The organism is Janthinobacterium aquaticum (assembly GCF_009208565.1).
Taxonomy (GTDB): domain Bacteria; phylum Pseudomonadota; class Gammaproteobacteria; order Burkholderiales; family Burkholderiaceae_D; genus Janthinobacterium.
The window spans coordinates 114145-171236 of record NZ_WFLK01000007.1 but is presented as its reverse complement, the minus strand read 5'-3'; the positions used below and the strand labels follow the sequence as shown (position 1 = coordinate 171236).

Genomic DNA, 57092 nt, shown 5'->3' with positions numbered 1-57092 from the left:
GCGGCTTCAATATTTATTGAAATTCAAAGGGGAGGTTTTTCTTATGTCTGAAGCCGTAAAGGAAGTACCAAAAAAAGAACGGCCGCAATTCCGTAACATCCATGTTACGGAACTGTCGAACTACCGCATGGCCGTTGGCGCCATCGTCTCGATCTTGCATCGTATCAGCGGATGCATCATGTTCGTGCTGCTGCCATGCATGCTGTACATGCTCGAACTGAGCCTGCGCTCCGAAATGTCCTACGCTTACTTCCAGGGCATCGCCTCGCACTGGTTCGTCAAGCTGATCACGCTGGGCCTGGTCTGGGCGTTCCTGCACCACTTCTGCGCCGGCATCCGCCATCTGCTGATGGACGTGCACGTGGCCATTGAAAAGCAGCCAGCACGCAAGACGGCGTCGTCGGTGCTGATTATCAGCCTGGTTCTGACCGCCCTGGTCGGCTTGAAACTGTTTGGAGTATTTTAATGGCAGACAATAACATCGGACCGAAACGCCTCGTCGTCGGTGCTCACTACGGCCTGCGCGACTGGCTGGCACAGCGCGTGACCGCCATCGTGATGGTGGCCTATGTGGCCATCCTGCTGATCTCGTTCCTGACCGGCCAGAACTTCAGCTATGAAGGCTGGGCCGGCTTGTTCGCGCAGCAATGGTTTAAATTGTTCAGCCTGGTAACGTTCCTGGCATTGTTTTACCACGCCTGGGTTGGCATGCGCGATGTCTGGATGGACTACGTGAAAAGCACGGGTCTGCGTCTGACCCTGCAAATTGCCACCATGCTGTGGTTGATCGCTTGTGCCGGCTGGACGGTACAGATACTCTGGAGTGTGTAATCGTGGCAGCATATAATTCTGCAATTCCTACCCGCCGCTTTGATGCGGTGATCGTTGGCGCCGGCGGTTCCGGCATGCGCGCGTCGTTGCAACTGGCTGAAGCCGGTCTGAACGTCGCTGTTCTGTCCAAGGTTTTCCCGACCCGCTCGCACACTGTTGCGGCGCAGGGCGGTATTGGCGCCTCGCTCGGCAATATGGCCGAAGACAACTGGTTCTGGCATATGTTCGACACCGTCAAGGGTGGCGACTATCTGGGCGACCAGGACGCCATCGAATTCATGTGCCGTGAAGCACCGAAGGTCGTCTACGAGCTCGAACACTTCGGCATGCCGTTCGACCGCAATCCTGACGGCACCATCTATCAGCGTCCGTTCGGCGGCCATACCGCCCACTTCGGCGAAAAACCGGTGCAACGCGCTTGCGCCGCCGCCGACCGTACCGGTCACGCGCTGCTGCACACGCTGTACCAGCGCAATGTGCGCGCCCGTACCCATTTCTTCGTTGAGTGGATGGCGCTCGACCTGATCCGTGACGCCGACGGCGACGTCGTTGGCGTGGTGGCGCTGGAAATGGAAACCGGCGACTGCATGATCCTGGAAGCGAAAACCACGGTGCTGGCCACCGGCGGTGCCGGCCGTATCTTTGCTGCATCGACCAACGCCTTCATCAATACCGGCGACGGCATGGGCATGGCGGCACGCGCCGGCCTGCCGCTGCAGGACATGGAATTCTGGCAGTTCCACCCGACCGGCGTGGCCGGCGCGGGCGTCTTGATCACCGAAGGCGTGCGCGGCGAAGGCGGCATCCTGATCAACTCGGAAGGCGAGCGCTTCATGGAGCGCTATGCACCGACCCTGAAAGACCTGGCGCCGCGCGACTTCGTGTCGCGTTCGATGGACCAGGAAATCAAGGAAGGCCGCGGCTGCGGTCCGAACAAGGACCACGTGATGCTGGACCTGCGCCATATCGGCGCCGACACGATCGCCAAGCGCCTGCCATCGATCCTGGAAATCGGCCACAAGTTTGCCAACGTCGACGCCACCAAGGAACCGATCCCGGTCGTGCCGACGATTCACTATCAGATGGGCGGTATTCCAACCAATATCCACGGCCAGGTCGTTACCCCAACCGGCCCTGAAAAGTCGCCTGAAGTGGTCAAGGGTCTGTACGCGATCGGCGAATGCGCCTGTGTGTCGGTGCACGGCGCCAACCGCCTGGGCACCAACTCGCTGCTCGACCTGGTGGTGTTCGGCCGCGCAGCCGGCAACCATATCGTCGGTAGCGGCCTGAAAGCGAAAGAAAACAAGCCATTGCCAGCCAATGCAGCCGATTTCGCCATGGGCCGCCTGGCGCGCCTGGAAAACTCGACCGGTACTGAAACCGTGCAGGGCGTGGCCAACGACATTCGCGCCACCATGCAGAAATACTGTGGCGTGTTCCGTACCGACGCGATGCTCAACAAGGGCGTCGAAGAAATCCTCAAGCTCGACGAGCGCCGCAAGCACGTGTCGTTCAAGGACAAGTCCAAGGTCTTCAACACCGCCCGTGTCGAAGCGCTGGAACTGGACAACCTGATCGAAACGGCGAAAGCGACCATCATCTCGGCAGCAGCGCGCAAGGAATCGCGCGGCGCGCACGCCCAGGATGACTACCCGCACCGCGACGACGACAACTGGATGAAGCACACTTTGTGGTACTCGGCAGACAATCGTCTGGAATACAAGGCAGTCGTGACCAAGCCGCTGACGGTCGACACCTTCAAACCGAAACCACGTACATTCTAAGGCTACAAAATGGCACGCACTCTCAAACTGAAAATCTACCGCTACGATCCGGATCAGGATGCCAAGCCGTACATGCAGGACGTTACCGTCGAGCTGAAAGACACCGACAAGATGCTGCTCGACGCACTGCAGCGCATCAAGTCCGACGTCGATGACTCGCTGGCCCTGCGCCGCTCGTGCCGTGAAGGCGTCTGCGGTTCGGACGCCATGAACATCAACGGCAAGAACGGCCTGGCCTGCACCACCAACCTGAACGAATTGTCCGAGCCGATCGTGCTGCGTCCGCTGCCAGGCCTGCCGGTGATCCGCGACCTGATCGTCGACATGACGCAGTTCTTCAAGCAGTACGATTCGATCAAGCCGTTCCTGATCAACGAGTCGATTCCGCCTGAAAAAGAACGCCTGCAGTCGCCTGAACAGCGCGAAGAACTCGATGGCCTGTACGAATGCATCCTGTGCGCCTGCTGCTCGACGTCGTGCCCATCGTTCTGGTGGAATCCCGACAAGTTCGTCGGCCCGGCTGGCCTGCTGCAAGCCTACCGCTTTATCGCCGACTCGCGCGATGAAGCGACCGGCGCGCGCCTGGACAACCTGGAAGACCCGTACCGTCTGTTCCGCTGCCACTCGATCATGAACTGTGTCGACGTTTGCCCGAAAGGGTTGAACCCGAACAAGGCGATTGGCAAGATCAAGGAATTGATGGTTCGCCGCGCGATCTGATTTTCATCTGATCGCGTCCCGCCGGCGCGGCCGGCAGCAGGGGGAGTGGCCCTCGGCTGCCGGTCGCGCCGGCAAGCAGTACTGCGCCTGCAAGGGCGCAACCGAAAGCGTAGAACCAATGACAGAATCAATTTTGTCCACGCATCAGGCCGATCCGGCCAACCGCGCCCGCCTGCGCTGGCGCTCGCGCCGCGGCTTGCTGGAAAACGATATCATCCTGACTCGTTTTCTCGATGCGTATGAAACCGAATTGACCGACGAGGAAGTCGACGCGCTGACGCGTTTGCTCGATTTGTCGGACAATGCGTTAATGGATCTGGTACTGGCCCGTAAAGAGCCGGAAGGCGAAGTCGATCTGCCGCATGTGCGTGCACTGCTGCAACGACTGCGCATTGCCTAGACGCCTGGGCGATAGTTTGCAAACGGTGCGAGTGGCGCGCTGTAGCTCTGCCTGAGTGCGGAGCGAATTGCAGCCAGAATTTTTGTTTTTAATTTCGACTCACTCCCGAGAAGGAAGAGCCCATGAATACCTCAGACACAAAAGCTACCCTGTCGTTCTCCGATGGCAGCCCATCGCTGGAATTTCCAATCTACAAAGGCACGGTTGGCCCGGACGTCATCGACATCCGCAAACTGTACGCCGGTAGCGGCAAGTTCACCTACGACCCAGGCTTTATGTCGACCGCCTCGTGCAATTCGTCGATCACCTACATCGACGGCGACAAAGGCGAGCTGCAGTACCGCGGCTACCCGATCGAACAGCTGGCCGTCAACGCCGACTTCATGGAATCGTGCTACCTGCTGCTGAACGGCGAACTGCCGAACGCAGCGCAAAAGCAGCAATTCGTCGACACCGTGACCAAGCACACGATGGTGCACGAGCAGATGCAATTTTTCTTCCGCGGCTTCCGCCGTGATGCGCATCCGATGTCGGTACTGGTTGGTACCGTTGGCGCGCTGGCCTCGTTCTACCACGATTCGCTCGACATCAACGACGCCAAGCAGCGTGAGATCTCGGCCATTCGCCTGATCGCCAAGATGCCGACCCTGGTCGCCATGGCGTACAAATACTCGATGGGCCAGCCATTCATGTATCCGCGCAACGACCTGTCGTACAGCGCGAACTTCATGCACATGATGTTCGGTAACCCATGCGAAGAGTACAAGGTCAACGACGTGCTGGTGCGCGCGCTGGACCGTATCCTGATTTTGCACGCAGACCACGAGCAGAACGCTTCGACCTCGACCGTCCGCCTGGCCGGTTCGTCGGGCGCCAACCCGTTCGCCTGTATCGCTGCCGGTATCGCCTGTCTGTGGGGCCCGGCCCACGGCGGCGCCAACGAAGCGGCACTGACCATGCTGAAAGAAATCGGCAGCGTCGAGAACATCCCGGCCTTTATCGAACAGGTCAAGGACAAGAACTCGGGCGTCAAGCTGATGGGCTTTGGCCACCGCGTCTACAAGAACTTCGACCCACGCGCCAAGCTGATGCGTGAAACCTGCTACGAAGTGCTGGAAGAGCTGGGCCTGCAGGACGACCCGCTGTTCAAGCTGGCGATGGAACTGGAAAAGATTGCACTGAACGACGAATACTTCGTTTCGCGCAAACTGTACCCGAACGTCGACTTCTACTCGGGTATCGTGCAGTCGGCACTGGGCATCCCTGTGTCGCTGTTTACCGGTATCTTCGCGATGGCCCGCACCATCGGCTGGATCGCCCAGTGGAACGAAATGATTGCCGATCCAGAGCAAAAAATCGGCCGCCCACGCCAGCTGTTCGTCGGCGCAACCACCCGCGACGTGCTGCCGCTGGACAAGCGCGCGTAAGTAACGTGGTTGTCGGACGGTAACGTTGTTGTCGGATTACGCTACGCCTGCGCGGCCCGGCTAATATGACCTGCGGCTGATCCGACTTACACTGCGTGTTCAACGCTAACGTTGTTGTCGGATTACGCTACGCTAATCCGACCTACGGGTACGGCGCAATGCGTAAGAGTAGGTCGGATTAGCCGGAACGGCGTAATCCGACATCAACCGCAGCGTGATCCGGCAAACATCTATTCAAAAGCGAGCCCGCGTGCTCGCTTTTTTTTCAGCTTTCGGTGTCAGGAGCCGCTGATGGACCGTATCACCGCCGCGCGCGTCTTTGTCGCTATCGCCGATCGCGGCAGCATGGTCGCGGCCAGTGAGGCGCTGGGTATGTCGCGCACCATGGTGACACGCTATCTGGCTGAAATGGAGCAGTGGGCCGGGGCCCGCTTGCTGCATCGCACCACGCGTCGCCTGAGCCTGTCGGACGCGGGCGAGGCCACGCTGGCGCGCTGCCGCCAGATGTTGGAGGTGGCCGGCGCCATGCCGGTAGTGTCAAACGAGAGCGAGGACTCACCGCAAGGGCTGCTGCGCATCACCTGCTCGCAGTCGCTGGCGCAGGCCGCGCTGGCCGAGGCAGTAACCGCTTATCTGCAGCGCTACCCGCGCGCCGCCGTCGATCTGCAGATCGACAACCGCGCCGTCAACCTGGTCGAGCAGCGCATCGACCTGGCCATCCGCATTACCAATGCGCTTGAACCGAACCTGATCGCGCGCCAGCTGGGTAGTTGCGATTCGGTGGTGTGCGCTGCGCCGGCCTACCTGGCTGTGCACGGCACGCCGAAGCGGATCGAAGATCTCGCATTGCACCATTGCCTGACCTATACCTATTTCGGCAAGAGCCTGTGGCAGTTCACGCACAATGAGCAAGTACTGACTGTGCCGGTCAGCGGGCGATTGTCGGCCAACGAGTCGCTGGTGCTGCTGCAGGCCACGGTGGCCGGCGCCGGCATTTCCATGCAGCCGCGCTTTTCTGCCGCACCGTTCATTGCCAGCGGCCAGCTGGTGCCATTGCTGCCGGCCTGGCAGCCGCAGGCGCTGGGCATCCATGGCGTGTATGTCACGCGCCAGCATATGTCGCCGCTGCTGCGCACCATGCTCGACTTCCTGCGCGACTGGTTTGCCCGTGATCCCGGCTGGCTGGCCGCCGCCGGTACTATCGCGTAAGCGCAACACAAGCAGGCGGGCAGGGCGCGCCGCCTTACATTTGCTTGCCAAATAAAAGTCAGGAGTCGGTTGTTACGTTACAATACCGCGTGCTATTCTAAATGACGTATGCAGAAATGCTGGCGCAATAAAAGCCCTTCCCCCACAACTTGATGTGCAATCCGCTAACCGGTCAGGCCGTGTCGCGGAAGGTTAGACTAACCCGCTAATTCCTCGCGAAGCGCGAAGAAAGGTGAGCAATATATGCAACAAACTACGTCCAACTCCTACCTGTTTGGTGGGAATGCTCCGTACGTGGAAGACCTGTACGAAGCGTATCTCAACAACCCAGGTTCGGTGCCCGACAACTGGCGCTCGTACTTCGACGCCATGCAGCATGTGCCTGCAGTCGATGGCAGCAACAAGCCTGACGTGGCCCACGCCTCCGTCGTCGCCTCGTTTGCCGAGCGCGCCAAGGCCGGTCCGATCCGTACCGTTACCGCCTCGTTCGACGCTGAAATGGGCCGCAAGCGCGTTGCCGCGACCCAGTTGATCGCCGCTTACCGCTACCTCGGTTCGCACTGGGCCAACCTGGACCCGCTGCAACGCCAGGAACGTCCGATGATCCCGGAACTGGAGCCGAGCTTCTACGGTTTCAACGATGCCGACATGGACACCGTGTTCAACATCAGCAATACCTATTTTGGCCCCGAGACCGCCACCCTGCGCGATCTGCTGAACTATCTGCGCGACACCTACACGCGCTCGATCGGCGCCGAATTCATGTACATCTCCGACCCGGCTGAAAAGCGCTGGCTGCAGGAGAAACTCGAATCGATCCGCTCGACCCCGAATTTCACCCCAGAAAAGAAAATCCACATCCTTGACCGCCTGACCGCGGCTGAAGGCCTGGAACGCTATCTGCATACCCGTTACGTCGGCCAGAAGCGCTTCTCGCTCGAAGGCGGCGAAACGTTTATCGCCTCGATGGACGAAACCATCCAGCGCGCCGGCGAAAAAGGCGTGCAGGAAATCGTCATCGGCATGGCCCACCGCGGCCGCCTGAACGTGCTGGTCAACACCCTGGGCAAGGCGCCACAGGAACTGTTCGAAGAATTCGAAGGCAAGCATGGCGACGACCTGCCGGCCGGCGACGTGAAATACCATCAGGGCTTCTCGTCGGACATCTCCACCGCAGGCGGCCCGGTCCACCTGTCGCTGGCGTTCAACCCGTCGCACCTGGAAATCGTCAACCCGGTGGTTGAAGGTTCGGTCAAGGCCCGCATGGACCGCCGCGACGACGTGCACGGCGCGCAAGTGCTGCCGATCCTGGTGCACGGCGATGCTGCATTCGCCGGCCAGGGCGTGGTCATGGAAACGTTGAATCTGGCGCAAACGCGCGGCTACGGCACGGGCGGCACGGTGCATATCGTGATCAACAACCAGATCGGTTTCACCACCTCGGACCCGCGTGATGCGCGTTCGACCCTGTACTGCTCGGACGTCGTGAAAATGATCGAAGCGCCGGTACTGCACATCAATGCCGATGATCCTGAAGCCGTGGTGCTGGCGACGCAGATTGCGCTCGACTATCGCATGGAGTTCAAGAAGGACATCGTGCTCGACATCATCTGCTACCGCAAGCTGGGTCACAACGAGCAAGATACGCCGGCACTGACGCAGCCACTGATGTACAAGAAGATCGGCCAGCATCCAGGCACCCGCAAGATGTACGCGGACAAACTGGCAGCCCAGGGCGTGATTCCTGCCGATGGCGGCGACAAGATGGTCGCGGCCTTCCGCGACGCCATGGACGCCGGCAAGCACACGATCGACCCGGTCATCTCGAACTTCAAGAACAAGTACGCGGTCGACTGGCTGCCGTTCCTGAACAAGAAGTGGACTGACTCGGCTGATACCGCCGTGCCGATGACCGAACTCAAACGCCTGGCTGCGCGCATCACCACCGTGCCGGAACAGTTCAAAGTCCACTCGCTGGTTGAAAAAGTGCTGGGCGACCGCGCCACCATGGGCCGCGGCGAAATGAATCTGGACTGGGGCATGGGCGAACACTTGGCATACGCCTCGCTGGTATCGTCGGGCTACGCCATCCGCCTGACCGGCCAGGATGCAGGCCGCGGTACCTTCGTGCACCGCCACGCCGTGCTGCATGACCAGAACCGTGAGCGCTGGGATGCCGGCACCTACATTCCGCTGCAAAACGTGTCGGAAAACCAGGCACCGTTTACCGTGATCGACTCGGTGCTGTCGGAAGAAGCGGTACTGGCCTTTGAATACGGCTATTCGACCGCCGAGCCAAACACGCTGACCATCTGGGAAGCCCAGTTCGGCGACTTCGCCAACGGCGCGCAAGTGGTGATCGACCAGTTCATCAGCTCCGGCGAAGTGAAGTGGGGCCGCGCTTCGGGCCTGGTGATGATGCTGCCACACGGCTACGAAGGCCAGGGTCCTGAGCACTCGTCGGCCCGTCCTGAGCGTTTCCTGCAGCTGTGCGCTGACAACAACATGCAAGTGGTGCAGCCAACCACGGCTTCGCAGATTTTCCATCTGCTGCGCCGCCAGATGGTGCGCCAGTTCCGCAAGCCGCTGGTCATCATGACGCCGAAATCGTTGCTGCGTAACAAGGACGCCGGCTCGCCGCTGACCGAACTGGCCAAGGGCAGCTTCCAGACCGTGATCGGCGAAGTCGACGAGAAAATCGACGTCAAGAAAGTCAAACGCGTGATCGCCTGCTCGGGCAAGGTCTACTACGACCTGGTCAATGCACGCAAGACGCGCGGCCAGACCGACACCGCCATCGTGCGCCTGGAGCAGCTGTATCCGTTCCCGCACAAGTCGTTCGCTGCTGAACTGAAAAAGTTCCCGAACCTGGTCGAAGTGGTCTGGGCACAGGATGAGCCACAGAACCAGGGCGCCTGGTTCCAGATCCAGCACAGCATCTTTGAAGGCCTGGAATCGGGCCAGCGCCTGGCCTATGCCGGTCGTCCTGCTTCGGCGTCGCCAGCTGTCGGTTACTATGACAAGCACTACGCACAGCAAAAAGAGCTGCTGGAAACGGCGTTCTCCAAGCTCAAGGGCTTTATCCTGACCAAGTAAGCGGTCGACATCTCGTCACGGAGCGCCGCCACTGCTACGCAGCGGCGGCGCCGCAATAACAAAATAAACGGAGTTTCACATGGCACAAATCGAAGTTAAAGTTCCCCAGCTGTCGGAGTCGGTAGCAGAAGCAACCCTGTTGGCATGGCATAAAAAAGTCGGCGAGCCAGTCGCGCGCGACGAAAACATGATCGATATCGAAACCGACAAGGTCGTGCTGGAACTGCCGGCACCAGCTGCCGGTGTGATCGTGCAAATCATCAAGGACAACGGCGCCACCGTAGTGGCCGGCGAAGTGATCGCCATTATCGATACCGATGGCACCGCCAAAGTGAGCCCGCTGGAAGTGTCGGCCATTCCTGCACCAGCCCTGGCTGCTGCTGCACAAGACAGCGCTACCGCTTCGGCGCCAGCTGCTGCCACCAAGGGTGACGTGGCGATGCCTGCCGCTGCCAAGATACTGTCGGAAAAAGGCCTGGCTGCCGGCGACGTTGCCGGTTCGGGCAAAGACGGCCGCGTGACCAAGGGCGACGCCCTGGCCGCATCGGCAAAACCAGCCGCTGCTGCGCCTGCGCCAGCTGCTGCCAAGCCAGCACTGCAACAAGTTGCCACCCCGGTTGCCGCCAACCTGGGCGACCGTCCGGAAGAGCGCGTGCCGATGAGCCGCCTGCGCGCCCGTATCGCCGAGCGCCTGCTGCAATCGCAAGCGACCAACGCCATCCTGACCACGTTCAATGAAGTGAACATGGCGCCAGTGATGGAACTGCGCGCCAAGTACAAGGACAAGTTCGAGAAAGAGCACGGCGTCAAGCTGGGCTTCATGTCGTTCTTCGTCAAGGCTGCCGTTGCTGCCCTGAAAAAATACCCGATCATCAACGCCTCCGTTGACGGCAACGACATCGTCTACCACGGCTACTTCGACATCGGTATCGCTGTCGGTTCGCCACGTGGCCTGGTGGTGCCGATCATCCGTAACGCCGATCAGCTGTCGATCGCCGACATCGAGAAGAAAATCGTTGAATTCGGTAACAAAGCCAAGGAAGGCAAGCTGACCCTGGACGACCTGACCGGCGGCACGTTCTCGATCTCGAACGGCGGCACCTTCGGTTCGATGCTGTCGACCCCGATCATCAACCCGCCACAATCGGCCATCCTGGGCGTGCATGCGACCAAGGAACGCGCTGTAGTGGAAAACGGTCAGATCGTGATCCGTCCGATGAACTACCTGGCGATGTCGTACGACCACCGCATCATCGACGGCCGCGAAGCCGTACTGGGCCTGGTTGCCATGAAAGAAGCGCTGGAAGATCCAGCCCGTCTGCTGCTGGATCTGTAATACCGGCATGATGTCACCCCGGCCCTGGCCGGGGTCGTGTAAGCCGCACTGTCGTACCCCGTGCCAGAAGACGCAGCTGGCTGATCTCATCAATTAGAGGGTTCACATGAACATCTCTGAAGAAATCAAGCGTCTGCATGAGCTGCATCTGGCCGGTGCCCTGAGCGACACCGAATTTGCGCAGGCCAAGGCCAAGCTGTTGGCCGGCGTCAATCTCGACAAGCAAGGCCCGGCCCGCAGTACCGGCGATATCGGCGGCAGCGAGCTGGTGCAGGAGTTCAACCGCCTGCGCCGTTCGCGCCGCGATCGCTGGATCGGTGGTGTATGCGGTGGCCTGGCCCAGGCTTCCGGCATGGAGGCGTGGATCTGGCGCCTGGTATTCGTGCTGTTTACCACGACCTTCGGCTTCGGCGTGGTGATTTACCTTCTATTGTGGATTTTCGTCCCGGACGAAGAGATTGGAATAACAAAATATGAGCACTAAACAATTTGACGTTGTCGTCATCGGCGCCGGTCCTGGCGGCTATATCGCTGCCATTCGCGCAGCCCAACTCGGTTTCAACGTGGCCTGCGTCGACGAATGGTCGAACGCCAAGGGCGGCGCTGCACCTGGCGGCACCTGCACCAACGTCGGCTGCATTCCATCGAAAGCGCTGCTGCAGTCGTCGGAGCACTATGAGCACGCCGGCCACAGCTTTGCCGAGCACGGTATCGATGTATCGGGCCTGAAGCTGAACCTGGGCCAGATGCTCAAGCGCAAGGACACCGTCGTCAAACAAAACAACGACGGCATCCTGTACCTGTTCAAGAAAAACAAGATCGCTTTCTTCCACGGCCGTGCTGCCTTTGCGGGCGCCGCTGGCGAAGGCTACGAGATCACCGTGACCGGTGCTGCCAACGAAACCATTTCGGCCAAGCACGTGGTGATCGCCACCGGTTCGAATGCACGCGCGCTGCCTGGCGCACCGTTTGATGAAAAACTGATCCTGTCGAATACCGGCGCACTGGCCATCGACGACGTGCCAGCCAAGCTGGGCGTGATCGGCGCCGGCGTGATCGGCCTGGAAATGGGCAGCGTATGGCGCCGTCTGGGTGCTGACGTGACGGTACTCGAAGGCCTGCCGGTGTTCTTGGGCGCGGTCGACGAGCAGATCGCCAAGGAAGCGTCGAAACTGTTTATCAAGCAGGGCCTGAAAATCAATCTGGGTTGCCAGATCGGTACCATCACGCCAGGCAAGAAAGACGTGACGGTGGAATTCGTCGACGCCAAGGGCGAAGCGCAGAAAGCCGTGTTCGACAAGCTGATCATCTCGATCGGCCGTACGCCGAACACCAATGGCCTCGGTGCTGACAAGGTCGGCCTGCAACTCGACGAGCGCGGCTTTATCGCCGTCGACGGCGACTGCAAGACCAACCTGCCGAACGTATGGGCAGTGGGCGACGTGGTGCGCGGCCCGATGCTGGCGCATAAAGCGGAAGAAGAAGGCGTTGCCGTGGCCGAGCGCATCGCCGGCCAGCACGGTCACACCAACTTCAACACGATTCCTTGGGTGATCTACACCTCGCCGGAAATCGCGTGGGTCGGCAAGACCGAGCAAACCCTGAAGGCAGAAGGCATTGCCTACAAGGCCGGCTCGTTCCCGTTCATGGCCAACGGCCGTGCACGCGCACTGGGCGACACCTCGGGCATGGTGAAATTCCTGGCCGATGCCACCACCGATGAAATCCTCGGCGTGCATATCGTCGGCCCGATGGCTTCCGAACTGATTTCGGAAGCCGTGGTAGCGATGGAATTCAAGGCTTCGGCCGAAGACATCGCGCGCATCTGCCACGCTCACCCATCGCTGTCGGAAGCGACCAAGGAAGCGGCACTGGCCGTTGACAAGCGTACCTTGAACTTCTGATTTTTGTAGTTTTGCAGGGGCGCTGGCGGAAGTTTTTCCGTCAGCGCCCCTGTGCGTTAGAGCCTTAGCCCATGAATGTAGAAGAGTTTTACCAGAACGCGTTGCAGCAGCGCGATTTCAAGCCCGACGAGGCCCAGCGCCGCGCGGTGGACCGCCTGCAGCGGTGCTATGACGAATGGGTGACCTACAAGGGTCAGCGTTCAAGCACCTTCAAGCGCCTGATCAATCGTCCCAGCGTGCCCAAGGGCGTGTATATGTGGGGCGGAGTAGGGCGCGGCAAGTCGTTCCTGATGGACAGCTTCTATTCGGTGGTGCCGGTGGTGCGCAAGACGCGCCTGCATTTCCATGAATTCATGCGCGGCGTGCACCGCCAGCTCGATGAATTGAAGGGCGTAGCCGATCCGCTCGATGAAGTAGCCAAGCGCATCGCCAAGAAATACCGCCTGATCTGTTTTGACGAATTCCACGTCTCCGACATCGCTGATGCGATGATCCTGTACAACCTGTTGTCGGCGCTGTTCGACAACGGCGTGTCGTTCATCATGACTTCGAACTACGACCCCGACCTGCTGTATCCGGACGGGCTGCACCGCGACCGCATGCTGCCGACCATCGCGCTGCTCAAGGAAAAGCTCGACGTGATGAATGTCGACGCCGGCGTCGATTACCGCGGCCGTGCGCTGGAGCAGGTCGAGAGCTACTACACCCCGCTGGGCGCGGCCACCGACAAGGCGCTGCGCGACGCCTATGCGCGCATTGCCGAAACGGCCGACGAAGACGCGCGCATCCGTATCGAGAACCGCGAAATTCATTGCCTGCGCCGCGCCGGCGGCATTATCTGGTTCGACTTTGCCACCCTGTGCGGCGGCCCCCGTTCGCAGAACGATTACCTGGAAATCGCCAGCCGCTTTCATACCGTGATATTGTCGGGCATACCGGCGATGTCGGCCGCGCAGTCGTCCGAGGCGCGCCGCTTTACCTGGCTGATCGACGTGTTCTATGATCAGAAGGTCAAGCTGATCATGTCGGCCGAAGTCGAACCCGAAGAACTGTATACGACCGGCGTATTGTCGAACGAGTTTCACCGCACCGTCTCGCGCATCGTCGAGATGCAGTCGCGCGAATATATGGAAAAAGAACAGCGCGGCGCAGCCGACGCTCTGGCCTGAGGCAAACAACATGACACCAAGCGCAAAAACCATCGTTCAACTGGCGGCAGGCCCGGTACTGGCCTTGCTGCTGTCGGCCTGCGCCCATCAGGCGGTGCACCTCGATGAAGTGGGTGCGCCGCAAGTGCCCCTTACCACCTCGGTGGAAGAAGCCGACGCCAAGCTCAAGGTCGCTGCCAGCGAGCGCGAAGCTGCTGAAGCCACGTTTGCCGCGCGTGAGCAGGAATGCTACACACGGTTTTTCGTCAACAATTGCCTCGACAAGGCCAAGGAACAGCGCCGCGTGACGCTGGTGCGCCTGCGCGCGGTCGAAGCCGAAGCCAACCATTTCAAGCGGGCCGAATCGGTGCGCCTGCGCGACCTGGAGCTGGCGCGCACGCAGGAAGACGCGCGCGTGGACCTGGAACAGCGCACGGCCGCCACGCCGACGCCGCTCAAGGTGGTGACGCCGCCCTCGCAGCCGGCCGCGCCCGCTGGCAAAAGCCTGGCGCAGCGCCAGGCCGAACATGATGCCAAACTGAAAAAAGAAGCCGCGCAGGAAGCGGCCGACGCGCCGCGTCGCACCGCAAGTGAAGCGGACTTTGCGCGCAAGCAAGCCGAGGCGGCCAAGCGCCAGGCGCGCGTGGCCCAGCGCCTGGCCGAGCGCCAGGCCGACGCCGCCGCCAAGGCTGCCAAGGCTGCTGCAGCTGCCAGTGCGCCGCCACCGCCAATGCCAGAGAATTGATGCGGGACAGGCCGGCGTCGTTTGCCGCCGGCTTGTCCCCGAAATGACGTGCCCCAAAGTCGCGCGGCAGGTTAAACTACGGTCTTTGCAGGCCATCTGCGGAACGACATTTTGGAATTTGAACATGAGTGATGCACAGCAATCGCAACATATTGAGCGGCGCCTGGTCGAACTTGACGTTGAACATCGCGATCTCGATGCCGTCATTGAACTGCTGGTACTCGATGGCCACCATGATGAACTGCAGCTGCGCCGCTTGAAAAAGCGCAAGCTGCAACTGAAAGACCATATCACCTTGCTCAAGATGCAACTGGTGCCCGATGTACCGGCCTGAGCATGCCTGCCCAGTCCCGCTTTTACCGTTAAGTATATTTTGACCGATTCCCAATTAGTGCCAGCCGAGGCTGAAGTACAGGCCGAGCCCGGCAAGCACGACGCCGATATCGAGCGCCTGTTCGGCGCCGGCGGTCCGCTCGGGCCTGCCGTAGGCAGTTTCAAGCCGCGCCGTTCGCAAACCGACATGGCCAAGGCGATCGCGCAGGCGATCGACAAACAGACCACCTTGATGGCCGAGGCCGGCACTGGCACCGGCAAGACCTTTGCCTACCTGGTTCCCGCGCTGATGTGGGGCGGCAAGACGATTGTTTCCACTGGTACCAAGAACTTGCAGGATCAATTGTTCCTGCGCGATATTCCGACCGTGCGCGCAGCCTTGCAGGCGCCGGTGTCGGTGGCGCTGCTCAAGGGCCGCTCGAACTATGTCTGCCACTATCATCTCGAGCGCACGCTGCAGAACGGGCGCATGACCTCGCGCGACGATGTGGGCCACTTGCGTGAAATTTCCCGTTTCCTGAAAATGACCAGTTCCGGCGACAAGGCCGAACTGACCAAAGTGCCGGAAAACGCCTCGGTATGGAATCTGGTCACCTCGACGCGCGACACCTGCATGGGCGCCGAGTGCCAGTATTATCAGGACTGCTTCGTGATGAAGGCGCGCAAGGAAGCCCAGCAGGCTGACGTGGTGGTGGTCAACCATCATCTGTTCTTTGCCGATGTGGCGCTGAAAGACACCGGCGTGGCCGAGCTGCTGCCGTCGGCCAATACCGTCATTTTCGACGAGGCGCACCAGCTGCCCGATACCGCGACGCTGTTTTTTGGCAATACCGTGTCGACCTCGCAGATACTTGAACTGTGCCGCGATGTGCTGGCCGAAGGGCTAGCGCATGCGCGTGGCATCGACTGGGCCAAGACCGTGACGGTGGTGGAAAAAGCCGCGCGCGACCTGCGCCTGACGTTCCCGCAGGATATCGTGCGCCTGTCGCTGCCGCAGATTGCGCCATCGAGCGACTTTTTCCCGGCGCTCGATACCCTCAAGGACGAGCTCGATGGCATGGTGGCGGTGCTGGAAACCCAGGCCGAACGCGCTGAAACGCTGGAGCAGTGCCGCGTGCGCGGCGTCGAGTTGGCGCAGCAACTCTCCAGCTGGAAGTTCGACCCGAAAGCCAAAGTGGCGACCGGCGAAGAGGCCGTGCTGTGGGTCGAGGCGTTTTCCAGTTCCTTGCAGCTGCACAAGACACCGTTGTCGATTGCGCCGATTTTCAACAACCAGCGCGAAGGCGCGCCGCGCAGCTGGATTTTTACTTCCGCTACCTTGGCGGTCAAAAACGACTTCAAGCATTTTTCCGAGCAGATGGGGCTGACGGGCGAACCGTCGCATACCTGGCCGAGTCCGTTTGATTACGCCCAGCAGGGCCTGCTGTTCGTGCCGCAGAATCTGCCGCAGCCCAATTCGCTCGGCTATACCGACGCCGTGATCGATTGCGCGCTGCCGATTATCGAAGCGGCTGGCGGCCGTACTTTTTTCCTGTGCACCACGCTGCGCGCCGTCAAGCGGGCGGCCGAACGCCTGGCCGAAGAGTTCAAGGCGCGCGGCCTGAACTTCCCGCTGTTCGTGCAGGGCGAGCGCGGCCGCACCGAATTGCTCGACCAGTTCCGTGCCGCCGGCAATGGCGTGCTGATCGGCAGCCAGAGCTTCTGGGAGGGCGTCGACGTGCGCGGCGATGCACTGTCGCTGGTGATTATCGACAAGCTGCCGTTTGCGCCGCCCGACGATCCGGTGCTGGCAGCCCGTATCGAGGTGATGGAAAAGCAGGGCAAGAACGGCTTCATGCACCATTCGCTGCCCGAGGCAATCATCAACCTCAAGCAGGGCGCCGGGCGCCTGATTCGCGATGAGGGCGACCGTGGCGTGCTGATGATCTGCGATCCGCGCCTGATCTCCAAGCCGTATGGCCGACGCATCTGGCAAAGCCTGCCGCCGTTCAAGCGCACGCGCGAGGCGGCCGAAGTGGTCGAATTCTTCCGTAACCTGCCGCCGCGCAGCGCCTGACCTTGTTTTGCCGGGCCTTGGCTCGGCCTGCACGCGTACCAGCCATGCCAGATTCTGGCGAGTTCAGGCCAGTTTTTGTCATGAAAAATGCGCGAGAACAGGCACAGGCTTTGCGCCAGCGCAAAGTGGTGCGACCTGAGCCGTCTAGATTGAAGTCATGTCCTGCCTCTATGCGTGCCAGGTCTGGCTTGCAAGCAGACGCGACATTCAAGAATCGGGAAGGAGCATGCCATGCAAATCCGCTACGGCTGTTTCTTGAGTTATGCGCACGGCCAGTACGCATATATGAACAAATTCAAGAATGACTTGATCGAGGCACTGGCCTGCTATCTGGAGCCCCACCTGGACTGCGAAGACGCGCTGTTTATCGACAGCGAACAGTTGGGTGGCGGCGACGATCTTGACCGGCGCGTGGCGCGCGCCATGTGCGAAAGCGTCACCATGATCGTGCTTTACACGCCAAAGTACGAAGCGCACGGTTATACGCGGCGCGAGTTTGCCGGCATGCAGCTGATCGAACGCGAGCGCAGCAGTTGGTACGAATTGCCCAGCCACCTGATCATTCCCATTATCATGACACCGCACCCGGACGGCTTGCCGTTGCCGATTACCGGTCCCGGCTTTTATCTCGATTTTTCCGGTTACACGCTGGCCAGTGGCGACCTGAAGTCCAATCCGCGTTATCTGCCCGATATACAAAAAATCGTGCAGCGCATCGCCACCCATTATCATCTGCTCAAGCATGCTATGCCGGTCGGCCACGACTGCAGCCGCTTCGTGCTGCCGGCGATGGCACCGGCATGGCGCAATGAGGCCTCTTTGTCGGCGTTGCGGTGATTTTCGCTTCCTTGAGCTTCATCACATAGGAGCGACGGCGTTGCTTCGGGTAAAATCCCGGCATGAGAATCCTTATTAGCAACGACGATGGCTACCTGGCGCCAGGCCTGGCGGCGCTGGCCGATGCGCTGGCCAGTATTGCCGAGATCGTGGTGGTGGCGCCCGACAGCAACCGCTCCGGCGCGTCCAATTCGCTGTCGCTGGACCGTCCGCTGTCGGTGGGGAAGGCTGGCAATGGTTTTTACTACGTGAACGGCACGCCCACCGACTGCGTGCACGTGGCGCTGACCGGCATGCTGATGGAACGGCCCGACCTGGTCGTGTCGGGCATCAACAATGGCCCCAACATGGGCGACGACACGCTGTACTCGGGTACGGTGGCAGCCGCCACCGAAGGCTATCTGTTCGGCATCCCGGCCATTGCCTTTTCGCAGTCCGAGTTTGGCTGGCCCAACCTCGATGCGGCCGCGCGCATGGCCAGGGACATCGTCGAGCGCCATTTCGACGCCTTGCCGGCACCCTACCTGCTGAACGTGAATATTCCGGCCATCCCCTATGAGCAGATGCAGGGCGTGGCCGCCACGCGCCTGGGCAAGCGCCATGCGGCCGAGCCGGTGATCCGCGCACTCGATCCGCGCGGCCGTGAAATTTTCTGGATCGGTCCGGTCGGCGCCACCAAGGACGCCGGTCCCGGCACCGACTTCCATGCGGTTGCGCAAGGCCAGGTGTCGGTGACGCCGCTGCAGATCGATCTGACGCATGTGACGGCGCTCGATGCGCTCTCCAGCAGCCTGGCCAGGGGGGGGCAGCATGAGTGACAAGCCGCGCACCTTTCCGCTGACGCTCGACTCGCTGGCCGGCAAACCGTCGCGCCAGGGCGCAGCGCCTGCCAAGGCCTGGGTGGCCACGCCGCAGACGGCGACCCAGAATGCGGCGCAAAGCGCAGCGCGCAATCTGCGTGCGCCGTATGGCGCCGCGCCGGTGGCGGCGCCGCAACGGCAAAATCCGCTGGTGTCGGACGCCGTGCGGCGCGCCATGGTGGCGCGGGTGGCCAAACAGGGCGTGCGCGACCAGGTGGTGCTCGATGCGCTGCAGGCCGTGCCGCGCCATCTGTTCATGGATGAAGCGCTGGCCTCGCAGGCGTATATCGACGCCTCCTTGCCGATCGGCCACCAGCAAACGATTTCGCAGCCGTATATCGTCGGGCGCATGATTGAAGTGATGCGCAATGGCGGCAGCTTGAACAAGGTGCTCGAGATCGGCACCGGCTGCGGCTATCAGGCCAGGGTGCTGTCGCTGGTAGCGAAGGAAGTCTATTCGATCGAGCGCATCAAGCCGCTCCATGAGCTGGCCAAGTCCAACCTGCGCGCCTTGCGCGTGTCGAACCTGCGCTTGCAGTACGGAGATGGTATGCTAGGTCTGCCGCAGGCGGCCCCGTTCGACGGGATCATCCTGGCCGCAGCCGGACTGGAAGTGCCACAGGCGCTGCTCGATCAACTGACCATCGGCGGACGCCTGGTAGCGCCAGTGGGCGCCACGTTGCAGCGATTACAACTGATTACCCGGGTTGGGAAAATGGAATGGACCAGTGAAACGCTGGAAGATTGCCATTTCGTGCCCTTGCGCCCGGGCGTCATCTGATCCCCGGATCAACCAGCAAGCAGGACAGATAACACATGCAAATGATTAATAATACAAAGCGACTTCTTGGCACTCTCGGCCTTGCGGCCATCTTGAGCGGCTGCGGCACCACCGGCGTGCAGGCGCCCGTGGTGGAACGCCAGCCTGTTACCGGCAGCGCAGCCGCACCTGATGCGCGCGACCGCGATCCGGCCTTCTATACCGTGCGCCGTGGCGACACGCTGCTGCGCATTGCGCTCGAGCACGGCCAGAACTACCGCGACCTGGTGGTGTGGAACGAGCTGACCAATCCGAACGACATCAAGGTCGACCAGGTGCTGCGCGTGCTGCCACCCACTGGCGAGAGCGGTAGCAGCGGCGGCGCGCAAACGTCGGCCATTGCCGCACCGGTGATTACCGAGGTGCGTCCGAGCGCGCCGGTGGTGCCGAAGAAAAGCGGTCCGCGCGGCGAGAAAAAGCCGTATTCCGACGCCACCCTGGCCGAACTGCGCAGCGACGCCGGCGTGACCGAGACCAAACCTGCCCCGGCACCGGCGCCTGCCGCCGTGCCGGCCGCACCGCTGGCGGTCACGCCGGTGCCACCGGCAACTGCCGCCGGCGAGGAAAAGCTGGTGTGGATCTGGCCCACCGAAGGCAAGGTGATCGCGACGTTTGACGAAGGCAAGAACAAGGGCGTCGATATCGCCGGCAAGGCTGGCCAGCAGGTGGTGGCGGCTGGCAGCGGAAAAGTCATGTACGCTGGCAGCGGCATCCGTGGTTATGGTAATCTTGTTATCGTGAAGCATAGTAATAGTTTGTTGTCGGCGTATGCGCATAACCGCAGCATCCTGGTCAAGGAAGGCCAGAATGTGAACCGCGGCCAGGCCATCGCTGAAATGGGTGATTCCGATGCCGACCGGGTCAAGCTGCACTTTGAAATCCGCCAGCAGGGCAAACCTGTGGATCCGTCGAAATTTCTGCCTAACCGTTAGTTCAATCAGGTAAAGCAATGACCAACGCGCCGCACGACCAGAAGGATGATGAATTCGATCCGCAGGACGAGGCGGCCGATGACGTGATGGCGGACGAACCTGGCGAAGCGGATGGCGAGGACGGCGCCAGTGATCCGGCTGTTGCGGCCAGCGTGGCCGTCGACAGCGTCGATGAACTGAAAAAAGTGCTGGCGGCCGAGCTGTCGACCGATACTACCCAGCACTATCTGAATCAGATCGGCACGCGCCCGCTGCTGACGGCGCCGCAGGAAGTCCATTACGCCACGCTGGCCAAGCAGGGCAATTTCGAAGCGCGCCAGACCATGATCGAGCACAACCTGCGGCTGGTGGTGTCGATTGCCAAGCATTACATCAACCGCGGCGTGGTCTTGCTCGACATGATCGAGGAGGGCAATATCGGCCTGATGCGCGCCATCGACAAGTTCGAGCCCGAGCGCGGTTTCCGCTTTTCCACTTACGCCACCTGGTGGATACGCCAGAGCATCGAGCGCGCCATCATGAACCAGGCGCGCACGGTGCGCCTGCCGGTACACATGGTGCGCGAACTGAACCAGGTATTGCGCGGCAAATATCACCTGGAAGCGCAGCAGCACGACGGCAAGGACGCCTCGGTTGAAGACATCGCCCACCTGGTGGGGCGGCCAGTGGAGGAGGTGCAGGATATGCTGGCGCTGTCCGAACACGCCACCTCGCTCGACGCGCCGCTCGACAACGATCCGCAATCGTCGCTGATGGACATGCTGCCTGGCGCGGCCGAAGACAGTCCCGACGCGCGCGCCGAGCACCACGAAATGACGTTGCTGGTGCGCGACTGGCTGGGCAAGCTGCCCGACAAGCAGCGCGTGGTGATCATGCGCCGTTTTGGCCTCGACAACGACGATCCGGCTACGCTGGAAACGCTGGCCGAAGAAATGGGCGTCACGCGCGAGCGCGTGCGCCAGATCCAGCAGGAAGCGCTGATCAAGCTCAAGCGCGCCATGGCGGCGCGCGGCGTGGTCAGGGATTCGCTGCTTTAAGGCGCCTCGCCGCGGCTGCACCGCCTTGGCATCTGCTATCATACGGCCCGTTCGGCGCCGTTCGACCCTGCTCGCGGCGCCCGGCCCACTCCCTTCCAGACAGCAGTTCCAGCGCGGCCCTGCATTTTGGCCCGTTTTTACCTATTGATTGCTATGCAAGATAATATTCTCGAAATCAAATCGCTCGACATGGACGCGCGCGGCGTCGGCCATATCGACAATGAAGACGGCACGCCGGGCAAGGTGGTGTTTGTCGAAGGCGCCTTGCCGGGCGAACGCGTCAGCTTTGTCACCTTCAAGAAGAAGAAAAACTGGGAAGCGGCGCGCATGACCGCGCTGCACCGCGAATCGTCGATGCGCGTGACGCCCAAATGCAAGCATTTCGATAACTGCGGCGGCTGCTCGATGCAGCATCTGGAGCCGTCGGCGCAGGTCGCGATCAAGCAGCGCGTGCTGGAAGATAACCTGTGGCATATCGGCAAGGTGCGCGCCGAGAGCATCATGCGCCCGATGTACGGCCCGACCTGGGGCTACCGCTACCGCGCGCGCCTGTCGGTGCGCCATGTCAAGAAAAAGGACGCGGTACTGGTTGGCTTTCATGAAAAGAAATCGGCGTTCGTGGCCGATATGGATAGCTGCGAGATCCTGCCGCCGCACATTTCTGACATGCTGCTGCCGCTGCGCGCACTGGTCGCTTCGCTGTCGATCTTCGACCAGATGCCGCAGATCGAGCTGGCGGTGGGCGAAAACGTCACCGCCATGGTGCTGCGCATTATGGCGCCGTTGAGCGCCGACGATGAGCTCAAGCTGAAAGCCTTTGCCGACCAGTACGGCGTGCAATGGTGGCTGCAGGTCAAGGGTCCGGAGACGGCCGTGCCGTTCTATCCGCTCGACCAGCAACTGCACTACCTGCTGCCCGAGTTTGGCGTGAAGATGCCGTTCAAGCCGGTCGACTTTACCCAGGTCAATCACCATATCAACCGCGTGCTGGTGGCCAAGGCGCTGCGCCTGCTGGAAGTGCAGCCTGAAGACCGCGTGGCCGACCTGTTCTGTGGCCTCGGCAACTTTACCCTGCCGCTGGCCACCCAGGGCAGCGAAGTGGTTGGCATCGAAGGCAGCACCACGCTGACCGAACGCGCACTGGAAAACGCCAAGGCCAACGGTTTGTCGGCCAAGACCTCGTTCTTTACCCGTAACCTGTTTGAAGTCACCACCGAAGACCTGATCGCGCTGGGCAAGTTTGACCGCATCCTGGTCGACCCGCCGCGCGACGGCGCCATGGCCCTGTGCCAGGCGCTGGCCGGCTTGTCGCAAGTGCGCCCGGATTTGCTGCCCAAGCGTATTGTCTATGTTTCCTGCAGTCCATCAACGCTGGCGCGCGACGCTGGTATTTTGATGCTGGAAGCCGGCTACAAACTGTCCAAGGCAGGCGTGGTCAATATGTTTCCGCACACCTCGCATGTCGAATCGATGGCGGTGTTTGACCTCGTTTGAGGGGCGTTGGTGGTGATGTCGGGTTACGCCCTGGGGGCTAACCCGACCTACGGCCTGTGCAACATGTGTACGTCGGATTGTCACGTAGGTCGGATTAGCCGCGCAGCGGCGTAATCCGACAACACCGCAGTCACATTACAGGCGTAAAAAAACCGGCCGAAGCCGGTTTTTTTGTTGCTGCATCAATCTTAGTCGCGGCTACCGCCAGCCAGGCCCAGCAAGGACAGCAGGCTGGTAAAGATGTTGTACACATCGAGGTAGATGCGCAGAGTGGCCGAGATGTAGTTGGTCTCGCCGCCGTTGATGATCTGCTGCACGTCATACAGGATGTAGGCCGAGAAGATTGCAATGGCCACCATCGAGATGACGATCGACAATGCCGACAGGCCCAGGAAGATGTTGGCCACTGAAGCCAGGATCAGCACGATCACGCCGGCAAACAGCCATTTGCCCATCGCCGAAAAATCGCGTTTCGACACGGTGGCAATGGTGGCCATCACAGCCAGGATGGTGGCGGTGCCGCCGAAGGCGGTCATGATCAGCATGCCGCCGTTCGAGTAGCCCAGGGTGCGGGTCAGGATCGGCGTGAGCATCAGGCCCATGAAGAACGTAAAGCCCAGCAGTACGGCTACGCCCAGACCCGAATTCTTGGTTTTTTCAATCGCGTACATAAAGCCGAACGCCACCACCATAAAGATGATGAAGCCCATGCCGCCGGTCAGCATCGGCAGGTGCATCTGCACGCCGATAAACGCACCCAGCACGGTCGGTATCATGGACAGTGCCAGCAGCCAGTAAGTATTGCGCAAGACCTGGTGGCGTACTTGCTGCATGCCCCCCGACAGGTCAAACGTGCGTTGCATGTTCTGATTCATAATGCCTCCGTGATGTCAAATCAAGTAATTGCTTTCTGCAAGGATAGCATGACCCCCGTTTTTTACAAAAAAACCAGCTTAAGATTGCATTAAACGCAGCATGGTTGCAAAGAAGGGGACTGCTTGTCTGGGGATATGGGGTGGAGTATGGTAAAATCGAAGGTTGATTGAACTATCAATTATTGTTTTAAACCTTTCTTTTTATTGGAGTTTTCACAAATGGCAATCGAACGCACCCTGTCGATCATCAAACCAGATGCAGTTGCAAAAAACGTCATCGGCCAAATCTACACCCGTTTTGAAAACGCTGGCCTGAAAATCGTTGCTGCCCGCATGACCCAACTGTCGCGCGAACAAGCTGAAGGCTTCTACGCTGCGCACAAAGAGCGCGGCTTCTTCAACGACCTGGTGACCTTCATGGTTTCCGGTCCAGTCATGATCCAGGCTCTGGAAGGCGAAAACGCCGTTCTGGCTCACCGTGACCTGATGGGCGCAACCGATCCGAAGAAAGCAGAAAAAGGCACGATCCGCGCCGATTTCGCCGATTCGATCGACGCCAACGCCGTACACGGTTCGGACGCCGTTGAAGCAGCTAAAGTGGAAATCGCTTACTTCTTCCCGGAACTGGCCTAATCGCCCAGGATAACGTTATTTCATGGCGTTATCCATGAAATGACTTTATCACCCCCTGTTCCCGCGGCGCCGCCCATTGGGCCTGGCGCGCGGGGACGGATTTTTGGAATTGACGACATGACCACGACAACACTCACCAACTTGCTGGACCTCGATCCCGCGCAGCTCATCGCCTATTGCGCCGAGTTGGGAGAGAAACCGTTCCGTGCAAAACAATTACAGCGCTGGATACACCAGTTCGGTGCGTCGGACTTCGATGCCATGACCGACCTGGCCAAGTCCCTGCGCGACAAACTCAGGACGCGCGCCGAAGTACGCGCGCCGGCCATTATCAGCGACCATACCTCAACCGATGGGACGCGTAAGTGGCTGGTCGACGTCGGCAATGGCAATGCGGTCGAGACCGTATTCATTCCGGAAGAAAATCGCGGCACGCTGTGCATTTCGACCCAGGCTGGCTGCGCCGTCAACTGCCGTTTCTGCTCGACCGGCAAGCAGGGCTTCAACCGCAACCTGACGGTGGGCGAGATCATCGGTCAGCTGTGGATGGCCGAATTCGAACTGCGCCGCACCAAGGGTATCGAGCCGGGCCCGAAAGGCGAGCGCCAGATCACCAACGTGGTGATGATGGGCATGGGCGAGCCGCTGCTGAACTTCGAGCCGACCGTCACCGCCCTTAAATTGATGCTCGACGATAACGCCTACGGTCTGTCGCGCCGCCGCGTGACGCTGTCGACTTCGGGCGTGGTGCCGATGATGGACAAGCTGTCGCAGGAAGTGCCGGTGGCGCTGGCCGTGTCGCTGCATGCGTCGAATGATTCGCTGCGCGATGGTCTGATTCCACTGAACAAGAAATACCCATTGAAGGAACTGATGGCCGCCTGCAAGCGCTACCTGGAATTTGCGCCGCGCGACTTCATCACCTTTGAATACTGCATGTTGGACGGCGTCAACGACAGCGACGAGCACGCGCGCGAACTGTTGGCGCTGGTGCAGGACCGCGAATTTGGCGTGAACTGCAAGTTCAACCTGATTCCGTTCAATCCCTTCCCCGAGTCGGGCCTGTTCCGCTCGAAAAATCCGCGCATCAAGGCGTTTGCCCAGGTGCTGATGGACGGCGGCATCGTCACCACCGTGCGCAAGACGCGCGGCGACGATATCGATGCCGCCTGCGGCCAGCTGGCCGGCGAAGTCAAGGACCGCACGCGGGTGCAGGAACGGATGGAAAAGATGTCCGAATACCAGCAGAAGTTTGGCGCCAATTTCGGCAAGATCGTGGAAATTCGCACCTGATGCAGGAAGGCATGGCGATCCATTGCTCACGCGCTGTGGCTGCCTTCAGCCTGGCTGGGGCGCTGGTCGGCTGTGCTGTTGCGCCAGACCATGCCAGCGAAGGCGCCAGCAGCGCCCAGCGTGCGCAATTGCGTTTGCAACTGGCCAGTGCCTATTATGAGCAGGGCCAGCTCGAAGTCGCTTTGCAGGAAGCCAATCAGGCGATCACGCTGGCGCCGACCTTGCCACAGGCACATGGCATGCGCGCGCTGGTCTATGCTGCATTGCGAAAACCTTTGCTGGCAGAGCAAGATTTTCTTTACGCCTTGCGCCTTGCGCCTCACAATCCGGAGTTGAGCAATAATTACGGCCAGTTTTTATGCCGGAGCGGGCGTGCTGCCCAGGCGCTCGGCTATTTTGAGGCAGCGTTGCAGGATGCGTCGTATGACACGCCTGAGAAGGCGCTGCTCAATGCCGGACAGTGCAGCTTGAACCTCGGTGATGATCGCCGCGCCGGCGCGTATTTCACGCGCGCCCTGGCACTGGCGCCCGACGAGGCTGTGGCGCATGCCGGCCTGGTGCGTGTGTATTACAAGCAGCAAGATTACCGGCAAGCCGCCCTGCATCTGGGACGGCTTGCAGCAGCAGGGACTATGGAGAGCCAGCCGGCCGATGTGCTGTGGCTCGGGATCAAGGTGCAGCATAAGCTCGGAAATACAGAAGCGGAAGCTGGCCTGGCGGCGCTGCTGCGTCGTCACCATTTCGCTTCGTCCGAATATGCTGCTTATCAAAGTGGGGCGTTTGATGAGTGAGACAGGGGTACCAATGAATTCAGAGCGGGCAGAAACGCCTCGGGCAGAAGCACCTCAGCAGCCGCAGGGCAACCTTGCGCTGGCGGGCGCACAACTGAAGGCGCAGCGTGAGACGCTGGGCTGGCAGGTGGGGCAGGTGGCTGAACAGCTCAAGCTGGCGCCGCGCCAGGTGGTGGCGCTGGAAGAGGGCGACGTGGCGGCCTTGCCGAATCTGGCCGTGGTGCGTGGTTTCGTGCGCGCCTACGCCAAGGTGCTGCGGCTGGACGCAGCGCCGCTGGTGGCGATGATCGAAGTGCCGCAGGCGCCGACGCAGGAGGCAGTAACGCCGGTGCGCCGTGAAATGTCCGGCACCACGTTTTCGGAGTCGAAATTTCCATCGATGACGCAGCGCTCAAGCAATCCGGCCGTGTGGATTGCCGGCGCGGTGGTGGTCGTGGCCGTGGCGGCCTTTGGCGCCTACAAGCTTGGCTATGTACCCGAGAACCTGCTGGCGCATGCCGACAAGCCGGCCGAACACACCGGCGTCACGGCGCCGGTCGAAACCACGCTGGTCAAGCCGGGCGAACTGGCACCGGTGCAAACGCCGTCGGTGCCGTTAATTTCGGTGCCGCCGCCAGCCGGCAGCGACAGCGCCGCGCAGACGGCAGCTTCGGTAGTGACACCAGCAGCGCCGCCGGCAACACCGCCAGCAGCGGCTGCTACCACGCCGGCACCGGTGACAGCGACAGCCGCTGCCGCGCCAGCTGCGGTTGCAGCTGAAGCGCCGGCCGCAGTCCCGGCAGCAGCAGGTGCAAACGCACTGGTGCTGAAAGTGGAACAGGATTCGTGGGTTGAAATTCGCCGTCCAAACGCCTCGCCGCTCATTTCGCGCCTGGTCAAGGCCGGCAGCACCGAGACATTCGACATTACCGGTCCGGCCACGCTGGTGGTCGGCAAGCCCGGTGTGGTGCAAGCCACCCTGCGCGGCGCAAAGCTCGACCTGCCGACGGTGGCCGGTGGCACGATTGCCCGCGTCAGCATCAAATAACACGGTTTGACTATTTTCTTACAGACGACAACGAACATGGCTTCCTCGAATACAGCAATTGCCTCCGGCCCCTCGGATCGGCGCGACAGCCGCAAGGTGCTGGTGCAGTACGGCCAGCGCCAGATATGGGTTGGCGGCAACGCCCCGGTGGTGGTGCAGTCGATGACCAATACCGATACGGCCGACGCGATTGCCACTGCGATCCAGATCAAGGAACTGGCGCGCGCCGGCTCCGAAATGGTGCGCCTGACGGTCGACCGGCCCGAAAGCGCTGCGGCCGTGCCGTATATCCGCGAACAGCTCGACAAGATGGATATCGATGTGCCGCTGGTGGGCGACTTCCATTACAACGGCCATACGCTGCTTAACGATTACCCTGATTGCGCGCGTGCGCTGTCGAAATACCGCATCAATCCGGGCAATGTGGGCAAGGGTGCCAAGCGTGACACGCAGTTTGCCCAGATGATCGAGGCGGCCTGCCGCTACGACAAGCCGGTGCGCATCGGCGTGAACTGGGGTAGCCTGGACCAGGCGCTGCTGGCGCGCATCATGGATGAAAACGCGGGCCGCGCCGAACCGTGGACGGCGCAGGCGGTGATGTACGAAGCGCTGGTCACGTCGGCCATTGAAAACGCCGTGCGTGCCGAAGAGCTGGGCCTGGCGCGCGACAAGATCATCCTGTCGTGCAAAGTCTCCGGCGTGCAGGATCTGATCGCCGTGTACCGCGAACTGGGCAAGCGCTGTGACTATCCGCTGCACCTGGGCCTGACCGAAGCGGGCATGGGCAGCAAGGGCATCGTTGCCTCGACGGCGGCGCTGTCGGTACTGCTGCAGGAAGGCATCGGCGACACCATCCGCATTTCGCTGACGCCCGAGCCGGGCGGCGACCGTACGCGCGAAGTGATCGTCGGCCAGGAAATTCTGCAGACCATGGGCCTGCGCAAGTTTGCGCCGATGGTGATTGCCTGCCCGGGATGCGGCCGCACCACCTCGACCACGTTCCAGGAACTGGCCGACAATATCCAGACCTATCTGCGCGAGCAGATGCCGGAATGGAAAAAATCGTATCCCGGCGTCGAAGCGATGAACGTGGCCGTGATGGGCTGCATCGTCAACGGTCCCGGCGAATCGAAGCACGCCAATATCGGCATCAGCCTGCCCGGCACCGGCGAATCGCCAGCCGCACCGGTATTTGTCGATGGCGAAAAAGTCGTCACCCTGCGCGGCGAGCGCATCGTCGAGGAATTCCAGGACATCGTCCTGAACTATGTTAAAACCCATTACGGCACCGCAGCGTTGGCTGGAGCGGTCGGGGTGGTCGGGTAGGTCGGATTAGCGCTCCGCGCGTAATCCGACACCACAGTTAAAGAAAAGAAAAACATTATGTCCGAAAATAAAAAAGCAGAAAAAATCACCGGCGTCAAAGGCATGAACGATGTGCTGCCCGCCGACGCGCCGCTGTGGGAATTGTTTGAAAACACCGCCCAGTCGGTGCTGCAGAGCTATGGCTTCCAGCAGATCCGCACCCCGATCGTGGAAGAAACCAAGCTGTTTGCACGCGCCATCGGCGCCGTGACCGACATCGTGGAAAAGGAAATGTATTCGTTTACCGACTCGATGAACGGCGACAACCTGACGCTGCGCCCTGAAGGCACGGCCGGCGTGGTGCGCGCCGTGGTCGAGCACAATCTGGTGTACGAAGGCCCGAAACGCCTGTGGTACAAGGGCCAGATGTTCCGCCACGAGCGCCCGCAAAAAGGCCGCTATCGCCAGTTCCACCAGTTCGGCGTGGAAGCGATCGGCTTTACCGGACCCGATATCGATGCCGAGCTGATCATGCTGTGCCGCCGCCTGTGGGACGATCTGGGCCTGGAAGACATCCGCCTGGAACTCAATTCGATCGGCGACGCCGGCGAGCGCCTGCGCCACCGCGCCGACCTGATCGCTTACCTGGAAAGCCACAGCGAGCTGCTTGACGAAGAAGCCAAGCGCCGCCTGCACAGCAATCCGCTGCGCATTTTAGATACCAAGAATCCGGCCATGCAGGAACTGGTGAACAATGCGCCGAAGCTGCTGGAATACCTGGGCGAAGAATCGCTGGCGCATTTCCATGGCCTGCAGAAGATCTTGAATCACAACAATATTCCATTTACCATCAACCCGCGCCTGGTGCGCGGCCTCGACTATTACAATCGCACCGTGTTCGAGTGGGTCAGCGACAAGCTGGGCGCGCAAGGCACGGTCTGCGCCGGCGGCCGTTATGACGGCATGGTGGAAATGTTTGGCGGCAAGTCGACCCCGGCGGTTGGCTTTGGCATGGGCATCGAACGCCTGGTGCTGCTGATGAAGGAAGCGGGCGAGCCGGTGGCGCCAGCCCAGTGCGACGTCTACCTGGTGCATCAGGGCGAGCAGGCCGGCCTGCAGGCTTTCGTGCTGGCCGAGCGCATCCGTGACGCCGGCCTGGACGTGGTCTTGCATTGCGCGGCCAGCAATGGCGGCGGCGCCTTCAAGGCGCAGATGAAAAAGGCTGATGCCAGCGGCGCTTCGTTTGCCGTGATCCTCGGCGACGACGAAGTGGCCAATCATGTCGCCAACGTCAAGGCGCTGCGCGATGCCGAAGGCGGCGCGCAGCAAAATACGGTGCCGTTCGACGAGGTGGTCGATTACCTGGTCGACCAGATTATCGGCGCCCACGATTGCGGTCACGACCACGGCGCCGACGGCCACGTGCACCACCATCATTGATATTGATGGCAGCAGCAGGCATTTTCGATCAACACCTTTCAAACTGAACTCTCATGGCATACGATCACGAAGAACAAGAACAACTGGCAACCCTCAAGGCCTGGTGGCAACGTCACGGCAATCTGACCTCCTGGGTCCTGATCGTGGCGCTGGCAGGCTACAGCGGCTGGGCCGGCTGGCAGTACTACCAGCGCAACCAGGCTGCGCAGGCAGGCCAGCTGTATGAGGAGCTGCAAGGCGCGATTGCCGCCAAGGATGCGGCCAAGATCCAGCGCGCTGCCGGCGACATGCAGTCGCGCTTTGGCGGCACCGCCTACGCGCAGATGAGCGGCCTGGCTGCCGCCAAGGCGGCGTTCGACGCCAAGGACCTGAAAACGGCCAAGGCCCAGCTGCAATGGGTGGCGGAACATGGCAGCGAAGAATACAAGGCGATTGCCAAGCTGCGCCTGGCTGGCGTGCTGCTCGATGAAAAAGCCTACGATGAAGCGCTGAAAGTATTGTCCGGCGACACCGTGGCGCAGTTTGCCGGCGCCGTGGCCGACCGCAAGGGCGATGTGCTGGTCGCGCAAAACAAGCTGGCCGATGCACGCACTGCGTACCTGGCGGCATGGAATGCCACCTCGAAAGACAATCCGGGCCGCCAGCTGATCCAGGTCAAGCTCGAAGCAATCGGTGGCAGCGTGCCCGAAGAGAAAAAGGCTGAAGCGGCCGCTGCCTGAGCGGCAGGCTAGTTCTGCTGCGCGGCACCGGCTGCCGCCTGCCTTACACTGACAAGTACAACAAAGGTTGGATAACACATATGCGCATCACTGAAAAACTGCTTGCTGCAAGCCTGCTGGCCCTGATGGCCGGTTGCTCGTCCTGGAATCCGTTTGCCTCGAAAGATCCGAAAACCGAGCCGGCCAAGCTGGTCGAGTTAAAATCGAGCATGGCAGTGCGCGATGCATGGAAGTATTCGATTGGCAAAGGCGGCGTGTATGCGTTTTCGCCGGCGCTGTCGGGCACCAGCCTGTACGTGGTCAATGCCGACGGTGCGCTGGCGCGCATCGATGCGGCCACGGGCCGGGAAACCTGGCGTATCAAGGCTGGCGCCGACATTACGTCGAGCCCGGGCACGGATGGCAATGTGGTGGCAGTCGGCGCCATAAAGGGCCAGATCCTGGCGTTTGATGCTGACGGCAAGTCGCTGTGGAAGGCCCAGGCGTCCAGCGAGGTGCTGAGCGCGCCGGTGGTGGCTGACGGCATCGTTGCCGTACGCAGCATCGACAACCGTATCGTCGGCTACGACGCAAAAACGGGCGAGCGCAAATGGACGGTGCAGCGCGCCACGCCGGCTTTGACCTTGCGCAATGCGCCGGGCATGGTCGCTGGCGGCGCCAATATCTATGTGGCCCAGCCAGGCGGCAAATTGCTGGCGCTGACAGCGGCCACCGGTGTGGTACGCTGGGAAGTAGTGGTCAGCGAGCCGCGCGGCGCAACCGAACTGGAGCGCGTCTCCGATATCGCCGGCACGCCGGTGGTGTTTGAGAGCGAAGTGTGCGCCGCAACGTACCAGGGCAAGGCCGGCTGCTTCGACGCCGCCACCGGCGTGCCGCGCTGGACCAAGCCGATCTCGACGGACGTGGGCGTGGCAGTTGACCAGCGTTTCGTGTTTGCCGCCGACGACCAGGGTTCCGTGCTGGCGTTTGCCCGCGACGGCGGCCAGGGCGCGTGGAAGAATGACACGCTGGCGCGTCGTCGCCTGTCCACGCCGGCCTCGTATGGTCGCAGCGTGGCGGTCGGCGACTATCAAGGTTATATCCACTTCCTGTCGCGGGAAGATGGCGCATTATTAGGTCGGGTCAGCACCGACGGCAGCCCGATTGTGTCGGTGCCGGTGGTGGCAGGTTCGAATTTGATTTTTCAAACCCAATCAGGGACAGTGACTGCCTTGGCAGTCGAGTAATACAATGAAGCCGGTAATAGCACTAGTAGGTCGACCCAATGTTGGGAAATCGACTTTATTCAATCGTCTGACCCGCTCGCGCGATGCGCTGGTGGCCGATTTGCCTGGGTTGACGCGCGATCGTCACTATGGCGAAGGTCGTGTCGGCGAACGTCCCTTCCTGGTCATCGATACGGGTGGTTTCGAACCCGTGGCCAAGGAAGGCATCATGCACCAGATGGCACTGCAGACCAAGCAGGCCGTGGCCGAGGCCGATGTGGTGGTGTTCATCGTCGACGGCCGCCAGGGCCTGACGCCGCATGACAAGACCATCACCGACTTCCTGCGCAAGAGCGGCCGTCCGGTCATGCTGGTGGTCAACAAGAGCGAAGGCATGCGCTACACGGCCGTGGTGTCGGACTTCTACGAGCTGGGCATGGGCGATCCGTACGCGATCTCGTCGGCGCATGGCGACGGCGTGGCCGACCTGGTCGAAGTGATGCTCGATACCGCGTTTGCCCAGCGTCCGGAAGAGCCGGAAGAGCTGGAAAAAACCGATCGCGGCATCCGCATCGCGCTGGTCGGCCGCCCCAACGTGGGCAAGTCGACGCTGGTCAATACCCTGCTGGGCGAAGAGCGCGTGATCGCCTTCGACATGCCGGGCACCACGCGCGACTCGATCGAGATTCCGTTCGAGCGCGACGGCCAGCAATATACGCTGATCGACACGGCCGGTATCCGCCGCCGCGGCAAGGTGTTTGAAGCGATCGAGAAATTCTCGGTGGTCAAGACGCTGCAGTCGATTTCCGAAGCCAATGTGGTGATTTTGCTGCTCGACGCGCAGCAGGATATTTCCGAGCAGGATGCGCATATTGCCGGCTTTATTCTCGAATCGGGCCGCGCGCTGGTGGTCGCCGTCAATAAATGGGACGGCCTGCAATCGCATGAACGCGATGAAATCAAGATCGATCTCGACCGCAAGCTCGATTTCCTCTCGTTTGCCAACATGCACTTTATTTCGGCTTTGAAAGGCACCGGCATCGGTCCCTTGATGAAGTCGCTTAATGCGGCCTATGCGGCCGCCATGTGCGACCTGTCCACGCCAAAACTGACGCGTGCATTGATCGAAGCGGTGGAAAAGCAGGAGCCGCGCCGCAAGGGTTCGATCCGTCCGAAGCTGCGCTATGCGCATCAGGGCGGCATGAATCCGCCGGTGATCGTTATTCACGGCAATGCACTTGACGCCGTGGGTGAGCCCTACAAGCGTTATCTTGAAAAGCATTTCCGCGATACCTTCTCGCTGGTCGGCACGCCATTGCGCATTGAACTGCGCACCGGTAAAAATCCATTTGCCAGAACGCCGAGCAAGTAAATCACATTGTTATATTAAGCTGCAATTAAGGCGCCGCCATCATAATGCGGCGCCGGTAGCCATGTAATATGGGATAGCGCACAGTTATAATAAATCGTTAATGCGCGTTGCGCGACAGCGAGCGCGAAAACAGGTTACAGTAGCTATAACAACATTCTGTCTTGAGAAGAATGTTGCATGGGCACTTGAAATCAAGCGCGTCGCCTCCAATTCTTACACAACAACATCAACAAACGGAGCTGTTATGAGCAACAAAGGGCAACTGTTACAAGACCCATTCCTCAATGCATTACGCAAAGAGCATGTTCCTGTCTCGATCTATCTGGTCAACGGCATCAAACTGCAAGGCCATATCGAATCGTTCGATCAATACGTCGTATTGCTGCGCAATACGGTCACGCAGATGGTGTACAAGCACGCCATCTCGACAGTGGTGCCGGCCCGTGCCGTCAATCTCAATATTGAATCCGAAGCGGAGTAAAGCGTTGAGCTTGACGGCCCTGCGCCTTGCACCCTTCTTCGCTTTCGCCCGCGCCAGCAGCGCTGATGCCCCGGCATCGGCGCGCGCCTCAACACGTTTGCCTTCATCATGCGCGCGGCACTAGTCGGCGTTGACTTCGGTCACAGCGATTTTGCCGCCAGCATGGAGGAGCTGATGCTGTTGTCGCGCTCTGCTGGCGCGGACCCGATTTCCACCATCACGGCCAAGCGTTCGAGTCCCGACTCGGCCTATTTCGTCGGCAGCGGCAAGGCTGACGAAATTGGCGACGCGGTCGTCAACGATGGCCTGGAAATTGTCATCTTCAATCATGCCCTTTCGCCTGCCCAGCAGCGCAATCTGGAAAAGCGCCTCAATGTGCGCGTGCTTGACCGTACCAGCCTGATTCTCGATATCTTTGCGCAGCGCGCCAAGAGCCACGAGGGCAAGCTGCAGGTTGAGCTGGCCCAGCTGCAGCATCTGGCCACGCGCCTGATTCGCGGCTGGACTCACCTTGAGCGGCAAAAAGGCGGTATCGGCTTGCGCGGTCCCGGCGAGACGCAGCTTGAAACGGACCGCCGGCTGATCGGCGAACGCGTCAAGGCGCTGCGCGCACGGCTGGAAAAGCTGCACAAGCAGCGCGAAACCCAGCGCCGCGCACGTGGGCGCAATCACACGTTCTCGGTCTCGCTGGTCGGCTATACCAATGCTGGCAAGTCGACCCTGTTCAATGCCGTGACCAAGGCCGGCGTGTATGTCGCCGACCAGCTGTTCGCCACGCTTGATACCACCTCGCGCCGGGTCTACCTGGGCCAGGAAGTGGGCAACGTGGTGATCTCGGACACGGTTGGTTTCGTGCGCGAATTGCCGCATCAACTGGTGGCGGCGTTTCGCGCCACGCTCGAAGAAACCATCCATGCCGACCTGCTGCTGCATGTGGTCGACGCCGCCTCGCCGGTGCGCATGGAGCAGATCGAGCAGGTCAACCTGGTCCTGAAAGAGATCGGCGCCGATCATATTCCGCAAATTCTCGTGTGGAACAAGATCGACGCCGCTGGCCTGGAACCGGTGGTCGAGCGTGACGAAGAAGGCGTGATCAATCGCGTGTTTGTCAGTGCACGCACCGGCAGCGGCCTCGATCTGCTGCGCGAGTCCATCGTCGAGATGGCAAAAAATGCACCGCGCTCGGCGCACCTGTACCAGGGTGGCGGCGACACGCAGCAAGACGATGGGCTGGCCGATGATGAGCCAGCCGATCAGCAGGACCAGAAGGACCAGCACGATGGCGCCGCCCCCGACCAGGCCACAGAGCCCGGCGCGGACGACCGGTTTTCCACCCACTCCAAAGTCGGAATACGATAGTTATGCTTGTCTCCCTACTCAAGAAAACAGGCTTGAAGTTGTCCCTGAACGACCCCCGCTGGGGCAATCGCAAGGATGACGGCCAGAAAGCCCAAGAAGGCAAAAAGCCGGGCGAAGGTCCTCCCGACCTCGATCAGATCTGGCGCGATTTCAATCAGCGCCTGAATGCCTTTTTCGGCCAGAAAAACCGTCCCGACAACGGCGGCAATAACAACAATGGTGGCGGCAATGGCGGCGGCCAGCGTCCCGACATGAAGGGCGCCGGCATTACCGCTGGTGTAGTGGGCGGTATTGCCGTGCTGATCTGGCTGGCCAGCGGCGCCTTTATCGTGCAGGAGGGCCAGAACGGCGTGGTGCTGACGTTCGGCAAATACAGCCATACCACGCCAGCCGGTTTCAACTGGCGCTGGCCGTATCCGTTCCAGACTGACGAAACGGTCAATGTGTCGCAGGTGCGTACGGTGGAAGTCGGTTACCGCGATTCGCTGCGCAACAAGCAGACTGGTGAATCGCTGATGCTGACCGACGATGAAAACATTATCGACATTCAGTTTGCGGTGCAGTACACCTTGAAGAGCCCGGTTGACTGGCTGTTCCAGAACCGCGACCAGGAAGACACCTTGCGCCAGGTGGCCGAAACGGCGATCCGCGAAGTGGTCGGCCGCAGCAAGATGGACTTCGTGCTGTACGAAGGCCGTGAAAAAGTCGCGTATGAAACGCAGCAGCTGATGCAGCAGATCCTCGATCGCTACAAGGTCGGCGCCGTCATTACCAACGTGACGATGCAGGCGGTGCAGCCGCCGGAACAGGTGCAGGCCGCGTTTGACGATGCCGTGAAAGCCGGCCAGGACCGCGAGCGCCAGAAAAATGAAGGTCAGGCCTATGCCAACGACGTGATTCCGAAAGCGCGCGGCGCCGCCTTCCGTTTGCTGGAAGAAGCCGAAGCGTACAAGGCGATGGTGACCGAGAACGCCGAAGGTAATGCGTCGCGCTTCAAGCAGGTGCTGGTCGAGTACCAGAAGGCGCCAGGCGTGACGCGTGACCGCATGTATCTGGACACTATGCAGCAGGTATTTACCAGTGCCAGCAAGGTGATGGTTGACGCCAAGACGGGCAGCAATCTGCTGTATCTGCCGCTCGACAAGCTGATCGCCCAGACTGCCGCTACCGACGCTGCTGCCCGCACATCGGCCGCACCGGCAGCCAACACCGTTTTGCCACAGGATGCCATGCCTACAGTTGAAGTCAATACGCGCCGCGAACGCAGTGTTTCGCGTGAACGGGAGAGCCGCTAATGAACCGCATCGTTGCCGCCCTGATCGCGGGCTTTATCGCGCTCATGCTGCTGTCTTCGACCGTGTTCGTGGTCGACCAGCGTAAATATGCCGTGGTGTTTGCGCTCGGTGAAGTCAAGGAAGTCATCAGCTCGCCGGGCCTGTACTTCAAGCTGCCGCCGCCGTTCCAGAATGTGCTGTACCTGGACAAGCGCATCCTGACACTCGACACGCCGGAGCCGGAACGCTTCATTACGGCCGAGAAGAAAAACATCCTGGTCGACGCCTACGTGAAATGGCGCATTGCCGATCCGCGCCTGTATTTCCGCAGCTTCGGCGGCGATGAAAAGCCGGCCCGCAACCGCATGTCGCAGATCGTCAAGGCAGCGCTGAACGATGAAATCACCAAGCGCACCGTGCGCGAAGTGATCTCGGGCCAGCGCGGCAAGGTGATGGAAGCGATCCTGGCCAAGGTCTCGGCCGAAGCGAAAGCGATCGGCGTGGAAATCGTCGATGTACGCCTGAAGCGCGTCGACTATGTCGACCAGATCAACAACTCGGTGTACGAACGCATGAAGTCCGAACGCGTACGCGTGGCCAACGAGCTGCGTTCGACCGGTTCGGCTGAATCGGAGAAGATCCGCGCCGACGCCGACAAGCAGCGCACCGTGATCCTGGCTGAAGCCTACCGCGACGCTGAAAAGCTGCGCGGTGAAGGCGACGCGCAGGCATCGCAGGTGTATGCCGAAGCGTTTGGCAAGAATCCCGAGTTCTACAAGTTCTACCGTAGCCTCGAAGCCTACCGTGCCAGCTTCAAGGACAAGGGCGACGTGATGGTGGTCGATCCGAGTTCGGAATTCTTCAAGTACTTCAAGAGCACCGGCGGCGCCAGCGCCGCACCGAAGAAGTAAGCGCTGTCATACCTGATGGTCAGGGCAGGGCCGGCAGCGATGCCGGCCCTGTTTTTTTGTGTGCCAGCCTGTGGCGTGCCGGCAAAAAGTGCTGATTTTTTACCACTGGCAAAGGTTCGCGGCCAGAAGTTATCCCAAAAGTCACACGTTTTCGCGTAAAATGCCAGGTTCGGCCTCTTGCCTGGCACGCCCGCCGCTGCCTCGCCTGAAGCATTTTTCAACTTTCTTCCGTATCACGCTCCCTCATGCCGAATTGGCTTTTGCCTGAAAATATTGCCGATGTATTGCCGTCGGAAGCGCGCAAGATCGAAGAGCTGCGCCGCCTGATGCTCGACAATTTCCGTCTGTACGGATACGAACTGGTGATGCCGCCGATGCTCGAGTACCTCGAGTCGCTGATGACCGGCGCCGGCAAGGACACCGACCTGCGCACCTTCAAGCTGGTCGACCAGCTGTCGGGCCGCATGCTGGGCCTGCGCGCCGACATGACCACGCAAGTGGCGCGCATCGACGCCCATCTGCTCAACCGCGCGACCGTCACCCGCCTGTGCTATGCCGGCAGCGTGCTGCATACCCGTCCGTCGGGCTTGCACGCAACGCGCGAGCCGCTGCAGATCGGCGCTGAAATCTACGGCCACGCTGGCCTGGAAGCCGATGCCGAAATCCAGGAACTGGCGCTCGCATCACTGGCGCTGGCCGGTTTCGACGCCGTGCGCCTCGATTTGTCGCATGTTGGCCTGCTGCGCGCTATCATTGCGCCTGATGCACAGGCCGTGCGCGACGAGTCGGCCCTGTATGGCCTGCTGCGCGCCAAGGATGTGCCGGGTCTGCGCGCCCTGACTGCCTCGTATGACGCCGTGACGCGCGACGCGCTGCTGGCGCTGCCGAACCTGTATGGCGATATCGATGTACTGGCGCGCGCGCGCGAAGTGCTGCCGGCGCTGCCGGGCGTGCAGAAGGCGCTGGCCGAACTGGCCGCACTGGCTGGTTCTGCGATTGGGCGCGCCGAAGTGGCGATCGACCTGGCCGACCTGCGCGGCTACCAATATGAAAGCGGTGCGATGTTTGCGCTGTATGTACCAGGCTTGCCGAACGCAGTAGCGCGCGGCGGCCGTTATGACCACGTCGGCGAAGCGTTCGGCCGGGCTCGTCCCGCGACCGGCTTCTCGCTCGATTTGCGCGAACTGGCGCGCCTGTTGCCTACCGCGGAGCGCAAGCATTCGATCCGTGCACCATGGGGCAGCGCGCCGGAATTGAAGGAAAAAATCGCCGAGTTGCGCAAGGCGGGCGAGGTCGTGATCCAGAGTCTGCCGGGTCACAGTAATGAACAAGACGAGTTCGAGTGCGATCGCGCGCTGGTACTTGCCGATAATGGTAGTAGCTGGATTCTTAAAAACTTAGGTTAAGTATGTCAAAGAAAATTATGGCAAAGAACGTCGTTGTCATCGGCACCCAATGGGGCGATGAAGGTAAAGGCAAGATCGTCGATTGGCTGACCGATCACGCCCAGGGTGTGGTGCGCTTCCAGGGCGGCCACAATGCTGGCCACACGCTGGTCATCGGCGGCGTCAAAACCGCGCTGCAGCTGATCCCGTCGGGCATTATGCGCCCGGGCGTGGCCTGCTACATCGGTAACGGTGTGGTGGTGTCGGTGCCGGACGTGCTGCGCGAAATCGACAAGCTTGAAGCTGTCGGCGTGGAAGTGGCGTCGCGCCTGAAAGTGTCGGACGCCGCACCCGTGATCCTGCCTTACCACACTGCCATCGACCTGGCTCGTGAAGCGGCCCGTGGCGCAAACAAGATCGGTACCACCGGCAAGGGCATCGGCCCGGCCTACGAAGACAAGGTGGCGCGTCGCGCCATTCGCGTGGCCGACCTGCTTAACGAACAGCGCTTTGCCGAAAAACTCGGTGAAAACCTGGACTACCATAACTTCGTGCTCGAGCACTATCTGAAGGCACCGCGCATCGACTACCAGAAGACCCTCGACGACGCGCTGGCCTATGTGCCACGCCTGCGTCCGATGGTCACCGACGTATCGAGCGCACTGTACGCCGCCCATAAAGCCGGCGCCAACCTGCTGTTCGAAGGCGCGCAAGGCTCGCTGCTCGACGTCGACCACGGCACCTATCCGTTCGTCACTTCGTCGAACTGCGTGGCCGGCAATGCCGCCGCCGGTTCGGGCGTCGGTCCTGGCATGCTGCACTACATCATGGGCATCACCAAGGCCTACACCACCCGCGTCGGTTCCGGCCCGTTCCCTTCGGAACTGCCAACCGATGCTGGCGTCGGCCACCATCTGGCGCAAGTGGGCCACGAATTTGGCACCGTGACGGGCCGCGCCCGCCGCTGCGGCTGGTTCGACGCTGCCCTGCTGCGTCGTTCGGTACAGATCAACGGCGTATCGGGCATGTGCCTGACCAAGCTGGACGTACTGGACGGTATCCAGACGCTGAAACTGTGCACCGGCTACACCATCGATGGCGTGGCCGTCGATATCTTCCCGTCGGGCGCCGAAGAAGCAGCGCGCTGCATCCCGGTCTACGAAGAAATGCCAGGCTGGACCGAAAGCACGGTCGGCAAGAAATCGCTGGCCGAACTGCCAGCGACGGCGCGCGCTTATATCAAGCGCATCGAAGAGCTGGTCGGCGTGCCGGTCGACATGGTTTCGACCGGTCCGGACCGCGAAGAGACGATCGTCCTGCGCCATCCGTTCGAATAAACCTGCTGGACACAATCCGCCGCAAGGCGGATTTTTTCAATCAAGCTATCAGTATCACTTTCAAGAACAAGACTATGACTACGCCACAATCGAACGACCAGCACCTGTGGGTGAACTGGGAAGAATACCACCGCCTGATCGAGCGCCTGGCGCTCAAAGTCCATGAGTCGGGCTGGAAATTTGACCAGGTGCTGTGCCTGGCGCGCGGCGGCGTGCGCCCGGGCGACGTGTTCTCGCGCATTTTTGACCTGCCACTGGCGATCCTGTCGACCAGCTCGTACCGCGAAGACAAGGGCACCACCCAGGGCGACCTCGATATCGCCAAATACATGACCATGACCAAGGGCCCGCTGGCCGGCCGCATCCTGCTGGTCGACGACCTGGCCGATTCGGGCGTCACGCTCGACAAGGTCACGCGTCACCTGAAGGACAACTTCCCTGGCGTGACCGAAGTCAAATCGGCCGTGATCTGGCTCAAGGGCTGCTCGGTGGTGCGTCCTGACTATTACATCGAAGAGCTGCCACACAACCCGTGGATCCACCAGCCGTTCGAAGAATACGACGGCCTGCGCCCGCACCAGCTGGCCGCCTGGATCAAGAAAGGCGAAGCCGGCAAGTAATTTGCCCTTTCGTGCACCTTCGTGCAGCAGAAAAAAAGACGATCCTGTATCGTCTTTTTTTTTCGCCCAAGCGCACCGCGCAGTAGCGGCCGCTTCGCAACGATTGTCGCCTAGTCCAGGTTTGCCAGGTAGCGCAGTCCGGTGATGCTGGGGAAGAAGCAATACACGCCGCCACGCGTGATGACGCTGCGCGAGAAATGCTGCAGCTTCTTGTTGCCGCTGCCTTTGGGGCCCGTGCCGGGCAAGGTAAAGGAACTGGTGGCCGGGTCGTTGACTCCCAGGAAGATGTCCTGGCCGCTGATATTGAGCGTGGCATTGCCCGCCGAGGGGCCTGCCGGGCCGACCGCCGATTTGACGAAAGTATCGTCATCGTTCCATTGCTGCATCAGAAATTCGAATTGATTGCGCAGGTTGGCATTGATGAAATAGCCGACCAGGCCGCGTTGCTCCGCAATGGGTTGGTTTGCATCATATTCGCTGCCATAGGGCATGGCGCGCCGCACGATGCGATGGTGGCGCGCCGAGGTGCCCACCACTGCCTCGTCGCGCGGATTGTTGCGCCGGATATGCGAGCCGATCGGACATTTCAGGCCCAGCGTGTCGTCCAGTTCCGGCTGTGCGTCGACATAGTGAAAGTGGTTCAGGCTGGCGTCCGGCAGTACCGGGCCGGCTTCGTCAGGCCGCAGTACCAGCGGATTGCCATTGCGCCAGCGCCCGCACATCTTGGCGGCCACCATTTCGGTGCTGAGCCCGGAGCTGGCCGCAGCCTCGCTCAGAATGGTGTCGAACAGGGCGACGTCCTGCTCCAGGATGCGGAAGGCGGCATAGCTGCCATTGGTGGACAGCTGTGCCGGCTGTACCTGGTAAGTGCCGCCGTTTTCATTCGGATAGCCGAGCAGGAATTCGCCCGTCTTGACGCTGTTGAGCGGGTCGGGTTCGGCCAGCGGTTCGTGCTTGCGTGGTGGAGCGCCTTCGACGTCGGGCTGGGCGATGTTGTCGCGGTAGCCGAAGTGCACGCGGTTGCCCGGCAGGGCCACGCTGTCGTGTGCATACAGTTCATGCCAGCCATCGGCGAAGGCGCGCCGCAGCGTGACCGAAGTCGACTCCAGCACCTCGCTCGATTCGCTGACCCACAGGCTCAGCAGTGCGTGCACCTGGCCAGCTTCGGTGGCCGCTCCCAGGTTGCCCAGCCAGTGCTCGGGGGCGCTGGTGCCGATGTCGCCCACCGCCGCAACGCTGGCCGGATCGGCCGCGCCACGCTGGAACGCCTGGTCAAAGGTGGCCAGGTCGGCCGCCGCCACGCCCAGCGCAGACAGGCCGGGTGCAGTAAAACTGAGGTTCAGGAAGCAGGGCGGCTTCGGATAGATATGGCGCGCGGTGGTAATGGGCGGCAGTGCGCCGCTGCCGTCAAGCAGGGCCGTGATGGTAAGCCGGGCCTGCGCGGCGTCGGTAATGCTGAAGATGAAATGGCGCGCCAGGTTGACGCGGTAGCCGCGCAGGATCGTGCCTTGCACGTCGTCGTAATCGATGGTGACATCTGCCATGCTGTCTCTCCGGGGGACTGGGGCAAGGTAGCGGGGCCGCTTGCGCTGCCCCGGCGTGGCAATCGGTTCAGCTCAAGGCGAGGATTTGCTGGACTGTCTGCGTATAGGCGCTGTAGAGGCCGGTATTGGGCAAGTGCTGCGCGGCGTCGTTGGCGGTAATGAAGGCTTCAAACGCACTGACATGGTCGGCAACGGGAATCACTGCCTTGCCGCCGACGACAAACTGTAGCAGCGCGTCAAACACCACGCCCAGTCGCGCCACGAAATCTTCGATATAGCTGTTGAAGTCACCGTCATATTCAGTGATCACGCCGATAATCAAGGTGTCGGAGGGGCCAGTGGCGCCGGCCTTGGGCAGCAGATTGGGCTGGGCACGGTCGAGCAGCGTAAAGCGGGCAAAGTGCACGGTACCGATACCGGTCAGTGCCTCACTGATTTTCGGTTGATACTCCTGCAGCGTCGCAGCAATGTTCATCGGATCGGTGCCAGGGAGTACCGGCATCATTAAGCACAGCGGATTGGCCATGAATGGCTCCTCATACGTGGTAGTCGGGAAGACCGACACTACGCGGTGCCACCAGCGGCGTCAAAAGCTATATTTTTGCACTTATTGCCAAGTTAATACAATTGTCGGATGATAATTGATATGAAATATGATTTCATATCGATAGTTACTTATACTGGCCGCCACGGCCCTGCGCTGTGGCGCGTGGCGGCTGCAGGATGTTTTCAAAAATACAAGTGACGGGCTGCGCCGCGACCTTTGTCCAAACCAGATTGCCCTTTTTTACCTGGCTGAATTGACCATGACCATACTGACTACACAGCGGCTGCGGCTGGAGCCGATTACCGAAGCGCACTACGAGCGCATGCGTGAGCTCAATACCGATCCGGAAGTAATGACCTATCTGAACGGTGGCCAGCCAGAGACCGAGGATGTTACGCGCGCCGCCCTGAAACGCATTACTACGCGCTGGGCCGAGTGGGGTTATTCGTGGTGGATACTGCTGGACCGCCACGACGGCCGGATGATCGGCATGGCCTGCCTGCAGCATCTCGATGGCGACCGCAGCAAACCCCATGAAATCGGCTGGCGCCTGGCGCGCGCCGGCTGGGGCCAGGGCTATGCCAGCGAAGCGGCGCAGGCGATTGTCGCGCATGCGTTCGGCGTGGTCGGCGCCCCCGAGGTCATTGCCGTGGCCGACCCGGCCAATGCCGCCTCGATCAAGGTCATGACGCGCCTGGGCATGCAGTATGCAGGCCAGGAGCGGCACTACGATATGGACTGCGTGGTGTACCGGCTGGCACGGCCATGAGTACGCCTGCCAAGCCGCTCAATCTGGGCTGTGCCTACGGCGTGGCGTTTTCAGCCAATGGCGCCACCTTGCTGGTGCTGGGCCGCGATCTGGTGGCGTGGGACGTCGCCACGCGCCAGAAGCGCTGGCGCGGCAAGTTCATTGCCCACTGCTCGAACATGGCCTTGTCGCCCGATGGCAGCCGCGTCGCCATCAAGAGCACCACCGGACAGATGGCGGTGGTGGACGTGACCAGCGGCGAGCTGCTCGTCAACTTCCAGAATAAAAAAGACGGTGAAGGCTGCGCCCCGGCCTGGTCACCGTGCGGTCAGTATCTGGCCGATGGCGGCTGGAATGGCCGCCTGCAGGTGCGCGAGGCTGCCACCGGCAAGGTGGTATTCATGCACGAGCATGCAGGCGAGATGCTGCGCGGCTTGCAGACGCTGGGCGCAGGCCAGCTGCTGCTGCAGCATGGCGTGAAGACGGTCGAAGAAGGGCAGGCGCAGCCGCCTGACTACTGCACGCTATGGCAATGGCCTTTGCAGGCCGGTGGCGCACGGCGCGTACTGGAACTGCCGAAGTTGAATTCGTTGATGGCGACACCCGACGGCACGCTGCTGGCCACCTTGCACTACGGGGATGGCGCCCAGCGTTTGTCGATATATTCAGTTGCCGACGGCCTGCTGTTGGACACTCGCGTGGTGCCGCCGGGCGGTGGCACCGGCAATACGCTACGCTGGCTACCGGACGCCAGCGCGGTGGTGCGTATCGGCAAGGGACAGCTGGAATGCTATGGCTGGCCAGGCCTGGAAGAGCGCGGCGCGCTGCCGTTTGTCTACCCGTGCGCGCTCGATTTTTTGCCTGGCAGCGATCTGGCCGCAATCGGATCGTGGGAGAAGGGCAGTTTGCAGGCGCTGCGTTTTAGGACGGGCAAGAGCGCGTAGGTCGGATTAGCCGCGTAGCGGCGTAATCCGACAATACAGCTGATGTCAACAATGTTGTCGGATTACGGCCCGAAGGGCCTAATCCGACCTACGTTACTCTTCCTGAAACTCGGTTGCCGAAGCAAACAAATCCCACGACGCAATAAACAGCGCTGCCACCACCGGGCCGATCACGAAGCCGTGCAGGCCCAGCAGCGCCATGCCGCCGATGGTCGACAGCAGCACCACATAGTCGGGCATCTTGGTGTCTTTGCCGACCAGAATCGGGCGCAGCACATTGTCGACCAGGCCGATCACCAGCACGCCATAGGCGGCCAGTCCCGCGCCTTGCCAGATGGCGCCGGTGCTGAGGAAATACACGGCCACCGGCCCCCACACCAGCGCCGCGCCAACGGCCGGCAGCAGCGACAGGAAGGCCATCAGCACGGCCCACAGCAGCGGCGCCGGAATATCAAGATACCAGAACGCCAGCCCACCCAGCGCGCCTTGCGCAATCGCCACCAGGATATTGCCCTTGACGGTGGCGCGGATCACGGTGGTGAAGTTGTTGAACAGGCGCTGCTTGTACTTGCGGCTCAGCGGAATGGACGCACGGATGCGCGCCGACAGCGCTGCGCCATCGCGAAACAGGAAGAACAGCAGATACAGCATGATGCACAGGCTGGTCAGAAATTCAAACGTGTACATGCCCACATTGATGGCCTTGACGGCCACCACCTGACTGACCTGCGAGGCGCCGGCCGTCAGTTTGTCCTGCAGGCTGGCCAGCGTGGTCAGGTCGAAACGGTCGAGCAGATTGACCAGCCACTGCGGCAGCACCGACATGATCTTGCTGAAAAACGTGGCCACTGAAAACTGCCCCGAACGTACCATTTCCACCACGCCAGCCGCCTGGTTGACCAGCGAGGCGGAGATCAGCGACAGCGGCAGGATCACCATCACGATAATGAGCAACAGCGTCAGCATCGCCGCCAGCGTCGCGCGCCCCTTGCTCTTGGCCAGCAACCAGCGGTACACCGGTGCAAACAGGATCGCCAGCACCAGCCCCCAGAAAATGGCGCCGGCATAGGGCGCCAGTATCCAGCCAAAGCCAATGGTAACGAGCGCCAGCAGCAGCAAAAACACTTTCTGGTGCAGCGTGAGTTGTTGCATGATCATAATAGTTTGCCAAGTAGTGGGGTTGCCTCATCATAAAGCACAGGGCTGGCTTGTCGCCACACAAATGTCGCGCCTGTGGCGCCGCGGTAAATCCGTTAAGCTTGCCCCTGCGGCGCTTGCCCCGAGCGCCATCCACACCACATGAACAGATGACAGACGACCTTCATTTTTATGAGCCAGGCCACGGCCACGGCCTGCCGCACGACCCGTTCAACGCGATTGTCGGGCCGCGCCCGATCGGCTGGATCGCCTCGCGCAGCAGCGCCGGCGTGCTGAACCTGGCGCCGTACAGCTTTTTCAATGCCTTCAACTATACGCCGCCGCTGGTCGGTTTTTCCAGCATCGGGCGCAAGGATACGCTGCGCAATATCGAACAGACCGGCGAATTCGTGTGGAACCTGGCCACGCGGCCGCTGGCCGAGGCGATGAATGCCAGCTGCGTGGCGGCGCCGCCCGAGGTCGATGAATTTGCGCTGGCCGGGCTGACCCCGGCCGCGTCGCGCGTGGTGAGCGTGCCGCGCGTGGCGCAAAGCCCGGTGTCGTTCGAGTGTCGCAGCACGCAGATCATCGAGCTGCAGGGGCTGGACGGCAATGGCGTGGGCAGCTGGCTGGTGCTGGGCGAAGTGGTGGGGGTGCATATTGCCCGCCATCTGCTCAAAGACGGCGTGTACGACACGGCCGCTGCCGCGCCGATACTGCGGGCAGGCGGCCCGGCCGATTATTTTGAAATCACCGCAGACCGCCTGTTCAAGATGCGCCGCCCGGCCTGGCCGTAAGCGGCGCCTGCTGCCGGACGTCAGTTGGGCCAGGCAGCGTCGGTCCAGTCGCGCCAGACTTTCAGGCGTGCCGGATCGGCGCCCAGCTGGGCCGCTTTCCACAGTCCGTATTGCTCGACCTGCTCGGTGGTGCTCTGGTACAGCGCGTTCGAGTTCATGAAGCGTGAACCGTCGGCGCGCACACCCAGCGGCTTGCGGGCAACATCGAGGCAGTAGCGAAAGCCGGCCACGTCTTCAGGCTCGCCGAGCATGGTATTGGCAGGGTCGCAGCGGCGCCAGTTGGCAATCGGCTGGTTCACGTAGAGCGAGTTGAACATCAATATCGAGCCATTGATGACCTTTAGATACATGCCGTCGGCCACCTCGTCAAGAAAGTGAAAGCGCGTGCGACCGACACCATCGCGGTTCGAATTGTCGAGGTAGTTGGTGGTGCTCAAGTGCTTGAGTACCTGGCCCCGCCCGTAGCGTCCGGCATTGGCGACCAGGTCGGGCTGGTTGGGATCGTACAGCACGATATCGTTGTTGACGTACTGCGCCGACTTGATGCGCGCCTGCAGCAGGCGCACGAAATGGGCGCTTTGCGCGGCACGCGCCGCTGGCGTGGCGTCGCCGACTTTCTGTGCGATATAGTCGTCGAAGGCGGTCAGGTATGGCCAGTCCATCGGGAAATTGACCCAGTTGCTCTGGCCGCCAGGATTGACGCTCATCTGCAACTGATACCACTGGTTGCTGCGGTAATAGGAGCCCACGATATTGTCGGTTTCCCACGCCGTGACCCATTCGCGCGTGACATGGCCGTCGGCCTGGCGGTCTTCCTGGTAGACCATGTGCGGCGCCAGGAAAAACAGGCTGACCGAGTTGAATGGCCAGCCATGCGCTTCGCCGCGACCCTTCCAGGCGCCGGTGGTCTTGTCCTTGTCGCCGATAAACCATTGCTGGTTGCCTTCAAGCGAAAAGTCCTGTGCCATTTCCCATTGTTTGACGCTGTTCCAGTGCAGCATGCTGGCCACGGCGCGTTCGATAAAGGCATTGGTGCTGAACGCGTTCGGCTTGCCCCAGGCATCGGTGGTCGTGCTGGCCGCCAGTTGCTTGAGGTTCGCTCCGCCCACCTGCGCGCCGGTCTGGCCGCTGCCGGCGATATGGTTGCCGCGCCCGCCACCCAGGTAGTTATAGCCTTCCCATCCGGCGATATAAAACATCTCCATGATCTGTGCGCGCTGGTCTGGCGTCAGGTGGCTCCAGTCAGCCATATTGCCGTTCGGATTGCGGTGTGCGGTCAGCCAGCTGATCAGTTCCTTGTATTTGCCGTTCGGATTCTTGGTGCCGCCCTGGCCAGGAAACGCCGCGCCGTTGGTGAATCCGGAGCCATCGGCACTGGTGGGCCAGACGTCAAGCGGGTGGATGGTTGGCAGCCAGGCGTTCCAGTCGGGGAACTGCAGAGGCACCGGAATTTCCCGTGCATTCATGGTGGCGCCGGCATTCATGACGGCGTCGACATCGTTTTGCGAGATGGACAATGGCTGTTTGACATCGCGTCCAAACAGCGCTTTCAGGGCATCGGCAGGAGAACTGAGCACGGCTTCCAGGCCGGCGCCGGCCGACCAGGCGGTAGCGCAATCGTCCGCGTGGCAATCGAGGCCCGGGCCGGGCTGGTAGGGCGGATTCCATGGGCGTGCTTTTGCCACATACGGCACCTGGTCGAGCGAGGTGCGCAGGAACGCGGCAACCTGGCGGCCCTGCGTGTCGCTCAGGCCGTGAAAGCGGCTGCGCTGCACGATGGCGTTATTGGAATAATTAAAGTACTGCAGGTCGCGCCCGTTTTCGGCATGGCAGGAGGCGCACGCCGCCTGCAGCTTGCGCGTGACGATGGACGACTTGTCGAGCACGCCATGGCCGTACCACAGGGCCTTGCCGGCAGCCACATCGGTGTCGCTGGCGCTGGCGCCGCGCTCGCTTTGCGGGTCGAAGCGCACAATATTGTTGTTGCCAACGTCTTCGGCGGCGCTGTTTTGCAGTTGCAGGTCCAGCACACGGTAGCCGTTCGACTCGCCATCGGTGCCGTTGAAGCGGAACTGCACGCGATTGCGCGCAGGCAAAGCCACCAGACGCGCGCGCGTGGCCGCATCAAGGGCAATCGTGACGCGCGTGGTGTACAGGCCGCCATTGATGCCGCCGTGCAGGCGTTCGTCGTCGGCCAGCGTGACGTTGGCATCGGTGATGTCGATCCACGGCACGTTGGCTTCATCGGCGCTGCCGACGCCGCCAAGTATGCGCACACTGGCCTTGATCCTCACGGGCAGGTCGGTAACTGCCTCGTACTCGGGCGCACCGTAGAAGCCGCAGCGGTGGCACTGGAACCACAGCTTGCTGACGCTGCCCAGCTTGCCCGCTTCCACGCCCAGGCCGGCATCGACAATCACCGGTGCACGCGGCGAACCACTGCCCAGCACTTCGAGCGGCAGCATCAAGACGCCCGTGTCTGCGGCAGCGGCGTTGCTGCTGAGCGATTGCGGCGCATAACTGGCGGCCGCGGCCGGGGCGTCGCTGCCGCCACCGCCACAGGCTGTGAGGATGGCTGCACTGGCAAGCGCCGCCATCATCTTCAATCGTTCCCTGTATTGTGTTATTTTCATGATTCCTCTCTGTTTAAACGGCGTTGTTGACAGAACCTGGCTCGAAGTGCCTCAACGCATCATCATTCCAGTTCAATTTATTTCCATATGGAAATAGTCGACCTGTCAATGTTACCAGCGGCGTGTATCGTGCCACCCTGCCAAAGGTTGGGGAATGTGTCGTGAAGGTTGCTGATTGGCGTATCATCGGTAACAAATCAAGCCACAGCTGGTTTGCCCACCAGGTCAGGAGAGTTCATGCCCCGTTTCGCTGCCAATCTCAGCATGCTGTTTACCGAGCTGCCTTTCGCGCAGCGTTTTGCCGCTGCGGCTGCGGCCGGTTTCGAGGGCGTCGAGTTTTTGTTTCCGTATGAGCATGCGCCGCACGACGTTGCCGGCTGGCTCCAGGAAAACAAGCTGGTCAACGTGCTGTTCAATCTGCCGCCAGGCAACTGGGCAAGCGGCGAGCGCGGCATGGCCGCTTTGCCGGGGCGCGAGGCCGAGTTTCGCGAAGGCGTGGCGCGCGCCATCGACTATGCGCTGGCGCTGGGCACCCCGCGCCTGCATATGATGGCCGGCCTGCTGCCCGCTGGCGCCGATCCGGCCCTGCACCGCGCGACGTATCTGGCCAACCTGCGCTTTGCCGCGCAGGCGCTGGGGCAGCACGGACTCGAGCTGATGATCGAGCCGATCAACCCGCGCGATATGCCCGGCTATTTCCTGTTGACCCAGCAGCAGGCCCATGCGCTGCGCATCGAATGTGGCGAGTCGAATGTGAAAGTGCAGATGGATTTTTACCATGCACAGATCGTTGAGGGCGACCTGGCCAGCACATTCAAACAGCATCTGGCCGGTATCGGCCATGTGCAGATTGCCGGCGTGCCGGGCCGCCATGAGCCCGATACCGGCGAGATCAACTACCCGTATCTGTTTGGCCTGCTCGATGAGCTTGGCTATAACGGCTGGGTGGGCTGCGAATATCGTCCGCGCGCGGACACTGTCTCGGGGCTGGGCTGGTTTGCGCCGTACCGTGCGCTCAGCCAGGCTGCTGTAAGTGGCGGTATGCCAGCGGGGTTTGCCCGACCAGATCGGTAAAGTGCCGGCCAGACGGCATGCTCAGCAGCGTGTCGGTGCCGCCGCCCCCTGCGGGTCAACAATGCCCATGGGTGCCTGTGCTGGCGCATGCAACAGATTATTGCTATTGTCGGGTTTATCCAATGCTGGTCTTTCATGACACGCTAAGCTGGGTTTCACTTCATCACGGGAGCCGCAATGCAGTTGAGAAAAGTCCATGGCCTGGCGCATCTGTTGCTTGCCATTTGCACTCTGTCGATGGCGGCAGTGTCCGCCGCACCCCTATCACCAGGAGATCATCGCATGAGCACACACGTTTCGGGAAGTTTCAGCGTTACCATGACACCGCTGCAGGAGCCGCAGCGCACCGGCCGCAGCACGCTGGGCCGCATGGGCCTGGACAAGGTCTACAGCGGTGAGCTGGCAGCGCAGGGCAAAGGTGAAATGCTGAGCGCCATGACCGACACCAAAGGCGCAGCTGGCTATGTTGCGATCGAGTCCATTACGGGCACCCTGCAAGGGCGCAAGGGCAGCTTTGTGGTGCAGCATAGCGGCACCATGGGCGATGGCCAGCAGTCGCTGACGATCACCATCGTGCCGCATTCAGGTACGGATGAACTGGCGGGGATCAGCGGCAAGATGGCGATTCGCATCGAGAACGGCCAGCATTTTTACGACCTCAATTACGCCTTGTCCGAACCCCGATAAGATTCGTGGCGACAGCATAAGCGGGGGGAGCGGATCAACTGGAAATTGACTGAGGGGTAATTGTGATGATGCAATGGGTAATGGGCATGCTGGTCCTGATGCTGAGCTTGCCGGCAGGTGCCGCTGGCGAACAGGAGGTCACGCTGGCAGTAGAGGGCGGTGTGCTGCATGGCACCTTGTCGCTGCCAGCAGGTGATGGCAAGGTGCCGGTGGTACTGCTGCATGCCGGTTCCGGTCCCACCGACCGCAATGGCAACAGCGCCATGCTGCCCGGCCGTAATGATGCGCTGCGCATGCTGGCCGATGCGCTGGCGCGCAATGGCATCGCGACATTGCGCTATGACAAGCGCGGCATCGGCGCCAGTGCGCCGGCGGGACTGCGCGAGGCTGATCTGCGCCTGGACCACTATATCGACGACGCCACGGCCTGGCTGCGCCAGTTGCGCGCCGATCCGCGCTTTTCACGCGTGCTGATGGCCGGCCATAGCGAAGGCGCGCTGATCGCGGCGGTGGCTTGCCAGAGAGCGCCGGCAGACGCCTGCATCTCGATTGCCGGAGCGGGCAGTTCGCTCGATGAGATCTTGCGCGTGCAATTGAAGCCACGCCTGCCGCCTGAACTGTATCAGCAGAATGAACATATCCTGCAGTCCCTTGCCAGAGGCGAATTGGTGGCGGACGTGCCTGCGGCCCTGCTGGCGCTGTACCGGCCATCGGTGCAGCCGTATCTGATCTCGTCGCTCAAGTACCCGCCGCGCGCAGCGGTGGCGGCCTTGTCGATGCCGCTCCTGATCGTGCAGGGCAGCACCGATCTGCAGGTATCGGTGGACGACGCCCGGGCGCTGGCCGCCGCCGCGCCAAAGGCAAAACTGGTAATCGTGCCAGGCATGAACCATGTGCTCAAGCTGGTCAGTGGCGAGCTGGCGCAGCAGATGCCCTCGTATGCGAATCCTGATCTGCCGCTGGCGCCTGGACTGGTCGATGCCGTAACGGCGTTTGTTCAGGGGCCTTGAACAGGGGGCATGAAAAAAGCCGCGTCGGCTGGCTGCCGCGCGGCTTTTTTAGGTTGCAAGCGGTTGCCGTGAGGCCTACTTGCCCAGTATCGATACCACATTGTCGCTGCCCGGCGCGCCGAACAGCTGCTGCTTGAGGATATGCAACTGGTCGCGCACCTGCGCGGCCTTTTCGAATTCCAGGTTCTTGGCGTGGTCGACCATGAGTTTTTCCAGGCGCTTGATTTCCTTGCTGACCTGTTTCTCGCTCATCGACTCGAACTTGGCCGCTTCCTGCGCCACCTGCAGCGTTTCGCGTGCCTCCTGCGGGCTGTAGACGCCGTCGATCATCTCGCGGATGGTTTTCTTCACGCCGATCGGCACGATATTGTTGGCCGTGTTGAAGGCGATCTGCTTGGCGCGGCGGCGCTCGGTTTCATCGATGGCGCGGCGCATCGAGTCGGTGATATTGTCGCCGTACAGGATGGCTGTGCCATTGAGGTTACGCGCGGCGCGGCCGATGGTCTGGATCAGGCTGCGTTCCGAACGCAAAAAGCCTTCCTTGTCGGCGTCGAGGATGGCCACCAGTGATACCTCGGGCAAGTCCAGGCCCTCGCGCAGCAGGTTGATGCCGACCAGTACGTCAAACGTGCCCAGGCGCAGGTCGCGCAGGATTTCCACCCGTTCCACCGTTTCGATATCGCTGTGCAGGTAGCGCACCTTGATGCCATGGTCGCCCAGGTATTCGGTCAGCTGCTCGGACATGCGCTTGGTCAGCGTGGTCACCAGCACCCGCTCATCCTTCTTGATGCGATCGACGATTTCCGACATCAGGTCGTCGACTTGCGTGCGCGCCGGGCGCACGATGATCTGCGGGTCAACCAGGCCGGTCGGGCGCACCACCTGTTCCACCACCTGGTCCGAATGCTGCTTTTCATACTCGGCCGGCGTGGCCGAAACGAAGATCGTCTGGCGCATCTTCTGCTCGAATTCCTCGAATTTCAAGGGGCGGTTATCCAACGCCGATGGCAGCCGGAAGCCGTAGTCGACCAGATTGGTCTTGCGCGAACGGTCGCCGTTGTACATGGCGCTCAACTGGCCCGTCAGCACGTGCGATTCGTCGAGGAACATCAGCGCGTCGGGCGGCAGGTAGTCGACCAGGGTCGGCGGCGGCTGGCCGGGCAGGGCGCCGGACAGGTGGCGCGAGTAGTTCTCGATGCCCTTGGTAAAGCCGATCTCGGCCATCATTTCCAGATCGAAACGCGTGCGTTGTTCCAGGCGCTGCTCTTCGATCAGCTTGTTTTCCTTGCGGAAAAATTCCAGCCGGTCGCGCAGCTCTTCCTTGATGGTTTCCACTGCGCGCAGCACGGTCGAGCGTGGCGTCACGTAGTGCGAACCCGGATAGACCGTAAAGCGCGGAATCTTCTGGCGCACGCGCCCGGTCAGCGGGTCGAACAGCTGGATCGACTCGATCTCGTCGTCAAACATTTCCAGGCGCACCGCCAGTTCGGCGTGTTCGGCCGGGAAGATGTCGATGGTGTCGCCGCGCACGCGGAAGGTGCCGCGGCCAAAGTCGACTTCGTTGCGCGTGTACTGCATCTGGATCAGGCGCGCGATCACGTCGCGCTGGCTGACCTTGTCCTTGACGCGCAGCGTCAGGATCATCTGGTGGTATTCGTTCGGGTTACCGATACCGTAAATCGCCGACACGGTAGCGACGATCACCACATCGCGCCGCTCCATCAGCGACTTGGTGCACGACAGGCGCATCTGCTCGATATGTTCGTTGATCGAGGAGTCTTTCTCGATAAACAGGTCGCGCTGCGGCACATAGGCTTCAGGCTGGTAGTAATCGTAGTAGCTGACGAAGTATTCGACCGCATTTTGCGGAAAAAATTCACGGAACTCGCTGTACAGCTGCGCGGCCAGCGTCTTGTTGGGCGCAAAAATGATGGCCGGGCGGCCCATGCGCGCAATCACATTGGCCATGGTGTAGGTCTTGCCCGAGCCGGTTACGCCGAGCAGGGTCTGGAAGGCCAGGCCGTCGGATACGCCTTCGCACAGCTGGGTAATTGCGGTGGGCTGATCGCCGGCTGGCAAGAAGGGTTGATGCAGCTTGAAAGGGGAGTCCGGGAAGGAGATAATTGTGTTTTCCGCCTCACCGGCGGTAGATAATTCGGACATGTGAATCAGACCTTTGCTAGAATAGTGCTCTGCTGGCGGCCCTGTCGCAGTATTCCAGGGGTGCCCTTCGCTGTGAACCTGCTTCCAAACGACTTCAATCTTATCATGACGAACCCAACTGTTTCTGCCAGTCTGTTTAGCGCCATCGAGATGGCACCACGCGACCCGATCCTGGGCATCACTGAAGCATTCAACGCGGATCAGAATCCTGCGAAGATCAATCTCGGTGTCGGTGTCTATTATGATGACAACGGCAAAGTGCCTCTGTTAGCTTGCGTACGCAAGGCCGAAGCTATCCTGATCGCACAGGAAGCGCCGCGTACCTATCTGCCGATCGAAGGTCTGGCTGCTTATGATAAAGCCGTGCAGGAACTGGTATTTGGGGCCGACAGTGCCGTAGTTCAAGAGCGCCGCGCCGTCACCGTGCAAGCGATTGGCGGCACCGGCGCGCTGAAAATCGGCGCCGACTTCCTGCAGCGCTTTGCGCCAGGCGCCCAGGTCTACATCAGCGACCCGAGCTGGGAAAACCACCGCGCGCTGTTTGAAAGCGCCGGCTTTGTCGTCAACAACTACACCTATTACGATCCAGCCACCCATGGCGTCAACTTCGACGGCATGCTCGCTGCACTGAACGCCATGCCTTCCGGCTCGGTGGTGGTGCTGCATGCGTGCTGCCACAACCCGACCGGCGCCGACCTGTCGACCCAGCAATGGGACGAGATCATCAAGGTGGTCACGTCGCGTGGCCTGGTGCCGTTCCTGGACATGGCCTACCAGGGCTTTGCCAACGGTATCGCCGAAGACGGCGCCGTGGTGCGCCGCTTTGCCGACGCCGGCGGCCCGCTGCTGGTATCGAACTCGTTCTCGAAATCGTTCTCGCTGTACGGCGAGCGCGTCGGTGCCCTGAGCGTGGTGGCCTCTTCCGCCGAAGAAGCCGGCCGCCTGCTGTCGCAACTGAAACGCGTGGTGCGCACCAACTACTCGAACCCGCCGGTACACGGCAGCAAGGTGGTGGCTACTGTGCTGTCGACGCCGGAACTGCGCCAGCTGTGGGAAGAGGAACTGGCCGGCATGCGCGTGCGCATCCGCGAAATGCGCAATGCCTTCGTGGAAAAACTCAAGCAAAAAGCGCCAGGCCACGACTTTGAATTCGTGCGCCAGCAGATCGGCATGTTCTCGTACTCGGGTCTGACCAAGGAGCAAGTCGCTTCGCTGCGCGAGCAATCGATCTACGCCGTCGATACCGGCCGTATCTGCGTGGCAGCATTGAATTCGCGCAATATCGACACGGTGATTGACGCCATCGCCAAAGTCCTTTAAAATCTTTGCTTCGGGTTGCTTGAGAAAGTGGCCCGATGGCAGGTGTATGCGACCTCGACAGTATCTGCGATGTGTTGCAGAAATATTCGATACAGCATATAATATTGCCTCTTTTCCCTGATAGCTCAGTTGGTAGAGCGACGGACTGTTAATCCGCAGGTCCCTGGTTCGAGTCCAGGTCGGGGAGCCAGAATACGAAAAAAGCCCAGCCTTACGGTTGGGCTTTTTTTATGCATCTTTCCGATTTGATGCATACTGCGGTTTTTCTACCGTAGCCAGGCAAACTCCATGCGTACCATCAAGCAACTTCATGCCGCTTATCGCGACGATATCGGCGACCTCACCACACGCCGGCCCGTGCCCGGCCCAGGCCTCGATCGTATCGGTCCATTTTTGTTCCTTAATCATCACGGCCCGCAAGTGTATCGCCCTGGCAATAATGGCCTGCCATTCGGCCCGCATCCGCATCGCGGTTTTGAAACCGTCACCTTCATCCTCGACGGCGTGCTGGCGCACCACGATACCGGTGGCCATGAAAGTGTGATCGATGCCGGTGGCGTGCAATGGATGACAGCCGGTTCCGGGCTGATCCACGCGGAAGTGTCGCCGCCATCGTTCAAGCGCGACGGTGGCTCGCTGGAAATCCTGCAGCTGTGGCTGAACCTGCCGGCGCGCCTGAAAATGACGGCGCCGCGCTACTCGGGCGTGCAGAAGAACGATCTGGTGCGCGTGCCGCTGGCAGGCGGGCAGGGCGAGCTGGAACTGGTTGCCGGTGCATTCGAGGGGCAGCGTGGCCCGATCAGCTCGCTCACCGGCGCCTTTATGTCCGTGGTGCGCCTGGCCGCTGGCGCCAAAGCGGTATTGCCGGCGCCGGCTGCCCGTGCGGTGTTCCTGTATGTGGTCAAGGGTGATGTGCTGATCGCCGGCAAGCCGGTGGCGCAGTGGCATCTGGTCGAACTCAATGACGATGGTGATACGCTTGCCCTGGAAGCGCTGGGCGACTGCGTGCTATTGTTTGGCCACGCCGATGAGCTGAACGAGCCGGTGGTGGCGCACGGTCCGTTCGTGATGAATACCGCCGAAGAAATCCGCCAGGCTTTTGCCGACTACCAGGCTGGCGCATTCAACGGCACCGGCCCCCTGAAGGGCCTGGTCGACTGATAACGGACGAGGAGTGTGAGCATGACGGGTTTGCGACATATCGTATTGTGCGCTTTTCAAAGTGAAGCCACGCCAGAGACCATCAGCCTGCTGACGCGCGAGTTTGCGCAGCTCAAGCAATGCATTCCCGGCGTGCTGCATTTCGAGTGCGGCAGCAACGTCAGCCCGGAAGGGCTGGACGATGGCTTTACTCATTGCTTCGTGCTCACCTTTGACGATGCCGTCGCGCGTGACGTCTACCTGACGCACCCGGCCCACCTGGACTTTGTCGACCAGCTCAAGCCGTGGCTGGCCAGGGTGCAGGTGTTCGATTACTTCCCGCAGGAAAACC

General features: G+C 61.1%; 52 protein-coding genes and 1 tRNA gene (1 of these 53 running past the window's edge). 47 read left to right on the top strand and 6 right to left on the bottom strand.

The features are described 5' to 3' along the window. The first annotated feature begins 43 nt into the window (after window positions 1-43). The 21 genes from sdhC (at window position 44) to rlmD (ending at window position 22969) form a co-directional block, all read left to right on the top strand. Window positions 44-466: a succinate dehydrogenase, cytochrome b556 subunit gene (sdhC, locus tag GCM43_RS13315; RefSeq protein WP_152244993.1), complete on the top strand. Its 423-nt coding sequence runs from the start codon at window positions 44-46 to the stop codon at window positions 464-466. Beyond that, window positions 466-831 carry a succinate dehydrogenase, hydrophobic membrane anchor protein gene (gene sdhD / locus GCM43_RS13310; RefSeq protein ID WP_152244991.1) on the top strand — a complete coding sequence of 122 codons (366 nt, stop codon included), beginning with the start codon at window positions 466-468 and terminating at the stop codon, window positions 829-831. The genes sdhC and sdhD overlap by 1 nt, the downstream gene beginning before the upstream one ends. Window positions 832-833: 2 nt before the next feature. Next, entirely contained in the window at window positions 834-2615 is a 1782-nt protein-coding gene (gene sdhA, locus GCM43_RS13305) for a succinate dehydrogenase flavoprotein subunit (RefSeq protein WP_152244989.1), read from the top strand. 9 nt (window positions 2616-2624) lie between these two features. Next, window positions 2625-3335 (top strand): succinate dehydrogenase iron-sulfur subunit, encoded by a 711-nt coding sequence (locus GCM43_RS13300; protein WP_065310545.1) that lies wholly within the window; start codon window positions 2625-2627, stop codon window positions 3333-3335. A 118-nt stretch (window positions 3336-3453) separates the two neighbouring features. After that, window positions 3454-3735 (top strand): FAD assembly factor SdhE, encoded by a 282-nt coding sequence (locus tag GCM43_RS13295; RefSeq protein ID WP_152244987.1) that lies wholly within the window; start codon window positions 3454-3456, stop codon window positions 3733-3735. Window positions 3736-3857: 122 nt separating this feature from the next. Further along, entirely contained in the window at window positions 3858-5162 is a 1305-nt protein-coding gene (gene gltA / locus GCM43_RS13290) for a citrate synthase (RefSeq protein ID WP_152244985.1), read from the top strand. Between the two features lie 291 nt (window positions 5163-5453). After that, window positions 5454-6371 carry a LysR family transcriptional regulator gene (locus GCM43_RS13285; RefSeq protein ID WP_152244983.1) on the top strand — a complete coding sequence of 306 codons (918 nt, stop codon included), beginning with the start codon at window positions 5454-5456 and terminating at the stop codon, window positions 6369-6371. Between the two features lie 243 nt (window positions 6372-6614). After that, window positions 6615-9467, top strand: a complete 2853-nt coding sequence (locus tag GCM43_RS13280) for a 2-oxoglutarate dehydrogenase E1 component (protein WP_152244981.1) — start codon at window positions 6615-6617, stop codon at window positions 9465-9467. 79 nt (window positions 9468-9546) lie between these two features. Continuing rightward, entirely contained in the window at window positions 9547-10803 is a 1257-nt protein-coding gene (gene odhB / locus GCM43_RS13275) for a 2-oxoglutarate dehydrogenase complex dihydrolipoyllysine-residue succinyltransferase (RefSeq protein WP_152244979.1), read from the top strand. Window positions 10804-10909: 106 nt separating this feature from the next. After that, a complete protein-coding gene (locus GCM43_RS13270; RefSeq protein WP_152244977.1) occupies window positions 10910-11287 on the top strand; it encodes a PspC domain-containing protein in 378 nt (125 codons plus the stop codon). Next, window positions 11277-12707, top strand: a complete 1431-nt coding sequence (gene lpdA, locus GCM43_RS13265; RefSeq protein ID WP_152244975.1) for a dihydrolipoyl dehydrogenase — start codon at window positions 11277-11279, stop codon at window positions 12705-12707. The genes GCM43_RS13270 and lpdA overlap by 11 nt, the downstream gene beginning before the upstream one ends. Window positions 12708-12778: 71 nt before the next feature. After that, window positions 12779-13876: a cell division protein ZapE gene (gene zapE / locus GCM43_RS13260; protein ID WP_152244973.1), complete on the top strand. Its 1098-nt coding sequence runs from the start codon at window positions 12779-12781 to the stop codon at window positions 13874-13876. A 10-nt stretch (window positions 13877-13886) separates the two neighbouring features. After that, a complete protein-coding gene (locus GCM43_RS13255; protein WP_152244971.1) occupies window positions 13887-14600 on the top strand; it encodes a hypothetical protein in 714 nt (237 codons plus the stop codon). 124 nt (window positions 14601-14724) lie between these two features. After that, window positions 14725-14934, top strand: a complete 210-nt coding sequence (locus GCM43_RS13250; protein WP_152244969.1) for a YdcH family protein — start codon at window positions 14725-14727, stop codon at window positions 14932-14934. A gap of 39 nt (window positions 14935-14973) precedes the next feature. Next, window positions 14974-16989 carry an ATP-dependent DNA helicase gene (locus GCM43_RS13245; protein WP_226929475.1) on the top strand — a complete coding sequence of 672 codons (2016 nt, stop codon included), beginning with the start codon at window positions 14974-14976 and terminating at the stop codon, window positions 16987-16989. A 231-nt stretch (window positions 16990-17220) separates the two neighbouring features. After that, window positions 17221-17826 (top strand): toll/interleukin-1 receptor domain-containing protein, encoded by a 606-nt coding sequence (locus GCM43_RS13240; protein WP_152244967.1) that lies wholly within the window; start codon window positions 17221-17223, stop codon window positions 17824-17826. A gap of 62 nt (window positions 17827-17888) precedes the next feature. Further along, window positions 17889-18644, top strand: coding sequence for a 5'/3'-nucleotidase SurE (gene surE, locus GCM43_RS13235; RefSeq protein WP_152244965.1), 756 nt, complete (start codon window positions 17889-17891; stop codon window positions 18642-18644). After that, on the top strand, window positions 18637-19467 hold the full coding sequence (locus GCM43_RS13230; RefSeq protein WP_152244963.1) for a protein-L-isoaspartate(D-aspartate) O-methyltransferase: 831 nt from the start codon (window positions 18637-18639) through the stop codon (window positions 19465-19467). Before surE ends, GCM43_RS13230 begins: the two co-directional genes overlap by 8 nt. A gap of 41 nt (window positions 19468-19508) precedes the next feature. Then, window positions 19509-20438 (top strand): peptidoglycan DD-metalloendopeptidase family protein, encoded by a 930-nt coding sequence (locus GCM43_RS13225; RefSeq protein WP_152245220.1) that lies wholly within the window; start codon window positions 19509-19511, stop codon window positions 20436-20438. Between the two features lie 17 nt (window positions 20439-20455). Then, window positions 20456-21475, top strand: a complete 1020-nt coding sequence (rpoS, locus tag GCM43_RS13220) for an RNA polymerase sigma factor RpoS (RefSeq protein ID WP_152244961.1) — start codon at window positions 20456-20458, stop codon at window positions 21473-21475. 153 nt (window positions 21476-21628) lie between these two features. Next, window positions 21629-22969: a 23S rRNA (uracil(1939)-C(5))-methyltransferase RlmD gene (gene rlmD, locus GCM43_RS13215; protein ID WP_152244959.1), complete on the top strand. Its 1341-nt coding sequence runs from the start codon at window positions 21629-21631 to the stop codon at window positions 22967-22969. A 188-nt stretch (window positions 22970-23157) separates the two neighbouring features. Here rlmD and GCM43_RS13210 read toward each other — a convergent pair whose 3' ends face one another. After that, window positions 23158-23844 (bottom strand): Bax inhibitor-1/YccA family protein, encoded by a 687-nt coding sequence (locus GCM43_RS13210; protein WP_152244957.1) that lies wholly within the window; start codon window positions 23842-23844, stop codon window positions 23158-23160. Window positions 23845-24063: 219 nt separating this feature from the next. Here GCM43_RS13210 and ndk point away from each other — a divergent pair, with 219 nt between their 5' ends. The 16 genes from ndk (at window position 24064) to GCM43_RS13130 (ending at window position 40996) form a co-directional block, all read left to right on the top strand. Beyond that, the gene (ndk, locus tag GCM43_RS13205; protein ID WP_152244955.1) at window positions 24064-24477 is read left to right on the top strand and encodes a nucleoside-diphosphate kinase; all 414 of its coding nucleotides are present in this window, start codon (window positions 24064-24066) and stop codon (window positions 24475-24477) included. A gap of 117 nt (window positions 24478-24594) precedes the next feature. Beyond that, complete coding sequence (rlmN, locus tag GCM43_RS13200; protein ID WP_152244953.1) at window positions 24595-25770, top strand: dual-specificity RNA methyltransferase RlmN; 1176 nt, start codon at window positions 24595-24597, stop codon at window positions 25768-25770. Beyond that, the gene (pilW, locus tag GCM43_RS13195; RefSeq protein ID WP_152244951.1) at window positions 25770-26561 is read left to right on the top strand and encodes a type IV pilus biogenesis/stability protein PilW; all 792 of its coding nucleotides are present in this window, start codon (window positions 25770-25772) and stop codon (window positions 26559-26561) included. The genes rlmN and pilW overlap by 1 nt, the downstream gene beginning before the upstream one ends. Before the next feature lie 13 nt (window positions 26562-26574). Next, window positions 26575-27588 carry a RodZ domain-containing protein gene (locus tag GCM43_RS13190; RefSeq protein WP_152244949.1) on the top strand — a complete coding sequence of 338 codons (1014 nt, stop codon included), beginning with the start codon at window positions 26575-26577 and terminating at the stop codon, window positions 27586-27588. Window positions 27589-27624: 36 nt separating this feature from the next. Continuing rightward, entirely contained in the window at window positions 27625-28914 is a 1290-nt protein-coding gene (ispG, locus tag GCM43_RS13185; RefSeq protein ID WP_152244947.1) for a flavodoxin-dependent (E)-4-hydroxy-3-methylbut-2-enyl-diphosphate synthase, read from the top strand. Window positions 28915-28971: 57 nt separating this feature from the next. Continuing rightward, a complete protein-coding gene (hisS, locus tag GCM43_RS13180; protein WP_152244946.1) occupies window positions 28972-30333 on the top strand; it encodes a histidine--tRNA ligase in 1362 nt (453 codons plus the stop codon). 53 nt (window positions 30334-30386) lie between these two features. After that, the gene (locus GCM43_RS13175) at window positions 30387-31052 is read left to right on the top strand and encodes a YfgM family protein (protein WP_152244944.1); all 666 of its coding nucleotides are present in this window, start codon (window positions 30387-30389) and stop codon (window positions 31050-31052) included. 80 nt (window positions 31053-31132) lie between these two features. Beyond that, entirely contained in the window at window positions 31133-32278 is a 1146-nt protein-coding gene (gene bamB, locus GCM43_RS13170; protein ID WP_152244942.1) for an outer membrane protein assembly factor BamB, read from the top strand. 4 nt (window positions 32279-32282) lie between these two features. Next, window positions 32283-33629, top strand: coding sequence for a ribosome biogenesis GTPase Der (gene der / locus GCM43_RS13165; protein ID WP_152244940.1), 1347 nt, complete (start codon window positions 32283-32285; stop codon window positions 33627-33629). 244 nt (window positions 33630-33873) lie between these two features. Continuing rightward, window positions 33874-34110, top strand: a complete 237-nt coding sequence (gene hfq, locus GCM43_RS13160; protein WP_008450615.1) for an RNA chaperone Hfq — start codon at window positions 33874-33876, stop codon at window positions 34108-34110. Between the two features lie 108 nt (window positions 34111-34218). Next, window positions 34219-35469, top strand: coding sequence for a GTPase HflX (hflX, locus tag GCM43_RS13155; RefSeq protein WP_152244938.1), 1251 nt, complete (start codon window positions 34219-34221; stop codon window positions 35467-35469). 2 nt (window positions 35470-35471) lie between these two features. Continuing rightward, window positions 35472-36764 carry an FtsH protease activity modulator HflK gene (hflK, locus tag GCM43_RS13150; protein WP_152244936.1) on the top strand — a complete coding sequence of 431 codons (1293 nt, stop codon included), beginning with the start codon at window positions 35472-35474 and terminating at the stop codon, window positions 36762-36764. Then, window positions 36764-37654, top strand: coding sequence for a protease modulator HflC (hflC, locus tag GCM43_RS13145; protein ID WP_152244934.1), 891 nt, complete (start codon window positions 36764-36766; stop codon window positions 37652-37654). The genes hflK and hflC overlap by 1 nt, the downstream gene beginning before the upstream one ends. A 245-nt stretch (window positions 37655-37899) precedes the next feature. Continuing rightward, window positions 37900-39060 carry an ATP phosphoribosyltransferase regulatory subunit gene (locus tag GCM43_RS13140; RefSeq protein ID WP_152244932.1) on the top strand — a complete coding sequence of 387 codons (1161 nt, stop codon included), beginning with the start codon at window positions 37900-37902 and terminating at the stop codon, window positions 39058-39060. A 2-nt stretch (window positions 39061-39062) separates the two neighbouring features. Then, a complete protein-coding gene (locus GCM43_RS13135; protein WP_152244930.1) occupies window positions 39063-40376 on the top strand; it encodes an adenylosuccinate synthase in 1314 nt (437 codons plus the stop codon). Between the two features lie 74 nt (window positions 40377-40450). Beyond that, window positions 40451-40996: a phosphoribosyltransferase gene (locus tag GCM43_RS13130; protein WP_152244928.1), complete on the top strand. Its 546-nt coding sequence runs from the start codon at window positions 40451-40453 to the stop codon at window positions 40994-40996. Window positions 40997-41106: 110 nt separating this feature from the next. Here GCM43_RS13130 and GCM43_RS13125 read toward each other — a convergent pair whose 3' ends face one another. Further along, window positions 41107-42540: a Dyp-type peroxidase gene (locus GCM43_RS13125; RefSeq protein ID WP_152244926.1), complete on the bottom strand. Its 1434-nt coding sequence runs from the start codon at window positions 42538-42540 to the stop codon at window positions 41107-41109. 67 nt (window positions 42541-42607) lie between these two features. After that, window positions 42608-43066 (bottom strand): hypothetical protein, encoded by a 459-nt coding sequence (locus tag GCM43_RS13120; protein WP_152244924.1) that lies wholly within the window; start codon window positions 43064-43066, stop codon window positions 42608-42610. A gap of 280 nt (window positions 43067-43346) precedes the next feature. Here GCM43_RS13120 and GCM43_RS13115 point away from each other — a divergent pair, with 280 nt between their 5' ends. Together GCM43_RS13115 and GCM43_RS13110 are read left to right on the top strand one after the other, a co-directional pair. Next, window positions 43347-43856, top strand: coding sequence for a GNAT family N-acetyltransferase (locus tag GCM43_RS13115; protein ID WP_152244922.1), 510 nt, complete (start codon window positions 43347-43349; stop codon window positions 43854-43856). Further along, window positions 43853-44779 (top strand): WD40 repeat domain-containing protein, encoded by a 927-nt coding sequence (locus tag GCM43_RS13110; RefSeq protein WP_152244920.1) that lies wholly within the window; start codon window positions 43853-43855, stop codon window positions 44777-44779. The genes GCM43_RS13115 and GCM43_RS13110 overlap by 4 nt, the downstream gene beginning before the upstream one ends. Window positions 44780-44872: 93 nt before the next feature. On the opposite strand, the gene GCM43_RS13105 is transcribed toward GCM43_RS13110, so the two are convergent. Continuing rightward, window positions 44873-45931 carry an AI-2E family transporter gene (locus GCM43_RS13105; RefSeq protein ID WP_152245218.1) on the bottom strand — a complete coding sequence of 353 codons (1059 nt, stop codon included), beginning with the start codon at window positions 45929-45931 and terminating at the stop codon, window positions 44873-44875. Window positions 45932-46086: 155 nt separating this feature from the next. Between GCM43_RS13105 and GCM43_RS13100 the strand changes: the two genes are divergently transcribed. Beyond that, a complete protein-coding gene (locus GCM43_RS13100; RefSeq protein ID WP_152244918.1) occupies window positions 46087-46713 on the top strand; it encodes a flavin reductase family protein in 627 nt (208 codons plus the stop codon). A gap of 20 nt (window positions 46714-46733) precedes the next feature. On the opposite strand, the gene GCM43_RS13095 is transcribed toward GCM43_RS13100, so the two are convergent. Then, window positions 46734-49346: a hypothetical protein gene (locus GCM43_RS13095; RefSeq protein ID WP_226929474.1), complete on the bottom strand. Its 2613-nt coding sequence runs from the start codon at window positions 49344-49346 to the stop codon at window positions 46734-46736. Window positions 49347-49583: 237 nt separating this feature from the next. Here GCM43_RS13095 and otnI point away from each other — a divergent pair, with 237 nt between their 5' ends. The 3 genes from otnI (at window position 49584) to GCM43_RS13080 (ending at window position 52117) form a co-directional block, all read left to right on the top strand. Then, the gene (otnI, locus tag GCM43_RS13090) at window positions 49584-50420 is read left to right on the top strand and encodes a 2-oxo-tetronate isomerase (RefSeq protein WP_152244916.1); all 837 of its coding nucleotides are present in this window, start codon (window positions 49584-49586) and stop codon (window positions 50418-50420) included. A 282-nt stretch (window positions 50421-50702) separates the two neighbouring features. Continuing rightward, window positions 50703-51107 (top strand): DUF3224 domain-containing protein, encoded by a 405-nt coding sequence (locus GCM43_RS13085; protein WP_152244914.1) that lies wholly within the window; start codon window positions 50703-50705, stop codon window positions 51105-51107. Between the two features lie 65 nt (window positions 51108-51172). Then, a complete protein-coding gene (locus GCM43_RS13080) occupies window positions 51173-52117 on the top strand; it encodes an alpha/beta hydrolase (protein ID WP_226929473.1) in 945 nt (314 codons plus the stop codon). Window positions 52118-52192: 75 nt separating this feature from the next. Here GCM43_RS13080 and uvrB read toward each other — a convergent pair whose 3' ends face one another. Next, a complete protein-coding gene (gene uvrB / locus GCM43_RS13075) occupies window positions 52193-54280 on the bottom strand; it encodes an excinuclease ABC subunit UvrB (protein ID WP_152244912.1) in 2088 nt (695 codons plus the stop codon). Between the two features lie 105 nt (window positions 54281-54385). On the opposite strand from uvrB, the gene GCM43_RS13070 reads away from it, so the two are divergent. The 4 genes from GCM43_RS13070 to GCM43_RS13055 all read left to right on the top strand — a co-directional run. Further along, the gene (locus GCM43_RS13070) at window positions 54386-55600 is read left to right on the top strand and encodes an amino acid aminotransferase (protein ID WP_193315613.1); all 1215 of its coding nucleotides are present in this window, start codon (window positions 54386-54388) and stop codon (window positions 55598-55600) included. A gap of 114 nt (window positions 55601-55714) precedes the next feature. After that, window positions 55715-55790 (top strand) — tRNA-Asn (locus GCM43_RS13065). Between the two features lie 98 nt (window positions 55791-55888). Beyond that, window positions 55889-56761: a pirin family protein gene (locus GCM43_RS13060; protein WP_152244910.1), complete on the top strand. Its 873-nt coding sequence runs from the start codon at window positions 55889-55891 to the stop codon at window positions 56759-56761. A 21-nt stretch (window positions 56762-56782) separates the two neighbouring features. Then, window positions 56783-57092 carry the 5' portion of a Dabb family protein gene (locus GCM43_RS13055; protein ID WP_152244908.1) on the top strand. Its footprint extends 8 nt past the window's final position, so the window shows 310 of its 318 coding nt (coding positions 1-310); its start codon is at window positions 56783-56785; the stop codon falls past the right edge of the window.

Bases quoted from the DNA above. Each gene is read 5' to 3' on its own strand.
- sdhC (WP_152244993.1), top strand. From the start codon at position 44: ATGTCTGAAGCCGTAAAGGAAGTACCAAAAAAAGAACGGCCGCAATTC.
- sdhD (WP_152244991.1), top strand. From the start codon at position 466: ATGGCAGACAATAACATCGGACCGAAACGCCTCGTCGTCGGTGCTCAC.
- GCM43_RS13300 (WP_065310545.1), top strand. From the start codon at position 2,625: ATGGCACGCACTCTCAAACTGAAAATCTACCGCTACGATCCGGATCAG.
- GCM43_RS13295 (WP_152244987.1), top strand. From the start codon at position 3,454: ATGACAGAATCAATTTTGTCCACGCATCAGGCCGATCCGGCCAACCGC.
- gltA (WP_152244985.1), top strand. From the start codon at position 3,858: ATGAATACCTCAGACACAAAAGCTACCCTGTCGTTCTCCGATGGCAGC.
- GCM43_RS13285 (WP_152244983.1), top strand. From the start codon at position 5,454: ATGGACCGTATCACCGCCGCGCGCGTCTTTGTCGCTATCGCCGATCGC.
- GCM43_RS13280 (WP_152244981.1), top strand. From the start codon at position 6,615: ATGCAACAAACTACGTCCAACTCCTACCTGTTTGGTGGGAATGCTCCG.
- odhB (WP_152244979.1), top strand. From the start codon at position 9,547: ATGGCACAAATCGAAGTTAAAGTTCCCCAGCTGTCGGAGTCGGTAGCA.
- GCM43_RS13270 (WP_152244977.1), top strand. From the start codon at position 10,910: ATGAACATCTCTGAAGAAATCAAGCGTCTGCATGAGCTGCATCTGGCC.
- lpdA (WP_152244975.1), top strand. From the start codon at position 11,277: ATGAGCACTAAACAATTTGACGTTGTCGTCATCGGCGCCGGTCCTGGC.
- zapE (WP_152244973.1), top strand. From the start codon at position 12,779: ATGAATGTAGAAGAGTTTTACCAGAACGCGTTGCAGCAGCGCGATTTC.
- GCM43_RS13255 (WP_152244971.1), top strand. From the start codon at position 13,887: ATGACACCAAGCGCAAAAACCATCGTTCAACTGGCGGCAGGCCCGGTA.
- GCM43_RS13250 (WP_152244969.1), top strand. From the start codon at position 14,725: ATGAGTGATGCACAGCAATCGCAACATATTGAGCGGCGCCTGGTCGAA.
- GCM43_RS13240 (WP_152244967.1), top strand. From the start codon at position 17,221: ATGCAAATCCGCTACGGCTGTTTCTTGAGTTATGCGCACGGCCAGTAC.
- surE (WP_152244965.1), top strand. From the start codon at position 17,889: ATGAGAATCCTTATTAGCAACGACGATGGCTACCTGGCGCCAGGCCTG.
- GCM43_RS13230 (WP_152244963.1), top strand. From the start codon at position 18,637: ATGAGTGACAAGCCGCGCACCTTTCCGCTGACGCTCGACTCGCTGGCC.
- GCM43_RS13225 (WP_152245220.1), top strand. From the start codon at position 19,509: ATGATTAATAATACAAAGCGACTTCTTGGCACTCTCGGCCTTGCGGCC.
- rpoS (WP_152244961.1), top strand. From the start codon at position 20,456: ATGACCAACGCGCCGCACGACCAGAAGGATGATGAATTCGATCCGCAG.
- rlmD (WP_152244959.1), top strand. From the start codon at position 21,629: ATGCAAGATAATATTCTCGAAATCAAATCGCTCGACATGGACGCGCGC.
- GCM43_RS13210 (WP_152244957.1), bottom strand. From the start codon at position 23,844: ATGAATCAGAACATGCAACGCACGTTTGACCTGTCGGGGGGCATGCAG.
- ndk (WP_152244955.1), top strand. From the start codon at position 24,064: ATGGCAATCGAACGCACCCTGTCGATCATCAAACCAGATGCAGTTGCA.
- rlmN (WP_152244953.1), top strand. From the start codon at position 24,595: ATGACCACGACAACACTCACCAACTTGCTGGACCTCGATCCCGCGCAG.
- pilW (WP_152244951.1), top strand. From the start codon at position 25,770: ATGCAGGAAGGCATGGCGATCCATTGCTCACGCGCTGTGGCTGCCTTC.
- GCM43_RS13190 (WP_152244949.1), top strand. From the start codon at position 26,575: ATGAATTCAGAGCGGGCAGAAACGCCTCGGGCAGAAGCACCTCAGCAG.
- ispG (WP_152244947.1), top strand. From the start codon at position 27,625: ATGGCTTCCTCGAATACAGCAATTGCCTCCGGCCCCTCGGATCGGCGC.
- hisS (WP_152244946.1), top strand. From the start codon at position 28,972: ATGTCCGAAAATAAAAAAGCAGAAAAAATCACCGGCGTCAAAGGCATG.
- GCM43_RS13175 (WP_152244944.1), top strand. From the start codon at position 30,387: ATGGCATACGATCACGAAGAACAAGAACAACTGGCAACCCTCAAGGCC.
- bamB (WP_152244942.1), top strand. From the start codon at position 31,133: ATGCGCATCACTGAAAAACTGCTTGCTGCAAGCCTGCTGGCCCTGATG.
- der (WP_152244940.1), top strand. From the start codon at position 32,283: ATGAAGCCGGTAATAGCACTAGTAGGTCGACCCAATGTTGGGAAATCG.
- hfq (WP_008450615.1), top strand. From the start codon at position 33,874: ATGAGCAACAAAGGGCAACTGTTACAAGACCCATTCCTCAATGCATTA.
- hflX (WP_152244938.1), top strand. From the start codon at position 34,219: ATGCGCGCGGCACTAGTCGGCGTTGACTTCGGTCACAGCGATTTTGCC.
- hflK (WP_152244936.1), top strand. From the start codon at position 35,472: ATGCTTGTCTCCCTACTCAAGAAAACAGGCTTGAAGTTGTCCCTGAAC.
- hflC (WP_152244934.1), top strand. From the start codon at position 36,764: ATGAACCGCATCGTTGCCGCCCTGATCGCGGGCTTTATCGCGCTCATG.
- GCM43_RS13140 (WP_152244932.1), top strand. From the start codon at position 37,900: ATGCCGAATTGGCTTTTGCCTGAAAATATTGCCGATGTATTGCCGTCG.
- GCM43_RS13135 (WP_152244930.1), top strand. From the start codon at position 39,063: ATGTCAAAGAAAATTATGGCAAAGAACGTCGTTGTCATCGGCACCCAA.
- GCM43_RS13130 (WP_152244928.1), top strand. From the start codon at position 40,451: ATGACTACGCCACAATCGAACGACCAGCACCTGTGGGTGAACTGGGAA.
- GCM43_RS13125 (WP_152244926.1), bottom strand. From the start codon at position 42,540: ATGGCAGATGTCACCATCGATTACGACGACGTGCAAGGCACGATCCTG.
- GCM43_RS13120 (WP_152244924.1), bottom strand. From the start codon at position 43,066: ATGGCCAATCCGCTGTGCTTAATGATGCCGGTACTCCCTGGCACCGAT.
- GCM43_RS13115 (WP_152244922.1), top strand. From the start codon at position 43,347: ATGACCATACTGACTACACAGCGGCTGCGGCTGGAGCCGATTACCGAA.
- GCM43_RS13110 (WP_152244920.1), top strand. From the start codon at position 43,853: ATGAGTACGCCTGCCAAGCCGCTCAATCTGGGCTGTGCCTACGGCGTG.
- GCM43_RS13105 (WP_152245218.1), bottom strand. From the start codon at position 45,931: ATGCAACAACTCACGCTGCACCAGAAAGTGTTTTTGCTGCTGCTGGCG.
- GCM43_RS13100 (WP_152244918.1), top strand. From the start codon at position 46,087: ATGACAGACGACCTTCATTTTTATGAGCCAGGCCACGGCCACGGCCTG.
- GCM43_RS13095 (WP_226929474.1), bottom strand. From the start codon at position 49,346: ATGAAAATAACACAATACAGGGAACGATTGAAGATGATGGCGGCGCTT.
- otnI (WP_152244916.1), top strand. From the start codon at position 49,584: ATGCCCCGTTTCGCTGCCAATCTCAGCATGCTGTTTACCGAGCTGCCT.
- GCM43_RS13085 (WP_152244914.1), top strand. From the start codon at position 50,703: ATGAGCACACACGTTTCGGGAAGTTTCAGCGTTACCATGACACCGCTG.
- GCM43_RS13080 (WP_226929473.1), top strand. From the start codon at position 51,173: ATGATGCAATGGGTAATGGGCATGCTGGTCCTGATGCTGAGCTTGCCG.
- uvrB (WP_152244912.1), bottom strand. From the start codon at position 54,280: ATGTCCGAATTATCTACCGCCGGTGAGGCGGAAAACACAATTATCTCC.
- GCM43_RS13070 (WP_193315613.1), top strand. From the start codon at position 54,386: ATGACGAACCCAACTGTTTCTGCCAGTCTGTTTAGCGCCATCGAGATG.
- GCM43_RS13060 (WP_152244910.1), top strand. From the start codon at position 55,889: ATGCGTACCATCAAGCAACTTCATGCCGCTTATCGCGACGATATCGGC.